This is a genomic window from Bordetella petrii, from assembly GCF_000067205.1.
Lineage (GTDB): Bacteria > Pseudomonadota > Gammaproteobacteria > Burkholderiales > Burkholderiaceae_B > Bordetella_A > Bordetella_A petrii.
Map to the genome: position 1 here is coordinate 569623 of NC_010170.1, position 57671 is coordinate 627293.

Consider the following 57671-nt stretch of genomic DNA (forward strand, 5'->3'; position numbering starts at 1 on the left):
GGCCCTGGTTGGCGAGATGCTGGGCGAGGACGGCGTGCTGGACCTGGGCGTGCCCAAGCCCTGCGCCGAGTTCCTGGTCAGCGGCAGCGCCTACACCGCGCACCAGCCGCAGCGCAACGCATGCGTGGCGCGGGTGCGCGTGGGCAGCCTGCGGAAAAGCCTGATGGTGATGGGCGACCGCTATTGGCTGGACCGGCGCGCCACCGAGCCTCTGCCGTTCGACGCCATGCCGCTGGACTGGCGCCACGCGTACGGAGGGCCGTCGTATCCCGACAACCCGCGCGGGCGCGGCGCCGACGAAGAAATCGTCAACGGCGTGCGCACCCGCCGCCTGCCCAACATCGAGCCGCTCGACGGCCGCATGACCCGGCCCGACCAGCAACCCGAGCCGGCCGGGTTCGGGCCGGTGTCGCCCATGTGGCCGCGCCGCTTCCGCCGCGCCGGCGCGTATCACGACAGCTGGCTCGACAACGGCGCCCGAGGCTTCCTGGACACGCTGGACCCGCATTTCTTCAATGCCGCGCCGCCCGACCAATGGTGGCCGGGCCAGCCCGAGTTCGCGCCGGGTGTCGATTACGAAATCTGGAACATGCACCCGACGCATGCCCGCCTGGCGGGCGTGGTGCCCGACTGGCGCGCGCGCTGTTTCCTGAGGCACGCCGAAAGCCAGGCGCTGCGGGCGCTGGACCTGGGCCTGACCACCGCCTGGCTGTTTCCGGACCGCGACCGGGTGGTGCTGATCTACCAGGGCGCCACCGACATCGCCGAAGACGATGGCGCCGATATAGACCTGCTGATGCCGGCCCTGGACCCGCCCGATGCCATGCGGCCGCCATCGCACTATGAAGCGGTGCTGGCCCGGCGGCTGGACCCCGACTACGGACCCTTGCATGTGCTGCTGGACGACGAACTGCTGCCCGAGGCATCGCTGGGCCCCTGGGAGTCGCTCGACAGCTGGAACCCCATGAGCAGCCCGCTGAACCGGAACCAGCGGGCGCGCGCGGCGTCGATGCGGCAGCGCATGCGCGACGAGGCGCGGGCCGCCGGGCTGGATGCATCTGCCTTCGACGTGCCCGAGCCGCCCGCATTCGCCACGCCGTCGCTGCGCGAGCTGCCCGGGCTGGCCAGGCAAGCGCGCCACGCCGCCGAAGAGGCGCGCATCGACATGCTGCATGCGCGCCGCGAACTGGCCCGGCAACTGCAGGCCGAGGCTGGCAACATGCCGCCCGGCATGACGCCTGCCTTGTTGCTGGACGGCGCGCAGGCCGGCGCGGGTCCGGGCGGACCGCCCACGCTGTATGGGCACTCCGGCCTTGCCACCTTGCAGGAGCTGGCCGCCGGGCAACCGCTGGGGCAGGGCGATGCGGCGCTGGACGGCGCTTCCATGCGCGCCATGATGGCGCGCGCCGATGGCCAGTTGCGCGAGATGTACTTGCGTGGCGCGCACCTGCAGCCTGCCGCCGAAGCGGCCAGGCCGGCCCGCGCCGCGCGGTTGCGGCGCCGGGTGCAGGCGCTGCTGGCGGGCAGCCGCGACCTGTCGGGCCTGGACCTGACCGGCGCCGACCTGTCGGGGCTGGACTTGAGCGGCGCGCGCTGCGTGGGCACCTGGCTCGAATGCGCCGACCTGTCGGGCGCGCGCCTGGACGGGGCCGACCTGACGCGCGCGGTGCTGGCGCGCGCGCGGGCCGAGGCAGGCTCATGGCGCGATGTGACGTTGCGGCACGCCAACCTGGGCAGCGCGACGCTTACGGATACGAATCTGTCGGGGGCCCACATCGCCCATTGCGAACTGGCCGGCATCCGGCTGCAGCGCTGCGACTTGTCGGGGCTGACGATGCAAGATTGCCACCTGCCGGGCGTCGAGCTGGCCGGCTGCCATTTCGACGGCGCGGTGTTCGACACCGTGACGTTCTGGCAGCAGGCCCGGTTGACCGACCTGGCCTTTACTCAGGTCCGCATGGCGCGGGTCAGCTGGGTGGACTGCGTGCTGGATGGCGTGGCCTACGAAGGCGCGGAGCTGCTGCGCTGCTCGTGGGTGCAGGTGGAGTGCGACACGCCCGTCGACTGGACCCGCGCGCGCCTGACCACCTGCTGCGTGGTGCTGACCGATCTGGACGAGGCCGTGTTCACCGAAGCGACACTGCACGAGTCCAGTCTGCGCAATATTGGCCTGGCCGGCGCCGATTTCACCGGCGCGCAGTTGCAGCGCTGCGACCTGTCGGGCGCCGATCTGCGGGACGCCGTCCTGGCCGGCGCGCGCGCCGATGAATCGCTGTTCATTCGTGCCAGTCTGGCGGGCGCCGACCTGGCCGACGCCGACCTGAAGAATGCCCTGCTGCACAAGGCCGACTTGACGCAGGCCGACCTGCGCGGCGCCAACCTGTTCCGCGCCGACCTGGCGCAGGCGCTGCTGGATCGCAGCACCGACACGCGCGGGGCCTACGTGCACCTGGCCAATACCCGGCCGGCCACGAGGCCGTCGGCATGATGACCCCCGCCATGCTGCGCGAGCGCATCAAGGGCGGCGAGGCGCTGAGCGACCTGAACCTGCGCGGCATCGCGCTCGACGGCCTGGATCTGGCAGGCGCCGTCATGCACCGCTGCGACCTGACCGGCGCGAGCCTGGCAGGCGCCGATTTGCGCGACAGCTGCTTCAGCGAATGCCGCATGGAGCGGACCGACTGGCGCGGCGCCGACGTCAGCGAGTGCGCGTTTTTCCGCTGCGACCTGGCGCAGGCGGATTTCCGCGAGGCCGCCTGCGCCGACACCGCATTCGTCGAATGCCGGGCGCCGCGTATCGATTTCCGCGGCAACACGCTGAAGTCTTGCCACTTCACGCAGACGGCGTTGAGTGGCGCGCGCCTGGTAGACGTGACGCTGCACGAAGGGTCTTATGCCGAGTGCGCGCTGGACGAGGCCAGCTTCGCGAAGGCCCGCATGGCAAAGGTGACCTTCGTGCGCGCCGACCTGCGCCACACCGACCTGGCGGGCGCGGCGCTGGACAAGACCGTCTTCATTGAAAGCGACCTGAGCGGCCTGGCGCTGGCTGGCCAGGCCCTGGACGGCTGCCAGTTCATCGACGCGCGCATGGATGGCTGCGACCTGCGGCGCGCAAAACTGGTGCAAGCCAATTTCAAGGGGGCATCGCTGCGCCGCGCGCGCCTGAACGGCGCGCACGCCGACCGGGCCCTGTTCGTGCAGGCCGACCTGACCCAGGCCGATGCCGCCGGCGCGTCATTCGAGCAAAGCGCGTGGCCCGACGCGTGCCTGGACGGCGCCGTGCTGAGCGGCGCGAACCTGACCCAGGCCGTACTGCACCGCGCCCGTTGCGTCGCCACGCGCTTTGACGGCGCGCGCCTTGTGTACACCGATTTTTCGTATGCCGATTTGCGCGACGCCGACTTGCGGCATGCGCAACTGCTGCGCACCCAGCTGCATCGCGCCCTGGCCGATGGCGCGCGCTGGAGCTCGCGCGACGGCGTCCTGGACAACGATCCCGCGTTGTACGAAGCCGAGTTGTGGTCGGCGCGGCGCGGCGCCGATGTTGCCGCGCGCAAGGGCCGACCGGCCCCGACGCGATAAAGGAGACCGAGTGTTCGCCGATTGCCAGCTCATGGGAATGGACCTTGCCTTTCCCGACATCTGCAAGACGCCGCCGGCATTGCTGCCCATTCCGTATCCCAATTTCGCGATTGGGCCGATGGCGATTCCCAACGTGTGGAACACGCTGTTGATGATGATGCCGGCGCACAATCTGCTGACCACGATTCCCATGACCAACGGCGACAACGCCGGCGTGGCGTTGGGGCTGATATCGCAGACCGTCATGTCGCAGGCGCGCCGGGTCACCTGCGTGCCCAACGTGCTGTTCGGCTGCATTCCCGCCACGCGGCTGACCTGCCTGACCGTGCAGAACACCATCAACACCATGGGTATGCGCGCGCTGCCCAGCCAGTTGAAGGTGGTGCTGCTGGGCGGTGGCGGCGGCGCGGGCCGTGGCGCGAAGGCCGCAGGCGGCGGCGCGCCGGGCCGCGGCCTGCGCACCGGCCGGCTGGCCACGCGGTCGGCCAAATCGGGCAAGCCCGGCAAGGCCGGTCCCGCGTCCGGCAGCGGCACACCAGGCTCGCCGCGCCCGGCGGCCCAGGCAGGAAAACCCGCCAAAACGGGCGCGCAGAAGGGCGATCCGCGCTACAAGCGCGGCAAGTTCCGCAAAGGCGTGCGCGACAAGGCCTGGGACACCGCGAAAGGCAAGGACGGCCAGGTGCGCGACCCCGTCACCAAGAAGACGATGAGAAAAGACGAGCCCTGGGACATGGGGCATAAGCCCGGCTACGAGCACCACAAGCACGTCAAGAGCGCGGCCGAGCGCGATATCGATCGCAAGCAGTTCCTCGATGAATACAATGATCCATCCCACTACCGGCCCGAGCTGCCCCGATCCAACCGCAGCCACCAGGGCGAACTGAAAACGGACGATTACTTTGGCTTCTGATGCATCCAACCCCGTTTCGCCCCAGCGCAAGGCCGTGGCGCGCCACGCGCTGGCGGTGTTCGAAGGCACGCCGGTGGTGCACGCCTACCGTCACGACGAGATCGACCTGTCGATCGACATCCTCGTGGTGGACGACAGCCCCGACGACGGCCTGGTTTCGTATTCCACCGTCGGCCTGTTCGAAACCGAGCTGCGCCACGGCGACGGCAAGCCGCTACCGATGCGCATCGAGCTCTGCGCCGAGGCGCCGCAAGAACAGGAGTTTTGGGGCAATATCCTCAGCACGGCCGCATTCGGGCTGATGCGCGACGGTCATGCCGCCCTGCCGGGCAGCGCGTTGCCGGATTGCGTGGGCGAATACTATCCCGACGCCACCGTGCCGCACCTGTACCTGTGCGTGCCGTTCTCATGGCAAGACGGCGAATTCCGCCGCCTGGAACTCGGCGGCCAGATCATCAACTGGCTGCAGGCTTTTCCCATCAGCGACGCCGAACTGGCCTACCTGAAAACTCACGGCGCCGACGCCTTCGAAGACCTGCTGCTGGAACACGACCCCGACCTGTACGACCTGGAACGCGATTCGATCGTGTGAGAAAAGACGGCCTGGGCGTTGCCCCGGTCTGCCAGGGATCAGGCTCCGCAGGTGCCTGATCCCGATCTGTTGAGGCAGCGGTTGGCCCACCTCGGTGTCAGGCACCGTGCCGGAGCCTGACACCTGAGGAGAAAAGACGGCCCGGGCGTTGGCCCGGTCTGCCAGGAGTCAGGCTCCGCAGGTGCCTGATTCCGGTCTGTTGAGGCAGCGGTTGGCCCACCTCGGTGTCAGGCACCGTGCCGGAGCCTGACACCTGAGGAGAAAAGACGGCCCGGGCGTTGGCCCGGTCTGCCAGGGATCAGGCTCCGCAGGTGCCTGATTCCGGTCTGTTGAGGCAGCGGTTGGCCCACCTCGGTGTCAGGCACCGTGCCGGAGCCTGACACCTGAGGAGAAAAGACGGCCTGGGCGTTGCCCCGGTCTGCCAGGAGTCAGGCTCCGCAGGTGCTTGATTCCGATCTGTTGAGGCAGCGGTTGGCCCACCTCGGTGTCAGGCACCGTGCCGGAGCCTGACACCTGGGGCACATGGGGATCAGGCACCTGCGGAGCCTGACCCCTGGAATAGGCACTGAGATATCCGAGTCTTGTGGTGTGCGGTGGGGTGCGGGCGGCGCGTTGGGCGGCGGGGCAGCCTGCGTAGCAGGCCGAGGGCGCCTGGTTGCGCCCGAGCCCGACGCACGGCGCCGCCCGCACCCCACCGCACACCACAAGACGTCACAAGAACCAGCACCGCCCCAAACCGCAAGACGTCACAAGAACCAGCACCGCCCCAAACCGCAAGACGTCACAAGAACCAGCACCGCCCCAAACCGCAAGACGTCACAAGAACCAGCACCACCCCAAACCGCAAGACGTCACAAGAACCAGCACCACCCCAAACCGCAAGACGTCACAAGAACCAGCACCGCCCCAAACCGCAAGACGTCACAAGAACCAGCACCGCCCCAAACCGCAAGACGTCACAAGAACCAGCACCACCCCAAACCGCAAGACGTCACAAGAACCAGCACCACCCCAAACCGCAAGACGTCACAAGAACCAGCACCACCCCAAACCGCAAGACGTCACAAGAACCAGCACCACCCCAAACCGCAAGACGTCACAAGAACCAGCACCGCCCCAAACCGCAAGACGTCACAAGAACCAGCACCGCCCCAAACCGCAAGACGTCACAAGAACCAGCACCGCCCCAAACCGCAAGACGTCACAAGAACCAGCACCACCCCAAACCGCAAGACGTCACAAGAACCAGCACCACCCCAAACCGCAAGACGTCACAAGAACCAGCACCACCCCAAACCGCAAGACGCCACAAAAACCCATCCCCCATGGCGTCAGTGCTACGCCGGCCGAGCCCAACCCTTGGCGTGTTCCACGGCCTGCCGCCAGCGGGCCAGGCGCGCGGCGCGCTGGTCGGCATTCCAGCGCGGCTCGAAGCGGCGCTCTGCTTCCCATTGGCCCGCAAACTCCTCCATGCCCGACCAGAACCCCACCGCCAACCCCGCCAGCCCCGCCGCGCCGCGCGCCGTCGATTCCGACACGCGCGGCCGCACCACTGGCACGCCCAGCAAGTCGGTCTGCATCTGCATCAACAGGTCATTGCGCGCCGCGCCGCCATCGACGCGCAGCTCGGACAGCCCGATGCCGCTGTCGGCATTCATGCACGTCAGCAGTTCCGCGCTTTGCAGCGCAATGGCTTCCAGCGTGGCGCGCGCCACATGGGCGCGCGTCGTGCCGCGCGTCAGCCCCACCAGCGTGCCGCGCGCGTACGGGTCCCAGTCGGGCGCGCCCAGGCCGGCAAAAGCCGGCACCAGGAACACGTCGTCCGTGTCGGGCACGCTGGCGGCCAGCGCCTCGACCTGGTCGGAGCGCTGGATGATGCCCAGCCCGTCGCGCAGCCACTGCACCGCCGCGCCGGCCATGAAGACGCCGCCTTCCAGCATATACGTGGGCCGCCCCGCCGGGCCGGCGCCCTGGCCCGGCAGCCCCCAGCCGATGGTGGACAGCAGGTTGTTGCGCGACGCCACCGGAGCGTCGCCCACGTTCATCAGCATGAAGCAGCCAGTGCCGTAGGTGTTCTTGGCCATGCCGGGCTTAAAGCACGCCTGCCCGAACGTGGCGGCCTGCTGGTCGCCCGCGATGCCCGCGATGGGGATCGGGCCGCCGAACCACTCGGGCAAGGCGCGGCCCACTTCGGCGCTGCTGGGGGCCACCGACGGCAGCACGCTGCGCGGGATGTCCAGCAGGGCCAGGATTTCGTCGTTCCAGTCTTGCGTGTGGATGTCGTACAGCAGCGTGCGCGAGGCATTGCTGGGGTCGGTGCTGTGCACCTGCCCGCCCGTCAGCTGCCACACCAGCCAGGTGTCGACCGTGCCGAAGGCCAGCTCGCCGCGCTGCGCGGCTTGCCGCGCGCCCGGCACATTGTCGAGCAGCCAGGCCAGCTTGGTGCCCGAAAAATAGGCGTCCAGCACCAGCCCGGTACGCGCCTGCAGCAGGCGGTCGTGGCCCTGCTCGCGCAGCTTGTCGCACAAGGGGGCGGTGCGCCGGTCTTGCCAGACCAGCGCGCGGGCCAGCGGGCGGCCGCTGGCGCGGTCCCAGATCAGCGTGGTTTCGCGCTGGTTGGTGATGCCGATGGCGGCCACGTCGGCCGCGCTGGCGCCCGCATTGCGCAGCGCCTCGCGGGCCACGTCGAGCTGGCTTTGCCAGATTTCGCCGGCATCGTGCTCGACCCAGCCGGGCTGCGGATAGTATTGGCGGAATTCGCGTTGGCCCACGCCGCGCGCCTGGCCCTGGCGGTCGAACACGATGGCGCGCGAACTGGTGGTGCCTTGATCCAGGGCCAGGATGAACGATTTCGTCACGTAGAACCTGTTTAGCCGTTGATGCCGAAAAGAGCCCCGCCTGCGCGTGGCTCTACCCTTGCAACTGGGCCCCGGCGGAGGGCGACAGCCTGCGGAACGACAGCAGCGAGGCCGCGCACAAACCGCCGATGACCAGGAACGCCACGACCGTGTCGCCGATAGCGACGTGGTCGGCGCCGCGCACGGCCATGCTGAGGTTCAGCGTGACCGCGGCCACCCCCACCCCGAGGCTGATGCCCAGCTGCTGGGCCATGGCCGCGAAGCTGCTGGCGCTGCTCATGCGTTCGGGCGGGATGTCGGCATAGGTTAGCGTATTTACGCCGGTGAACTGCAGCGAACGGAAGAAGCCGCCGGCCAGCAGGATGCCGATCAGCAGCCATACCGGCGTGGTGGCCGTGAAGGCGGCACAGGCCACGATGAACAGCCCCGTGAGCACGGCATTGACGGTCAGCACGCGCCGGAAGCCAAAGCGCTGCACGATCGGCGTGGCCACGAATTTCATCAGCAGCGCGCCGGCGGCGCTGGCGAAGGTGATGAGCCCGGCCGAAAACGGCGTCAGGCCGAAGCCCACTTGCAACTGCACGGCCAGCAGGAACGGCATGGCGCCCACCGCGAAGCGGCACAGGTTGCCGCCCAGCACCGAGATGGCGAACGTGGGCTCGCGCAGCAGGGTCAGGTCGATGATGGGGTGGGCGGCGCGCCTGGCGTGCAGCACGTAAAGCGCACCGCACAGCAGGCCCGTGGCGGCCAGGCTTGCCACCGCCAGCGGCGGAATCAGGCTGTGTCCCAGCGCCTCGAACGCGCTCACCAGGGTGGCCAGGCAAATGGCGCTGAGCAGGAAGCCCAGCCAGTCGAGCCGCGGCGTCGAGGCCTCGCGGATCTCGGGCACGTAGCGGCGCACCAGGGCAATACCCAGGATACCGATAGGGATATTGATCAGGAAGATCCAGTGCCACGACATGTACGTGACCATGAAGCCGCCCAGGGGCGGGCCGATCACCGGGCCCAGCAGCGCCGGGATGGACAGGAACGACATGGCCTTGAGCAGGTCTTGCTTGGGCACCACGCGCAGCAGGATGATGCGGCCCACCGGCACCATCATGGCGCCGGCAATGCCCTGGACGATGCGGGCCAGCACCAGCTGGGTCAGGTTCTGTGACAGGGCGCAGGCCACCGAACTGAGCGTGAAGAGGGCGATGGCCGCCATGAAGACGCGCCGCGCGCCGTAGCGGTCGGCCGCCCAGCCGCTGACCGGTACGAATACCGCCACGGCCAGCAGGTACGACGTAATGGCCACGTTCAGCCGCACCGCGGTCGAGCCCAGGGCCTGCGCCATGACGGGCAGGGCCGTGGCGACCACGGTGGAGTCGAGCATTTGCATGAAGAGCGCGCACCCGACGATGAAGGGAATCATCCGGGCCGCGCGGGCGGCGTCCTGGGGCGGAGAGGAAGGTGAGGGAGAGCTGGCGGTGTCGGCAGGCATGTCGGCAGGGGACAGGGGAGCCCCTCGATTGTAACGCCGACGGCTGCCCGGGGCTGAAGTAAACTCGGGTGATCCGCAACTTGTGCAAATCACGTTGGTGCCATGGCAAGCAATTACGAATCCGAAATCACCCGCTTCCTGAAGGCCTACAAGGCGTCGCATCCCGACGTCGAGCAGCGCCAGCGCGAAGGCCGCGCCCGGTTGTGGGACAAACCCCAGAATACCGAGCTGCTCGAAGGCTTTCGCGCGGCTCGCGTACCGCAAAAGCCGTATGTATATCAGGCCGAGTAGGTGAAACCCACCCGGAAGCGCTGCGAGCAGCGTGACGGCAACCTGATACGCACACGGCGCCCATGACCTCGAATTCCCCCGTTTCCGGCGAAGCCCTGGCCGCCCTGGTCGAGCCGCCGGTCGACAGCACGCCCGACGTCGTCGACAGCGTGGCGTTCGCGCGCCTGTACGGCGAGCCGCTGTTTCAGCTGCCCACCGACCTGTACATTCCGCCGGACGCGCTGGAAGTCTTCCTGGAAACCTTCGAGGGGCCGCTCGACCTGCTGCTGTACCTGATCCGCAAGCAGAATTTCAACGTGCTCGACATTCCGATGGCGGATGTCACGCGGCAGTACCTGTCGTACGTCGAGCAGATCCGCCTGCACAACCTCGAACTGGCGGCCGAATACCTGCTGATGGCGGCCATGCTTATCGAGATCAAGTCGCGCATGCTGCTGCCGGTCAAGAAAACCGACACCGGCGAAGAGCCCGAAGACCCGCGCGCCGAACTGGTGCGGCGCCTGCTCGAATACGAGCAGATGAAACTGGCGGCGCAGAAGCTCGATGCCCTGCCGCAGCTGGGCCGCGACTTCAAGAGCGCCCAGGCGGTGGCCGACATCACCACCGAGCGCATGCTGCCCGACGTCAGCGTCGACGACCTGCGCGCCGCGTGGGCCGATATTATCAAGCGCGCCAAGCTGAACCAGCATCACCACATCACGCGCGAACAGCTTTCCGTGCGCGACCACATGACGCACATCCTGCGGCGCCTGAACGACGTGCGCTTCATGGAATTCGGCGAACTCTTCATGGAGCGCATCCGCGAGGGCGCGCCGGTGGCGGTGGTGGTAGTGCATTTCATCGCCATGCTCGAATTGGCGCGCGAGTCGCTGCTGGACATCACCCAGGCCGAGCCCTACGCGCCCATCTATGTGCGCCTGGCCTATACCAGCGTAGCCGCCGCCGCCTGAGCGGCCCGGCGGCCGCCGATCGTTCCCGGAGACCCCCCTTGAAAGTCGTCCACACCATCCAGGAATTGCGCGATCACCTGCGCGGCCAGAACCGCGTGTCGTTCGTGCCTACCATGGGCAACCTGCACGAAGGCCACCTGGCCCTGATGAAGCTGGCGCGCCAGCATGGCGATCCGGTGGTGGCCAGCATTTTCGTCAACCGCCTGCAGTTCGGCCCCAACGAAGATTTCGACCGCTATCCGCGAACCCTGCGCGACGACATAGAAAAACTCGAGAAAGCGCGCGACGTCTACGTGCTGTTCGCCCCCGACGAGCGCGAGATGTACCCCGAGCCGCAGAATTATCGCGTGCAGCCCCCTGACGACCTTGGCGACATCCTGGAAGGCGAGTTCCGGCCGGGGTTTTTCGGCGGGGTCAGCACGGTGGTGCTGAAACTGCTTTCGTGCGTACAGCCGCGCGTGGCGGTGTTCGGCAAAAAAGACTATCAACAGCTGATGATCGTGCGCAACATGTGCCGCCAGTTCCAGCTGCCGGTAGACATCGTCGCGCACGAGACCGTGCGCGCCGACGATGGCCTGGCCCTGTCGTCGCGCAACCGCTATTTGTCGCCGGCCGAGCGGGCCGAAGCGCCGGCGCTGTATCAGGCGCTGCAATCGCTGCGCCAGCAAGTGGCCGCGGGCGCGCGCGACCTGCCGGCCATCGAGCGCGAAGCCGCGCAGGCTTTGGCCGCGCGCGGCTGGCAGGTGGATTACCTGGCGGTGCGCCGCCAGCGCGACCTGCAGACTCCCCAGCCGCAAGACCTGTCCGCCGGCGAACCGCTGGTGGCCCTGGCGGCCGCCAAGCTGGGCGCCACGCGCCTTATCGACAACCTCGAACTGTAGCGGGGCGGCGCGGCGCCAGCCCCGCGCGAAATCATGTCCTGTCAGCTTTGACAGCTACATCGGCCCCGGTGGCCCTGTCAGACTGCCCTGCAACTCGACAATGCAGGAGACCCCCTCATGCAGGATTCCCTGTCGTCCGGCAGTGTCGTGGGCCGGCTCACTCCGCGCGAGCGGCAGGTTGTGTCGTACCTGGCCGCGGGCAAGCCCAACAAGGTGGTGGCCATCGAGCTCGGCATTTCGCTGCGCACCGCCGAAGCCCACCGCGCGCGCATCTTCCGCAAGCTGGGCGTGCGCAACACGCTTGAACTCGCCTGCACCCTGTGCCGCCATGGCGGCCGTTCAAGATCCTAGTCCGCGGGTAATGCGTGCTAGCGTGCCGGGCCGTCCGCGGCAGTGATGCCGGTGCCGGCCGCCGCCGGGGTGAGGGTTGCCGTCGCGGCGGTCACCGGCCCGGTTGCCGTAGCGGTCAGCGCGCCCGCGGTCGGGATGCGCGGGCCGAAGGGCCCGCCGCCCGCCATCGGCAGGCCGCCCAGCGCCGCTTCGGCCGCCCATACGCCATCGCGGCGCGCCAGCACCTGGTACGTCTGCAACTGGCCGGCGCTGCGCGCCACGACATACAGCGTGCCTTGCAGGAAGCGCATGGCGGGCAGCGAGGCTGCGTGCGCCTCAAGCCGGGTCGGCCGCCCGTCTTCCACCAGCCACAGCGGACCTCCCTGGCGTTCCAGCACCGCCACTGCCACCTCGCCATCCTGGTCGGCGCCGACGGCGGGCCGCCCCACGTATTCGACGCCCAGGTCCACGGCCGGACTCCAGCGCAACACTTGCGTGGCGGTATCGGCCGGCGCCGGGGCGGCGTCCTGCACAATGCGCAGCAAATGCCGGGTGGCGTGGTCGCGCAGATACAGTTCGATCAGGCCTTGCGCGTTGCGTATGGCCGCCAGCCCGCCGCCGCAGCGAGGGGCCGGCACGCGCTGCCACGGGGCCCAGGCGGCCTCGTCCTGCGAGCCGCGCTGGCGGGTGACGTACAGCCAGCCGTCGCGGTCGATGGCGAACGCCCAGTAGCGGCTGTCGGCGTCTTTGGCTATGGCCGCGTTGCCTACCGCGCGGGGCAATTGAGGCAGCGCCTGCCAGGGCGTCCAGCCGCTGTCCAGGCCGCGCAGCGCGGTCCAGTGATACAGGCCGTCGTTGCCCATGACCACGGCGGCCGCGTCGCCGCGCGGCGCCACCGCCGGCGGCCGGGCCGCCCGCACGCCGGCCAGGGCCTGCCAGCCCTTCCAGGTGCCGTCCAGATTCTGCTTGTTGATCCACAGGCCGCCCAGCGTATCGCGCGCCAGTATCCCCACGGATGAATCCGGGTAGGCGAACGACACCAGCGGCCCGGCGGTGCGCCCGCCCAGCGTGTTCCAGCGCCCGCTGCGGGTGTCCCACATATTGACGGCATCGTTGGCTTCGCCGGCGGCGAACACCATCAGCCCGCCTTGCGGGTCGGCAAAGAGCTCGGGCGCCACGTCGTGGCGCGATACGTAGTACGAGCGGCGCACCCAGGCCGCGGCCGGGCCGGCGGGTTCCTTGCATCCGGCAGGCCCCGAGCAATAGTGGTAGTCGTTCCAGGCGTACTGCCGGAAAATTTCCGATTTGCTGGCGATTTCGGCGTCGGCCAGGTTGGCCTCGCGTTCCTGGCTGGGGTAGTCGATGTAGCCGGTTTCGGCATAATTGCCCGGCGTCTGGGCAATGGCTTCGCGCACCAGGCGCGCGCTGGCGATGTGGTCGGGGTGTCCGTGGCCGGCGCAGCGCCAGCACAATTTTGTGTACGGCACGCTGATCGTGTCGTCGAGGTGCCGCACGGTGGTGGGGCCGTAGCCGCCGATGATGGCGGCCAGCGTGTGCACCAGGTCGGCGCGGCGGTATGTCTCGTGGTACGGGCCCAGCGTGTCGGCGGTCATGCCCGGCACGGATTCGGCCTGGCTCAGCGGGGTCAGGCTGCCCCAGCCTTTGCCCAGCCAGGGGTCTTTCAGGCGCATGTGCCATAGCTGGACATGCGGGTTGCCCTGCAGCGTGAAGCGGGCGACGTGGTAGGCGCCGACCTGCACGGTGTCTGCTTTCCACAAGTCGGGCTGCTTGGCCATGTAGGCATAGGCCGCGCGCACGCCGCGTTCGCGGCCCAGCATGTAGGGTTCGCCTTCGCCGGCGTCGCTGGCGGTCAGGTACACCACCTGCACGCAGCCCCCGGCCTCGATGTTCGAGGCGATGTCGGGGTTCATGAACAGCAGGTCGTCATCCAGGTGGGCGACGAAGGCCAGGTCTTTGATGCCGCGGCATTCGGCGAGGGTGGGGGGCGCGGCGGCGGCGACCGGCAGGGCGGGTGCGGCAGCGGCCGCGCCGGCGCAGGCAAACCAGGCCAGGCCGGGCAACAGGAAACGGATGGCGCGCAGGCAGCGGGCCGGAACGAAGCGCATGGATCGTCAGGCGGACGACAACCCGATACGGAGCCTGGCGGTGAGCTGCGTCAGCCCGGGTATCCTGGTGGCGTAACGTCGTTGTTATACGGTGCGCGGCGAGTATAGCGGGTCGCTCGCGCGGGTGCTATCGGGGGTGGCCTGGGGTTCGGAGCTTGCGTGGTGGGAGGCGTTCTTGCACCGTCCCGTGGCGTGCGGCCGGGCGGGGGCGGCGCCCGTGCGTCGGGCTCGGGCGCAACCACGCGCCCTCGGCCTGCTGCGCAGGCTGCCCCGCCGCCCAACGCGCCGCCCCCGCCCGGCCGCACGCCAAGGGACTGCGGACGGCGAATGCCGATCAGGTGTGTGGTGCTCGTGGGGTGTCAGACACCGGTCGTCAGACACTGGCCGCGGGACGCGCTGCGCGTGGTGAAGCGCTGACGCTTAATCAGGTGTCTGACTCCCGGAGGGTGTCAGACACCGGGCCGTTTCTTCGCGGCGGGCGCGCCGCGTGCGGGTCAACAGCGATGCCTATCCGTGTCCGTTAGCGCGCAGCGCGTTGACGGGCCTTTACAGGCATTTGGGGGCGGGCTGGCCGGACAGTTCGTCGATGGCGTCCAGGTCGGGCTGGCGCGTCAGGCTGTAGTTCAGGTTGGGGGATTTGCCCAACACCGATTTCACGCGCAGCACGTTGTTGGCGGCCACGATGAGTTCGATGCGCTGGGTGCCGTCGGCGCCGGCCAGCAGCACGCGCGGCGGGCGTTCGGCGGTGGCGTCCCAGCAGCCCTGTTCGGCCGACGGCTTGCCCAGGTTGCCGGCGCTGTCCAGGTAGGCGATGCGGCTGCGCCAGCGGCCGTTGGGCGCCAGCGTCAGGGTGACACGCTGGGCCGCGCATTGCGGCGAAGGGGTCAGGCAGGGCAGGGTGCCCATGTAGGTCTGGGGCTGGGGCACCAGCGCATGGGCCGCGGGCGAGACGCTGCCGGCCGCTTCGGCGGCGGCGTCGGCGCTGCTTTCGGTGGCTTTGGCAGCCGCGGCGTCTTCGGCGTCGGTGCGGCCGCGGGTCTGGCCCGGAGGCGGCGCTTTCAGTTCGATCTGCAGTTGCGAGGGCGCGCGCACCACCGGCCGGTAGCCCGCGCCTTCTCCCTGGTATTGCGCGTCGGTCGTCGTGCTGGCTGCCGGCGGGTTGTAGTAGCCCTGGCTGCGCTGTTGGGCACAGCCGGCCGCCAGCAACACGGTGCCCGCCAGCGCGGCCACGGTCAGGGTCGGAAAGCTGCGGCGGGGCGCCGGAGAAAGCACGGGATCGGGCATGGTGGCTCGTGGCGGGAGTTGGATATGTCCGGAATTCTACGCATTTATGCAAACATCCGATACGCTTGTGCGGCGATCCGGGTTTGAACTATTCGCCGCATGCCGGAATAATGCGACGTCGCCGGTATTGCGGCCGGCCCCGTCCCGCGCGGGCATTTTCCTGTCTGAACTACATGTGGCACCCCTTTGCAGTCGATCCCGGATGGGCCATTGCCATGGCCGCGTTGCTGGGCCTGGTGGTCGGCAGCTGGCTGAGCGTGCCGGCGCACCGCCTGCCGCGCATGATGGAACGCGAATGGCTGCAGCAGTATCAGGAGTTCCGGCCCGCCGCCTCCGGCCCCGAGCCGGCGGCATCCGCCTACACGTTGTGGCGCCCGGGCTGGCACTGCCCGGCCTGCGCCGCCCCGGTGCGCGGCTGGCGCCGGCTGCCGGTGCTGGGCTGGCTGCTGCTGCGCGGGCGCTGCGGCGCTTGCGGCGAGGCCATCGGCTGGCGTTATCCCGCCGTCGAGGTGACCGCGGCACTGCTGTTCGCTCTGTGCGCGTGGCGTTTCGGGCCCACCCCCATCGCGCTGTGCGCCATGGGCCTGTGCGCCGCGCTGCTGGCTCTGGCCTGGATCGACCTGCAGACCAGCCTGCTGCCCGACGCCATCACGCTGCCGCTGGCCTGGGCCGGGCTGCTGGTCAATCTGGGCGGCGCCCTGGCGCCCTTGCCGCTGGCCGTGCTGGGGGCCGTGGTCGGCTATGTATTCTTGTGGCTGTTGTTCCACATGTTCCGCCTGCTTACCGGCCGCGAAGGCATGGGCTATGGCGACTTCAAGCTGCTGGCGGCGCTGGGCGCGTGGTTCGGCTTGGCTGCGCTGCCCGGCTTGCTGCTGGTGGCCTCGCTGGCCGGCGTGGCCGGCGCCGGCATCCTGCGCCTGACGGGCCACGCGCGGCGCGGCCAGCCTCTGCCGTTCGGCCCGTACCTGGCGCTGGCCGGCATGGTGATGCTGCTGGCGGCGGGGGGGGCGGCATGGTTCTGACGCGGCGCCGGGGCGTATGCTCAAGCCGCCCACACAGGCAATGTTATTGATGGAATACCCGCTATGTACAAAATCGGCCTGACTGGCGGCATTGGCTCCGGCAAGACGCGCGTGGCGGACATGCTGGCCGAATGGGGCGCGGCGGTGGTCGACACCGACGCCATTTCGCACGACCTCACCGCCCCCGGCGGCGCGGCCATGCCCGCCATCGGCCAGGCCTTCGGCGACGCCGCCGTGGCCGCCGACGGCTCGCTCGACCGGGCCTGGATGCGCGACCTGGTGTTCCGCGAGCCCGATGCCCGCGCGCGCCTCGAAGCCATCCTGCATCCCCTCATCGGCCTGCATACCCGGCGCGCGGCCGAGGCGGCGCAGGGCGACTACCTGGTCTTCGTGGTGCCCCTGCTGGTTGAATCGGGCCGCTGGCGCGAGCAGGTCGATCGCATTTGCGTGGTCGATTGCGATCCCGCTACCCAGGTGGCCCGCGTGCAGGCGCGCAGCGGGCTGACGGAGCAGGCCATACGGCGTATCATGGCGGCACAGGCCGCGCGGGCAACCCGGCTCGCGGCAGCGGATGACGTCATCATCAACGATGGCGCCACGTCTGCCCAGCAGTTGCGCGCGCGGGCAAAGGCTCTGCACGACAGCTGGTGCCGATTGGCGGCGGCACCGCGCCGGCTTCCGCCAGGCGCGGCCGGCATCCCTGAATAACCCGGCCCGCGGGCCGCTCACAAACAGGCCTGTATAAAGCGTGATTCTTTACGAATATCCCTTCAACGAGCGTGTCCGCGCCTATCTCCGGCTGGAGTATCTGTTCGACAGATTGTTCTATTTCGCACGTGAGGGCGACGCCCGCCATCACCAGATTGCGGTCGCCACCTTGTTCGATATTCTCGACGCTACCGAACGCACCGACATCAAGACTTCCGTCCTGCAAGACCTCGAACGCCAGCGCGCGGCGCTGCAGGCATTGCGCGACCATCCCGGCGTGGCGCAAGACGCCCTCGAATCCATGCTGGCTGAAATGGAACGCACGGTAAGCGGCCTGGCGGGCCAGGGGCGCGCCGGCCAGCCGTTGCGCGAGAACGAATGGCTGGTCAGCCTGCGCGGCCGGCTGGCGGTGCCGGGCGGGGCCACCCAGGTCGACATGCCTTCGTACCATGCGTGGCAGCATCGAACCGAAGCGGTACGCTGCGCCGACCTGCAAACCTGGACGGCGCCGCTGCGCCCGCTGCACGATGCCGTGGCCATGGCGCTGCGCCTGTTGCGCGAATCGGGCCGGCGTTCCGAAATCGTGGCCGAACAGGGCGGCTACCAGCAAATGCTGGCGGGCAAGCTGTTCCAGCTGTTGCGGGTCTGGATCGACCCGGCCCAGGGCGTCTTTCCTGAAATCAGCGCTAACAAATACATGATCTGGATACGGTTCTCGGCTCAGGACGGCGACGCCAAGCCCCAGCAGGTGGCGCGCAACATCGATTTCCAGATGTCTCTGTGCAGTTCCTGATGCCGGCCAGGCAGGGCCGGGCGGTTTCCGCCTGATTCCTGTTGCGGTGTATTTCAGGGCCGGGCGTCCGCCGCCGTAAACGGACGCAGTTGGGGGACAATAGCGGCTCCCGCTGTCCGCGTCCCATATTCCATGCCCGAACGCCAATCCGCTACGCCGACACCACGCCGCAAACGCCGCCTGGCCGCCATCGTTCTGTTGTTGCTGGCCGCCGCGGTGGCGGCATGGCTGCTGTTCAAACCCGGCGGTTCGCAGCAGGCCGCCACTCGCGGCGGCCGGGGCTTCGGCGGGGCGGCCACGATGAACATGCCGGTGCCCGTGCGGGTGGCCGAGGCCGGCACCCAGGACATCAACATCGTGCTGCGCGCCCTGGGCACCGTCACGGCCTACAACACCGTCACGGTGCGCAGCCGGGTCGACGGCGAGCTGGTGCGGGTGGCGTTCGCCGAAGGCCAGCGCGTCAAGGCCGGCGACCTGCTGGCGCAGATCGATCCGCGCCCGTTCGAAGTGGCGCTGGCGCAGGCACAGGGCCAACAACAGCAGAACCAGGCCTTGCTGGCCAACGCGCGGCGCGACCTGCAACGCTACCAGACGCTGTTCAAGCAGGATTCCATCGCACGCCAGCAGCTCGATACCCAGGCGGCGTTGGTGCGCCAATATGAAGGCACGCAGAAAATCGACCAGGCCGCGGTCGACAATGCCAAGCTGCAGCTGAGCTACACGCGCATTACGGCGCCTATCAACGGGCGGCTGGGCTTGCGCAGGGTCGACCCGGGCAACCTGGTGTCCGCCGGCGACACCGACGGCCTGGTGGTCATTACGCAAACCCAGCCCATCGCGGTGGTGTTCTCGCTGCCCGAAACCCAGCTGCCCGAAGTGCTGGAACAGGTGCGCGCCGGCCGCACCCTCACCGTGCAGGCCTACGACCGCGCCGACACCCAGGCCATTGCGAGCGGCCAGCTCGAAACCATCGACAACCAGATCGACGTGGCCACCGGCACCGTGAAACTCAAGGCGCGCTTCGACAACGCCGACGAAATGCTGTTTCCCAACCAGTTCGTCAACGTGCACCTGCTGGTGCAGACGCGCCCCGACACCACCGTCATTCCCACCGCGGCCGTGCAGCAAGGGTCGGCCGGCGCTTTCGTGTTCCTGCTGCGCCAGGACAGCACCGTGGAAGTGCGGCAGGTAAAGCTGGGCGCCATCAACGGCGACCGTGTCGCCGTAAATGAAGGCCTCGCGCCCGGCGACCGTGTGGTGGTCGAAGGCACCGACCGCCTGCGCACCGGCGCCAAGGTGAACGTCGTCACTGGCGATGCCGCGATTCCGGCAACGCCCGGCCAAGCGCTGGGCGCCGGCCAATCTGCACCGAAGGCGCCGTGAGCCCGTCACGCCTGTTCATCCTGCGGCCGGTCGCCACCACGCTGTCGATGGTGGCGATCCTGATCGCCGGGTTCATCGCCTACCGCCTGCTGCCGGTGTCGGCGCTGCCCGAAGTCGACTATCCCACCATCCAGGTGGTGACGCTGTATCCGGGCGCGAGCCCCGACGTCATGACCTCGCTGGTCACCTCGCCGCTTGAGCGCCAGTTCGGACAGATGCCGGGGTTGAACCAGATGTCGTCCACCAGTTCGGGCGGCGCCTCGGTGATCACGCTGCAGTTCAGCCTCGATTTGTCGCTGGACGTGGCCGAGCAGGAAGTGCAGGCCGCCATCAATGCCGCCTCGAACCTGCTGCCCAGCGACCTGCCGGTGCCGCCCATCTACAACAAGGTCAACCCCGCCGACGCGCCGGTGCTGACGCTGGCCATCAGTTCGCCCACCATGCCGCTGCCGCAAGTGCGCGACCTGGTCGACACCCGCATGGCGCAGAAGCTTTCGCAGGTGCCGGGCGTGGGACTGGTGGGCGTGGCGGGCGGCCAGCGGCCGGCCGTGCGCATCCAGGTGAACCCGCGCGCGCTGGCGGCGGCCGGCATGTCGCTGGCCGATCTGCGCACCGCGGTGGTGGGCGCCAACGTCAACCAGCCCAAGGGCAACCTCGACGGCCCCGAGCGCTCGACCACCATTGACGCCAACGACCAGCTCAAGTCGCCCACCGACTACAACGACCTCATCATCGCCTATCGCAACAACGCGCCGCTGCGCCTGTCCGATGTGGCCACCGCCGTGCAGGGCGCCGAAGACGTGCGGCAGGCGGCCTGGGCCGGCGGCCAGCCCGCCATCTTGCTGAACGTGCAGCGCCAGCCCGGCGCCAACGTCATCGACGTGGTCGACCGCATACGGGCCATGCTGCCGCAGGCGCAAGCGGCGCTGCCTGCCACGCTGGACGTCAGCATTGTGTCCGACCGCACGCAGACCATTCGCGCCTCGGTGTCCGACGTGCAATTCGAGATGATGCTGGCGGTGGCCCTGGTGGTCATGGTGACCTTCCTGTTCCTGCGCAGCCTCACCGCCACGTTCATTCCCAGCGTGGTGGTGCCGCTGTCGCTGGTGGGCACCTTCGGCATCATGTACCTGGCGGGCTTCAGCATCAACAACCTGACGCTCATGGCGCTGACCATCGCCACCGGTTTCGTGGTGGACGACGCCATCGTCATGATCGAAAACATCGCGCGCCACCTCGAACAGGGCGAAACTCCCATGCAGGCCGCGCTCAAGGGGGCGGCGCAGATCGGTTTCACACTGATCTCGCTTACTTTCTCGCTCATCGCCGTGCTGATTCCACTGCTCTTCATGACCGAAGTGGTGGGGCGGCTGTTCCGCGAGTTCGCCATTACGCTGGCCGTGGCCATCTTGATTTCGCTGGTCGTGTCGCTGACGCTCACGCCCATGATGTGCGCGCGCCTGCTGCGGCCCGAATCCGAGCAGCGCCACGGGCGTTTCCACCAGGCCACGGGCGCCTTCATCGACCGCACCATTGCCCACTACGACCGCATGCTGCAGTGGGTGCTGGCGCACCAGCGGCTGACCCTGCTGGTGGCGCTGGGCACCTTCGTGCTGACGGCGCTGCTGTATATCGCCATTCCCAAGGGCTTTTTCCCGCAGCAGGACACCGGCATGATCCAGGCCATTACCCAGGCCCCGGCCTCGGTGTCGTTCCCGGCCATGGCGCAGCGCCAGCAGGAAGCCGCGCGCATCGTGCTGCAAGACCCCGACGTTGAATCGGTGTCGTCGTTCATTGGCGTGGACGGCACCAATGCCACCTTGAACACCGGCCGCATGCAGATCGCCCTGAAGCCGCACGGCGAGCGCGACGGCGACCTGGCCGAGGTCACGCGGCGCCTGCAGCAGGCGCTGGACGCCCAGCAGGGCCTGAAGGTGTACATGCAGCCGGTACAGGATCTCACCATCGAAGACCGCGTCAGCCGCACGCAGTACCAGATGACCTTGTCCAACCCCGACATCGCCGTGCTGGCCGAGTGGGCGCCGAAGCTGGTCGAGCGCCTGTCGCAACTGCCCGAGCTTACCGACGTGGCCCACGACCTGCAGGACGACGGCCTGCAAACGTGGGTGGACATCGACCGCGACGCCGCCGCGCGCCTGGGCATTTCCACCTCGGCCATCGACGAGGCCCTGTACAACGCCTTTGGCCAACGGCTTATTTCCACCATTTTCACCCAGTCGAACCAGTACCGCGTGGTGCTGGAAGTGCTGCCGCAATTCCGCCAGTCGCCCGAGGCGCTGGGCCAGATTCACCTGGCCACCGAATCGGGGACGCTGGTGCCGCTGTCGGCCGTGGCGCATATCTCGCAGGGCCGCACCATGCTGGCCATCAACCGGCTCGACCAGTTCCCCATGACCACGGTGTCGTTCAACCTGGCGCCGGGCGCCTCGCTGTCGGCGGCGGTCGATGCCATCGCCGAGGCCGAGGCCGGCATCGGCATGCCGGCCAGCATCGAAACCCGCTACCAGGGCGCCGCGCTGGCGTTCCAGAATTCCCTGTCGAGCACGCTGTGGCTGATTCTGGCGGCAGTGATCACCATGTACATCGTGCTGGGCGTGCTGTACGAAAGCTACATCCACCCCGTCACCATTCTGTCCACCCTGCCGTCGGCGGCGGTGGGCGCGCTGCTGGCGCTGATGATCAGCGGCACCGAACTCGACATGATCGGCATCATCGGCATCATCTTGCTGATCGGCATCGTCAAGAAGAACGCCATCATGATGATCGACTTCGCCCTCGAAGCCGAGCGCAAGCGAGGGCTGGCGCCGCGCGCCGCCATTCATGAAGCCGCGCTGCTGCGCTTTCGGCCCATCTTGATGACCACGCTGGCGGCGCTGTTCGGCGCGCTGCCCCTGATGCTGTCCACCGGCACCGGCGCCGAACTGCGCCAGCCGCTGGGCCTGGTCATGGTGGGCGGCCTGTTGCTCAGCCAGGTGCTCACGCTGTTCACCACGCCGGTCATCTACCTGATGTTCGACCGCCTGGCGCGGCGCGGCCGCGCGCGGCCCGTGGCGGAGCAGCCATGATCCTGTCGGCGCCCTTCATCGTCCGCCCGGTCGCCACGGTACTGCTGTGCCTGGGGCTGGTGCTGGCGGGAGTGCTGTCGTTCCGCCTGCTGCCGGTGGCGCCGCTGCCCGAGGTAGACCTGCCTATTATTTCGGTCACCGCCAACCTGCCCGGCGCCAGCCCCGAGACCATGGCGTCCAGCGTGGCCACGCCGCTGGAGCGTTCGCTGGGCAGCATTGCGGGTGTTACCGAAATGACCTCGCGCAACTCGCAGGGTTCAACCCGCATCACGCTGCAGTTCGATCTCAGCCGCGACATCGACGGCGCGGCGCGCGACGTGCAGGCGGCCATCAACGCGGCGCGCTCGCTGCTGCCTACCGGGCTGCGCAGCAATCCCACGTATCACAAGGTCAATCCGTCGTCGGCGCCCATCATGGTGCTGGCGCTGACCTCCGACACGCTCAGCCAGGGCCGGCTGTACGACCTGGCCTCGACCATCGTGGCGCAGAAACTGGCGCAGGTGAACGGCGTGGGCGAGGTCACGGTCGGCGGCAGCTCGCTGCCGGCGGTGCGGGTAAACCTTATTCCGGGCGCGCTGTCCAGCCGCGGGGTATCGCTCGACGAAGTGCGCGCCACCCTGACCGAGGCCAACGCCAACCGGCCCAAGGGCGTTGTCGAGAACGACCGCTACCACTGGCAGATCATGGCCAGCGACCAGCTCGAGCGCGCCGAACAGTACCGGCCGCTGGTCGTGGCGTGGCGCGACGGCGCGGCCGTGCGGCTGTCGGACGTGGCCACGGTCGAGGATTCCGTCGAAGACCTGTTCCAGACCGGTTTCTACAACAACCGCCAGGCCATTTTGCTGATCCTGCGCCGCCAGGCCGACGCCAACATCATCGAAACTGTCGAAGCCATACGCGCGCAGTTGCCGCAACTGGCGGCGCTGCTGCCGGGCGACGTGGACATGACCGTTGCGCAGGACCGCACGCCCAGCATCCGCGCCTCGCTGCACGAGGCCGAGCTGACGCTGGTGGTGGCCGTGGCGCTGGTAATGCTGGTGGTGCTGCTGTTCCTGCGGCACTGGCGCGCGGCGCTGATTCCCAGCGTGGCGGTGCCGGTATCGCTGGTGGGCACCTTCTGCATCATGTACTTGTGCGGCTACACCCTGAACACGATCTCGCTGATGGCGCTGATCGTGGCCACGGGGTTCGTGGTCGACGACGCCATCGTGGTGCTGGAGAACATCATGCGCCACATCGAGCAGGGCGCCTCGCCCATGCGGGCCGCGCTGCGCGGCTCGCGCGAGGTGGGCTTCACCGTGCTGTCGATGAGCCTGTCGCTGGTGGCGGTGTTCATTCCCATCTTGCTGATGGGCGGCGTTGTGGGGCGGCTGTTCCGCGAGTTCGCCGTGACGCTGTCGGCCGCCATCATGGTGTCGCTGGTCGTGTCGCTGACGCTCACCCCAATGATGTGCGCGCGCCTGCTGCGCACCCAGGACCACGGGCGCGCGCCGGGCCGGCTGTCGCGGGCCATCGGGCGCGGTTTCGACGCAGTGCTGGCGCGCTACCGACGCAGCCTGTCATGGGCGCTGGCGCATGGGCGCATCATGCTGCTGCTGCTGGCCGCGGCCATCGGCCTGAACGTGTACCTGTACGCGGTCGTGCCCAAGGGGTTTTTTCCGCAGCAGGACACCGGCCAGTTGCTGGGGTTCTTCCGGGTCGACCAGGGCACTTCGTTCCAGGCCACGGTGCCCAAGCTGGAATACTTCCGCAAGGTAATCCTGTCCGACCCGGCGGTAGCCAGCATTACCGTGCACGCAGGCGGGCGCGGCGGCAGCAACAGCAGCTTCATGTCGATCCAGCTCAAGCCCCAGGCCGAACGCAAGGCCAGCGCCAACGATGTGGTCAACCGGCTGCGCGGGCGCTTGCAGAACACCCCGGGCGCGCGCGTTTTCCTGGTGCCGCAGCAAGACATTTTCCTGGGCGGCGGGCAGGGCAGCGGTTCGTACGACTACACCCTGCTGGCCGGCGAACTGTCGCTGCTGCGCACCTGGATGCCCAAGGTGCAGCAGGCCATGGCGGCGCTGCCCGAGCTTACCGATGTGGACACCAGCGTCGAAGACAAGGGCCGCCAGGTCGAGCTGGTGATCGACCGCGAGGCCGCGACGCGCCTGGGCATCAGCATGTCTGACATTTCCGCGGTGCTGAACAATTCGTTCAGCCAGCGGCAAGTGTCCGTCATGTATGGCCCCTTGAACCAATACCACGTCGTCATGGGGGTCGTCCAGCGTTTTGCCCAGGACGCCGAGTCGCTCAAGCAGGTGCACGTCATTACCCAGGACGGCCGGCGCGTGCCGCTGGCGGCCTTCGCGCATTTCGAGTCGGGCAACGCGCCGCTCAGCGTGCGGCACAACGGCCTGCTCGCGGCCGACGAAATTTCGTTCAACCTGGCGCCGGGCGTGTCGCTGGACCAGGCCATCCGCGCCATAGATGCCGCCGTGGCGCGCATCGGGCTGCCGTCCGACCAGATTCAGGCTGGCTTCCTGGGCACGGCGGCGGCCCAGCAAGAGGTGCAAAGCCAGCAGCCCTGGCTGATTCTGGGCGCGCTGGTCACCATGTATATCGTGCTGGGCATCCTGTATGAAAACCTGGTGCATCCGCTCACGATTCTGTCGACCCTGCCGTCGGCGGGCATCGGCGCGCTGCTGGCGCTGATGCTGGTGGGCAGCGAGTTCACCATCATTGCCCTGATCGGCGTGTTCCTGCTGATCGGCATCGTGAAGAAGAATGCCATCATGATGGTCGACTTCGCGCTCGACGCCGAGCGGCGGCGCGGCCTGTCGCCGCGCGACGCCATCTTCGAGGCCTGCCTGACGCGGTTCCGTCCCATCATGATGACCACGCTGGCGGCCATTTTCGGCGCGCTGCCCCTGGTGCTGGCCACCGGCGCCGGCGTCGAGATGCGCCAGCCCCTGGGCGTTACCATCGTCGGCGGCCTGATCCTCAGCCAGATTCTTACGCTGTACACCACGCCGGTCGTGTACTTGTACCTGGATCGCTTCCGCCTGTGGGCGCGGCGCCGCCGCGGCGCGCACGGCGCGGCCGATCCGCAACCTGATGTAGAACGCCCATGAGCCGCGCATCCTCATCGCTCTTCTTTTTCCCAGCCGCGCGCGCGTCGCGCGGGGCGGCTGCCGTGCTGTGCTGCGCGCTGCTGTCGGCCTGCGCGGTGGGCCCCGACTACCAGCGGCCCGCGATCGACCTGGGCGACGCGTACAAAGAAGCGCAGGCCGAGGGCTGGAAGCCCGCGCAGCCGCGCGACGCGGCCGAACGCGGCGCCTGGTGGCGGGTGTACGGCGACGCCACGCTCGACGGCCTGATGGCGCAGCTGAACGCCGCCAACCTGAGCATTGCCCAGGCCGAGGCCAATTATCGCCAGGCGCAGGCGCTGGTGCAGGGGGCTCGCGCCGGGTTCTTTCCCACGGTGGGCGCCGATGCCGGCGTCACGCGCGCGGGCGGCGGCAGCAGCGCGTCGGGCGCGGGCGTCAGCAATCAGTACAGCCTGGGCGGCACGGCCAGCTGGGAACTCGACCTGTGGGGCCGCGTGCGCCGCGATGTCGAGGCCAGCCGCGCCGAAGCCCAGGCCAGCCTGGGCGACCTGGCCAATGCGCGCCTCAGCGCGCAGTCGGCGCTGGCGCAAGACTATTTCCAGCTGCGCATACTCGACGAGCAGAAGCGCCTGCTGGAGTCCACGGTGCAGGCCTACGAGCGGTCGTTGCAACTGACGCAGAACCGCTACCAGGCCGGCGTGGCAGGCCGCGGCGATGTGTCGGTGGCGCTGGCCCAGCTGGAAAGCGCCCGCGCCCAGCTGGTCGACCTGGAATGGCAGCGCGGCCAGTTCGAGCACGCCATCGCGGTGCTGGTGGGGTTGGCGCCGTCGCGTTTCGCGCTGCCCCCGCAGCCCTTCGCCCAGGCCGTCCCGCAGATTCCTGCCGGCGTGCCGTCCGAGCTGCTTGAACGCCGTCCCGACGTGGCGTCGGCCGAACGCCGCGCGGCGGCGGCCAACGCGCAGATCGGCGTGGCGCAGGCGGCCTGGTTTCCCGACCTGGTGCTGAGCGCCAACGGCGGTTTTCGCAGCGGCGAGTTCGCGCAATGGTTGACCGCGCCGGCGCGGTTCTGGTCGCTGGGCCCCGCATTGGCGCTGACGCTGTTCGACGGCGGCGCGCGCCAGGCGCAGCTGGACCAGGCGCGCGCTGCCTACGATGCCCAGGCTGCGCTGTACCGGCAGACCGTGCTGGGCGCGCTGCGCGAGGTTGAAGACTACCTGATCCAGCTGCGCGTGCTGGAGCAAGAGCAGGTGGTGCAGCGGCGCGCGCTGGACGCCACGCGCGAGTCGCTGCGCCTGGCGCGCAACCAGTACCAGGCGGGGCTGATCGGTTATCTCGACGTGGCGGTGCTGGAAACCAGCGCGCTGACCAGCGAGCGCAACGCGATCACCCTGGTGGGCAATCGTCTGGCGGCCAGCGTGCAGTTGATTGCCGCGCTGGGCGGCGGCTGGGAGGGACTGGATGCGGAGCAGGCCGGGGCCGGCGACGATGCCGGCGCCGACGATTCCTCGGGCTCCTGATTCCCCACGGCGGCCCGCCCGGTAACGGCGCGGAAAGGGCCGGGGGCGCTTCCTGGAGGCCCGGATCTGAAGGGCTGGAGCGGGCTCAGATCAGGGCGCGAATACCGGCGATGCCATGCGCGCCGTGCTGGCGGGCCTCGGCCAGTGTGTCGGCGGACTGGCCGCCCAGCGCCAGCACCGGCAGCCCCGCGTCGCGCGTGCCCGCCACGAAGCCCTGCCAGCCGATGCCTGCCGTGTCCGGGTGCGACGGCGTTTCAGCCACCGGCCCCAGCACCGCGAAATCGGCGCCCAGCTCGCGCGCATGCACAACCTGGGCATGGTCGTGCGTGGACACGCCCACCAGCGCATCCGCCGGCAGTTCCGGGCGCGCCTGCAGCAGCGCCGCGTCGGCCCAGCGCAGGTGGACGCCGTCGGCCTGGCGCCACCAGCTGGCCGGATGGGCGCTATTGACCAGCACGCGCGCGCCGGCGGCGTGGCAGAGCTTCAGCACGGCCTGCAAGGCGTCACGCAGCGACGTGGCCCCCGGGCCGTCGGGCCAGCCAGGCTCGCGCAATTGCACCAGTTTCAGGCCCCGCGCCAGCGCGCGCTCGAGGCGTTCAAGGAAGTCTGGCAGGCCGGCGCGCCCGCCAATGGCCGATATGCCGTAAGTGTCGGGCAACTGCAGCCAGCGCAGCGGGGGCAGGGTGGCCGGCAGCAGGTCGCCCACCTCGCCGGCACGGGCCGGGTCCACCCATTGCAACTGCTGGTTCTCCAGCCCGCGTGGTTCGCCTTGCCAGCCGGTGACCTGGCAGAAAGCCAGCCGGACGGTGGTGTGCGGGTAGACGTGCACATAGGTAACCCAGGGCACCGCCTGGGTGACTTCGATGCCGAGTTCTTCGCCCAGTTCGCGCGCCAGGGCCTGCAGCACGGTTTCGCCGGGTTCCAGCTTGCCGCCCGGCAGTTCCCACCAGCCCGCCCAGGGTTTGCCTTCGGGGCGCTGCCCCAGCAATAGCTGGCCATCGGGGCGCAGGATCAGGCCGGCGGCGACGTCGACAATACGCTCAGACATGGCGCGCCGCCCAGTCGCGCGCGAACTGGTAGGCCACGCGGCCCGAGCGCGAGCCGCGCTCCAGCGCCCATTGCAGGGCTTCGGCGCGGCAGGCTTCGATTTGCTCGGCCGGGCAGTCGAGCTCGCGCAGCCAATGGTGCACGATGTCGAGGTAGTCGTCCTGCTTGAACGGATGGAACGACAGCCACAAACCGAACCGCTCGGACAGCGAGATTTTTTCCTCGACCGTTTCGCCGGGGTGGATCTCGCCGTCGGGCTGGTGTCTGGCCTGCAGGTTCTCGCTCATGTATTCCGGCATCAGGTGGCGCCGGTTCGAGGTTGCGTAGATGAGCACGTTGTCGCCCGAGGCCGACACCGAGCCGTCGAGCACGGATTTCAGTGCCTTGTAGCCGGCCTCGCCTTCTTCGAACGACAGGTCGTCGCAGAACACGATGTAGCGTTCCGGCCGCGCGGCCACCAGTTCGACGATGTCGGGCAGGTCGCCCAGATCGGATTTGTCGACCTCGATCAGCCGCAGCCCGCGGTCGCCGTAGGCGGCCAGCATGGCCTTGACCAGCGAGCTTTTGCCGGTGCCGCGCGCGCCGGTCATCAGCACGTTGTTGGCGGGCTTTTTCTGCAGGAACTGCAGCGTGTTGCGGTCGATGATGCCTTTCTGGCGCTCGATGTGCTGCAGGTCGGCCAGGTCGATGCGCGCTACGTGGCGTACGGCGTCCAGCCAGCCGCGCGCGCCGCGCTTGCGCCAGCGGTAGGCGTGGGCGGACCAGTCGATTTCCGGAGGCGCGGCCGGCAGCCAGGCTTCCAGTTGGGCCAGCACGCGTTCGGCGCGTTCGATCAGGACAGAGAAGTCGGAGGAAGTCACGTCGGTTTCCGGGGTGCGGTGGGTTCAGGAACGATAGTCGGCGTTGATGCTGACGTAGTCGTGCGAGAAGTCGCAGGTGTAGACGGTTTCGTTGGCCTGGCCGCGCGCCAGCGCGATGCGCACGCCGATCTCGGGCTGCTTCATCACGCGCTGGCCGTCGGCCTCCTGGTAGTCGGGATTGCGGCCGCCGTCGCACGCCACCAGCACGTCGTCGAGCCACAGGCGCAGCTTGGAGACGTCGAGGTCGTCGATGCCGGCATAGCCTATGGCGGCCAGGATGCGGCCCAGGTTGGGGTCGGACGCGAAGAACGCGGTCTTGACCAGCGGCGAGTGCGCCACCGAATACGCCACTTTGAGGGCCTCTTCGGTGGTCAGGGCGTCTTCGACGCGGATGGTGATGAACTTGGTGGCGCCTTCGGCGTCGCGCACGATCTTGGTGGCCAGGTCCAGGGCGGCGGCGGCCAGCGCATCGCGCACGGCGGCGTAGTGCGGGTCGGATTCCGTGGCGATGTCGATGCCCGACTGGCCGGTGGCCGCGATGATGAACGAGTCGTTGGTGGAGGTGTCGCCGTCAACGGTGATGCGGTTGAACGAGCGGTTGGCGATTTCCAGCGCCAGCTTGCGCAGCAGCGGTTGGGCGATGCCGGCGTCGGTGGCCAGGAAGCTCAGCATGGTGGCCATGTTGGGGCGGATCATGCCGGCGCCCTTGCTGATGCCGGTGAAGGTGACGGTTTTGCCGCCGATCTGCACGCGCCGCGAGTGGATCTTGGGCAGCGTGTCGGTGGTCATGATGCCGTGCGCGGCGTTGAACCACTGGTCGGCGCCCAATCCGGCCAGGGCGGCGGGCAGGGCGGCGGTCAGGCGGTCGAGCGGCAGGGGCTCGAGGATGACGCCGGTGGAAAACGGCAGCACTTGCTGCGCCGGCACGCCCATCAGCTTGCCGAGGGCGACACAGGTATCCTGGGCTTTCTGCAGGCCTTCGGCGCCGGTGCCGGCGTTGGCGTTGCCGGTATTGATGACGAGCGCGCGAATCGGACCACCGGCGGCCAGGTGGGCTTCGCACACCTGCACGGGAGCGGCGCGGAAACGGTTACGGGTGAAGACGCCGGCAACGTTGGTGCCGGGGGCCAGCTGGAATACCGTGAGATCGCGTCGGTTCGCTTTGCGGATTCCGGCTTCGGTAACACCGATTTCAACGCCGGCGACGGGGAAAATTTCGGACTCGGAGGGGATCTGCAGGTTAACGGCCATGACTTCGTCTCTGTGGCTGGGCGGGGGGCGCCATTGGGGGCGGGGAAAGTGCGTATTATCCCACTGCCATGGGGGGGTGGCCCGGGGCGGGGTTGTGGCGGTTCTTGTTTGGGTTCTTCTGCCGCCTTGGCGTGGCGGGCCTGGGGCCGGGCGACGCCCGCCGGGCTCGGGCCATCCAGGCGCCCTCGGCCTGCTGCGCAGGCTACCCCGCCGGTCAACTCGCCCGGCCCCAGGCCCGCCACGCCAAGGCTTATGTGTTCCGCAATATGAGGCACACGGTCCGAGGCCATGCCGCTCGCGCGTTACCGGCGGCGCTTGGAATAAAACTGACGCCCACACCGACCTCCTCGCCCCCGGGGAGTCCACAGCGTTCCGATTTCATTCACCCTCAGTCCCGTGGCGTTCGGGCTGGCGGGGCGGCGCGTTGGGCGGCGGGGCAGCCTGCGCAGCAGGCCGAGGGCGCCCGGATGCGCCCAAGCCCGACGCACGGGCGCCGCCCCGCCAGCCCGAACGCCACGGGACGGCGCAAGAACCTAAGCTCTGCGCAAAGCCACCCAGCCCAGCCCAGCCGCCAGTCAGCAACTCATAGACTCGTCAGCGAGACTTGTCAGCGCCCGTGCCTGCGCGCCGCCACGACCTGCAATTTCAATTCCCCCAGCGCCTGGTACAGGGCATCGCGCCCCGCCTCGGGCAGGTCGTTGAACATTGCCTTGACCCAGCTCTCGTGCGCGCGCGCCATGCGGTTGAACACGCGCCGCCCCTGCGGGGTCAGCTTCAGCACCGAACTGCGCCGGTCGGTCTCCATCTTGGTGCGCATCACCAGGCCTTCTTTTTCGAGCTGGTCGGTAATGCCCGTGATGTTGCCGTTGGTGACCATCATGCGGCGCGACAGCTCGCCCATTTTCATGCCCTTCGGCGCGCGCTGCAGTTGCGCCATCAGGTCGAAGCGGGGCAGGGTGGTGTCGAATTCCGTGCGCAGGCGGCCGCGGATTTCGGATTCGATCAGATTGCAGCAGGTCAGCATGCGCAGCCACAGACGCAGCGCGTGGTGGTCGTCGGGCGCGGCGCGCGTTTCGAGGTCGGGAGCGTCGATCATGGCGGCTTCAGCGAATAGGGCGGCCGCTGGCGGGCAGGCCCATTTGGTCGAAGATGGCGCGCGTCAGCGGGCTGGCGGGATCGTTCAGCGTGAGCACGATGTCGAAATGATTGGCGTGCGGCATGGGCACGTAGCGGGCCTGCCGGCCCCGCGCGCGCCAGCTCTGCAGGTAGTCGTCGGTCTGGCGCTTGAACTCGTCGGTTTCCGTGCCGCCGTAGCTGGCCAGAAGCGGGCATGCCGCGCCGGTGGGCAACAGCGCCGGGCTGTTGCGTTCGGCGTCGGCCGGGCTCAGGCGCATCCATTCGTTGATATGCGTGTGCACCAGCGGGCGCAGGTCGTACAGGCCCGACAGCGGCGCGGCGCCGGCGATCACATCGGCCGGCACCCCGTACTGCGCGTGCCAGCCGTCGGCCAGCAGCATGCCTACCAGGTGGCCGCCCGCCGAGCTGCCGCAGACATGGATGCGGGCCGGGTCGCCGCCGTGGCGCGCGATATGCCGGTACACCCATGCCAGCGCGCGGCGGTTCTGGTCGACGATGCGGTCCAGCGTGACGGCGGGCGCCAGCGAGTAGTTCACCGCCACCACCACCGCGCCGGCCTGCGTGAAGGCAGGCGCCATGCAGCAGGAATCGTCTTTGGACAGCAGCCGCCAGTAGCCGCCGTGAATGAACACGAACACCGGCGCGCCGGCCGCGGGCGTTGCCGCCTGCGAGGCCGGCGCAAAGATGTCGAGCAGTTCGTCCGGATGGTCGCCGTACGGCACGTTGGCAGTGTGCGGCAGCGCGGCCCGCGCGGCCTGGCTTTGCGCCGTGTATTGGGCCAGGATGGGCTGGACGTCGGGCACGGTGGCGCGCGCGTTGTATTGCACGTCCAGCGCGGCGCGGTCGTATTGGCGGTATAGGGCGGGCATGGTGTGGCGTGGCGCGGGGCGAAGGCCCCTGGTAAAAACCCTAGGCTTGTCTTGCCGAATACTTTAAACCTAAACTATGCGGCACGCCAGCCCTTGCCGCATCGTCCGGGCGATGCCGGGCAGCCGATGGCAGAAGCATCCGAATTCGCAATATTCCATAAAAACGCCGCCCGCGCGGCACGCGCAAGGAGCACCAAGATGCGTTTACTGACTTCCCTGGTAGTGGCCGCCGCCCTGGCGCCCGCCCTGTCATCGGCCGACCCCATCAAGGTCGGTATCGCCAATGATATATCGGGCCCGTTCGCGGCGCTGGGCGCCGAAGCCCGCGACGGCTTCAACCTGGCCATCAAGCAGCTCGGCGGCAAGCTGGGCGGCCAGGAGGCCGAATTCATGCAGGCCGACATGGGCGGCAACCCCGACCAGGCGCGGCAGCTGGTCACGCGCTACATCCAGCGCGACAAGATCGACTTCTTCACCGGCCCCATCGGCTCGAACGTGGCGCTGGCCGTGGGGCCCGCGCTGTTCGCCGCCAAGGTGCCGTACCTGTCGAATAACCCCGGCCCCAGCCAGTACGCAGGCGAGCGCTGCAACCAGTACTGGTTCGGCACGTCGTACCAGAATGATGCCTTCCACGAGGCTGCCGGCAAGGTCGCGGCCGACCGGGGCTTCAAAAAGGTGCTGATCATGGCGCCCGACTATCCGGCCGGCAAAGATGCGCTTACCGGTTTCAAGCGCGGCTACAAGGCCGACGTCGCCGAAGAGGTCTACACCAAACTGGGGCAGATCGACTATGCCGCCGAACTGGCACAGATCCGCGCCGCCAAGCCCGATGCCGTGTTCATCTTCCTGCCGGGCGGCATGGGCATCAACTTCGTGAAGCAGTTCGTGTCCACCGGCCTGGCGCAGAGCGTCAAGCTCATCGGCCCGGGCTTCTCGGCCGACGAAGACGTGATCCAGGCCGTGGGCGAACCCATGCTGGGCATGTACAACACCGCCCAATGGGCGCATGACCTCGATGTGCCGCAGAACAAGCAGTTTGTCGAGGCCTTCCGTAAAGAGTATGGCGGGCGCTACCCGTCGGTATACGCTGCCCAGGCCTATGACGTGATCATGGCCATGGACGCCGCGGTCAAGCAGGCCGGCGGCAAGGCTTCCGACCGCGAGGCCATTGTGCAGGCGCTGGCCAAGGCCGACTTCCCCTCGGTGCGCGGCAAGTTCACCTACGGCAAGAACCACTACCCCATCCAGGCCTATTACCTGCGCGTCATCGAGAAAGACGGCGAAGGCCGCATCACCAACAAGCTGGTGGGCAAGGTGTTCGACAGCTATCAAGACGTGTACGTAGGGCAGTGCAAGCTGTAGCCCCGCTACCCGGCCGTGGGGCGCCGCAAGGGCGCGCCCGCGGCAACGTCGCTATGCGGATTTTCCTTTCTTGCGTGTAATGGGCCTTAGATGACGCTGGTCGTCGAGCAATTGCTGAATGGTCTGCAGTTCGGACTGATGCTGTTCCTGATCGCAGCCGGGTTGACCCTGGTGTTCGGCATCATGGACATCATGAACCTGGCGCATGGTTCGCTGTATATGGCGGGCGCCTACGTGGCGGCCGAAACCATGCAGCGCACCGGCTCGTTCGTGGCCGCGGTGCTGGTGGCGGCGCTGGCCACGGGCCTGGTGGGCGTCGTGCTGGAACTGGTGCTGGTGCGCCGGCTGGCGGTGCGCGACCACCTGGCGCAAGTGCTGGGCACTTACGCCATCATCCTTATCGCCAACGACCTCGTCAAGATGATCTGGGGGCCGGCGCCGGTCATGCTGAACCTGCCGGCCGCGTTGTCCGGCCCGGTGCGGCTGTTGCCCGACCTGATGTATCCCGCGTACCGGCTGGTGATCATCGCCTGTGGCCTGGCGGCGGCGGTGGGGCTGTACTGGTTCGTGACCCGCACGCGTGCCGGCGTGCTGGTGCGCGCCGGCGCGTCGAACCGCCAGATGGCCACCCTGATGGGCGTGCGCGTGCCGCTGCTGTTCCTGGGCGTGTTCGCGCTGGGCGCTATGCTGGCGGCAGTGGCCGGCGCCTTGCTGGGCCCCATTACCGCCGTGCAGATCGGCATGGGCGAGGAAATCCTGATCCTCGTGCTGGTCTGCATCGTCATCGGCGGCATCGGGTCGATCCGCGGCGCCTTCGTGGGAGCGCTGCTGGTGGGCATGGTGGACACCGCGGGGCGGGCCTTCCTGCCCATGCTGTTGCGCGAGGTGTTGCCGCCCGCCATGGCATCCAGCCTGGCCGCCACCCTGGCTGCCATTTCCATTTACCTGCTCATGGCCGGCGTGCTGGTGTTCCGGCCGGCGGGGCTGTTTCCGGCGCGTGGCTGAACGATGCGCAAATCCACCTTCTGGACCCTCGGGCTGGTGCTGGCGCTGGCGCTGTTTCCGTACGCCGCGGCGGCGCTCGGGCTGGACTTCTATGTATCGGTGGCGCGCCGCATGCTGATCTACGCCCTGGCGGCCACCAGCCTGAATCTGATCCTGGGCTATGGCGGCATGGTGGCGCTGGGGCACGCCGCCTTCTTCGGCGCGGGCGCCTACGTGGTGGGCATCCTGGACGCGGCGGGCATCCATGCGGCGCTGTTGGCCTGGCCCGCGGCGGCGGTGGTGGCGGCGTTGCTGGCGCTGCTGGTGGGCGCCGTGTCGCTGCGCACGCGTGGCGTGTACTTCATCATGATCACCCTGGCCTTCGCGCAGATGGTCTATTACCTGTTTGTTTCGCTGCGCCAGTATGGCGGCGAAGACGGCCTGAACCTGTCTGGCTATTCGCTGCTGCCGGGCATCGACCTGGCCGACGGCACAAGCTTCTATTACCTGGTGCTGGCGCTGTTCGTGCTGCTGATGTGGCTGTTCGGCCGCCTGGTCGACTCGCGCTTCGGCGCGGCCCTGCAGGGCATCCGCGAAAACGAGTCGCGCATGGAGGCCCTGGGCTACCCGGTCTACCGCCTGAAGCTGACCGCCTTTGTGCTCAGCGGCGCGGCGGCAGGGCTGGCGGGCGCGCTGCTGGCCAACCACAACCTGTTCATCTCGCCCAGCCTGATGCATTGGACACAATCGGCCAACCTGCTGGTCATGGTGCTGGTGGGCGGCATCGGCCTGCGCTATGGCGGGGTGGCGGGCGCAATGCTGATGCTGGCGCTCGAAGAGGTGCTGCGCATGTGGACCGAATACTGGCACCTGCCGCTGGGCATCCTGCTGCTGTGCGTCGTGTTTGGCGCGCCGCGCGGCGTGGCCGGCCTGGCGGGCCCCTGGTTCGCTGGCGCCGCGCGCGGGGGGCGGCCATGATCCAGCCTTGCCGCTTCCAGCCCCATACCCGAATGACGCACGCGGAGGTGCGCCCATGACCGCGCATTCAACCGCCGCCGCGCCGGCCTTGCAGGCCGACGGGCTGGTGCGCCGCTTCGGCGCGCTGCTGGCCACCGACCATGTCTCGCTGACGCTCGCGCCGGGCGAAATCCATGCCCTGATCGGCCCCAACGGCGCGGGCAAGTCCACGCTGATTCACTTGCTGTCGGGCACGCTGGCCGCCGACGCGGGCAGGCTGGCGCTGGGCGGCGCCGACATCACCCGGCTGAACGCCCACCAGCGCGTGGCGGCCGGGCTGTCGCGCTCGTACCAGGTCACCAATATCTTCAAGTCGTTCAGTGTGCGCGACAACCTGCTGCTGGCGGCGCAGGCGCACGCCGGCAGCAGCTTCCGCTACTGGAAGCCGCGCGCGGCCGACGTCGCGCTGCACGATACGGCGCATGCCCTGGCGCGCCAATGCGCCATTGACGCCGATTTGCTCGACCGCCCGGCCGGCACCTTGCCGCACGGCGAGCAGCGCAAGCTGGAGTTCGCCCTGGCGCTGGCGGCGCGGCCCAGTGTGCTGCTGCTGGATGAGCCCATGGCGGGCATGGGGCCGGACGAAACCCTGCGCCTGACCGACCTCATCGAATCGCTGCGCGGCCAGGCTGCCATGCTGCTGGTCGAGCACGACATGCAGGCGGTGTTCCGCCTGGCCGACCGCATCTCGGTGCTGGTGTACGGGCGCATTATCGCCACCGGCACGCCGGCCGAAATTCGCGCCAACCCCGAGGTGCGCCGCGCCTATCTGGGTGAAGACGAGGCCGCCACGGAGTCCGCGATATGTTGAGCATGCAGGGCGTGCATAGTGGATATGGCGCCAGCCAGGTGCTGTTCGGTGTCGACCTGGAAGTCGGCGCCGGCCAGGTGGTAAGCCTGCTGGGCCGCAACGGCATGGGCAAGACCACGCTGCTGCGCACGCTGTTCGGCCAGTTGCCGCTGCGCGAGGGGGGCATCCGCTTTGCCGGGCAGGACATCGGCGGCTGGACGCCCGACCGCATCGCGCGCGCCGGGCTGGCCATCGTGCCCGAGGGGCGGCAGTGCTTTCCCAACCTGACCGTGCGCGAGCACCTGACGGCCTTCACCGCCGCCCGCAATCCCGACATTGCGCGGCCCTGGACGGTGGAGCGCGTGCTGGAACTGTTTCCCCGGCTGGGCGAACGCGCCCGCAATCTGGGCAACCAGCTGTCGGGCGGCGAGCAGCAGATGCTGGCCATTGGCCGTGCGCTGGTGACCAATCCGCGGCTGCTGGTGCTGGACGAAGCCACCGAAGGCCTGGCGCCCCTGGTGCGCGAAGAAATCTGGTCGTGCCTGGCCACGCTGCGCGCGGCGGGGCAGACCATTCTGGTCATCGACAAATATGTCGAACGCCTGCTGGCCCTGGCCGACCGCCACGTCATTCTCGAACGCGGCCGGGCCGTCTGGAGCGGCGATTCCGCCGCGCTGGACGCCGATCGCGGGCTGTGGGAACGCTACCTGGGGGTATAGCCCGCATATCGGTGCCGGGGCGATCCCGGCCAGGCCTGCAACGCGGCCAGGCGCCGGATTCGCGTCGGCGGGCCGGATGCCGCGGTATTGCGGCGGTGTGGGCGTGCTTCGGTGTCTGACACCCTACGGGAGTCAGACACCTGGCAGTTATGCTTCGGCGTGCTTAAAAACCGCACGCCTTATTGCAGTGATTACGCATTACCCGCTTGACTGCCAAGACGGTATCTGCGGAGTCAAACACCTGGCAGTTGCTGCGGCGTCAGGTATCTGAGGCTTGCTGCGGAGTGAGGCACTCGGCTGCTCCTGGGCAGGTGTCTGACTCCCGTAGGGTGTCAGACACCGAAGCTGGCAACCATTGCCCGCGCCGCCACGGCGATACGCGCCCGCACCGCCCCGAAACCTGGCGCCCGCCCGCATCTGTTTGTTTCTCTCTCCCGGTAAATCCGCATTTCTTGCATGCCCCCGGCTTGCGGTATATAGTTGAAACCTAAACTAATTGGACGGCCGGCGCGTTGCGCCGGCGCCCCGGTTTCACGGAGCCTGTTGCGCTATGAAAATCGTCTGCCTGGGAGGCGGCCCCGCCGGCCTGTATTTCGGCCTGCTGATGAAACTGCAGGACCCCGCCAACGAAGTCACCGTCATCGAGCGCAACCGGCCGTACGACACTTTCGGCTGGGGCGTCGTGTTTTCGGACGCCACAATGGACAACCTGCGCCAGACCGATCCGGTGTCGGCCCAGACCATCGGCGATGCCTTCAACCACTGGGACGACATCGACATCCATTTCAAGGGCCGCAGCGTGCGCACCCACGGCCACGGCTTTATCGGCATCGGCCGCAAGAAGCTGCTGAACATCCTGCAGGCCCGCTGCGAAGAGGTCGGCGTGAAGCTGGTGTTCGAGACTTTCGTGCAAGACGACCAGGCGGCCGCGCTGCAGTACGACGCCGACCTGGTCATCGCATCCGACGGCATCAACAGCCAGGTGCGCACGCGCTATGCCGACACCTTCCGGCCCGACATCGACACGCGGCGCTGCAGGTTCGTGTGGCTGGGCACGACGAAGGTGTTCGACGCCTTCACCTTCGCCTTCGTGCAGACCGAGCACGGCTGGTTCCAGGCGCACGCCTACCGCTTCCAGGACGGCCTGTCGACCTTCATTGTGGAAACGCCCGAAGAAACCTGGCAGGCCGCCGGCATCGGCGCCATGAGCCAGGAAGAGGGCATTGCCTATTGCGAACAGCTGTTCGCGCCCTGGCTGGACGGCCACAAACTCATCAGCAACGCCACGCACCTGCGCGGGGCGGCCATCTGGATTCGCTTCCCGCGCGTCATCTGCGACACCTGGGTGCACTGGAACACGCTGCAAACGCCGCGTGGTCCGCGCCGCGTGCCGGTGGTGCTGATGGGCGACGCGGCGCACACCGCGCACTTCTCGGTGGGTTCGGGCACCAAGCTGGCCTTGGAAGACGCCATCGAGCTGGCCCGCTGCCTGGGCGGCGCCGAAGGCGGGCTGGAGCAGGGCCTGCGGCACTACCAGGACGTGCGCAGTGTCGAGGTGCTGAAAATCCAGAACGCCGCGCGCAATTCCACCGAGTGGTTCGAGAATGTGCAACGCTATGCCGGGCTGGAGCCGGAACAGTTCGCCTACTCGCTGCTGACCCGTTCGCAGCGCATCTCCCACGAAAACCTGCGCGTGCGCGACGCCGGCTGGCTGGAAGGATACGAGCGCTGGTTGGCCGGGCGGGCCGGGGGCGCTGTTGCCGACGCGGCTGCCGGCGCGCGGCCGCCCCTGCCCATGCTGACGCCTTATCGTGCGCGCGGCGTCGAGCTGAAGAACCGCATCGTGGTGTCGCCCATGGCCATGTACTCGTGCGTGGACGGGGTGCCCGGCGACTTCCATCTGGTGCACCTGGGCGCGCGGGCGCTGGGCGGCGCCGGCCTGGTCATGGTCGAAATGACCTGCCCCTCGCCCGAGGCGCGCATCACTCCGGGCTGCCCGGGCCTGTGGAACGACCGGCAGGCCGACGCCTTCGCCCGCATCGTCGATTTCGTGCATGCCAACAGCGAGGCGCGCATTGGCATCCAGCTGGGGCACGCCGGCCGCAAAGGTTCTACCCAGCTGGGCTGGCAGAAAATGGATTACCCGCTGGCCGAAGGCAACTGGCCGCTTTTGTCGGCCTCGGCCTTGCCTTACCTGCCGGGTGTTTCGCAGGTGCCGCGCGCCATGGATCGCGCCGACATGGATCGCGTGCGCGACGACTTCGCGGCCGCCGCGCGGCGCGCCGCGCAGGCCGGCTTCGACTGGCTGGAACTGCACTGCGCGCACGGCTACCTGTTGTCCAGCTTCATTTCGCCGCTGACCAACCAGCGCGACGACGAGTACGGCGGCAGCCTGGACAACCGCCTGCGTTATCCGCTGGAAGTGTTTCGCGCGGTGCGTGAAGCGTGGCCGCAAGACCGCCCCATGTCGGTGCGCATTTCGGCGCACGACTGGGTCGAGGGCGGCATCACGGCCGACGACGCCGTCGAAATCGCGCGCCGCTTCAAAGACGCGGGGGCCGACATGATCGACTGCTCGTCGGGCCAGGTCAGCCCCGACCAGCGCCCCGTCTATGGCCGCATGTACCAGACGCCGTTCGCCGACCGCGTGCGCAACGAAGCCGGCATTCCCACCATCGCGGTGGGCGCCATTTTCGAGGCCGACCATGCCAACGGCATCATCGCATCCGGCCGCGCCGACCTGTGCGCGCTGGCGCGCCCGCACCTGGCCGACGCTTCCTGGACACTGCGTGAGGCGGCTCGGATAGGCTATTGCGACACCACCTGGCCGCGCCAATACGCCGCTGGCAAGCGGCAGCTGGAAACCAATTTCGAACGCGCCGCGATGCTGGCGCAACAGGACGCCAAATGAACGCATCCGAACGTCCGCTGGAAGGGCGGCACGCGCTGGTCACGGGCGGAGCCCGCGGTATCGGGCTGTCCTGCGCCCAGGCCCTGCTGCAGCGCGGCGCCGCCGTCACGCTGCTGGGCCGCGACCGCGCCGCGCTCGATGCGGCCGCCGCCGCGTTGGGGCGGCTGGGCGCCGTGCGCGCCGTGGCGGCCGACGTGGCCGACCAGGCCTCGGTACAGGCCGCGTTCGAACAGGCCGCGCAAGACGGCGGCGCGGTGGACATCCTGGTCAACAACGCCGGCCAGGCGGCCAGCCAGCGTTTCGAGCGTACCGACGCCGCGCTGTGGCAGGCCATGCTGGCCGTCAACCTGACTGGCACTTACTACTGCATCCAGGCTGCGCTGCCGGGCATGCTGGCCGCCGGCTGGGGGCGCATCGTCAACGTGGCCAGCACCGCCGGGCTGATCGGCTATGCATACGTCAGCGCCTATTGTGCGGCCAAGCATGGCGTGGTGGGCCTGACCCGGGCGCTGGCGCTGGAAGTGGCGCGCAAGGGCGTAACCGTGAACGCGGTCTGTCCGGGTTTCACCGAAACCGACATCGTGCGCGGCGCGGTCGACAACATCATGCAGAAAACCGGCCGCACGGCCAGCGAAGCCCGCGCCGAACTGGCGGCCCGCAATCCGCAGGGGCGGCTGGTGCAACCCGAAGAAGTGGCCGAAGCCGTTGCCTGGCTGGCCCTGCCGGCCTCGGCGTCGATCAATGGCCAGGCCATCGCCGTGGACGGCGGTGAAGTCATGCCCGGCTGAGCCCTACCCAGGAGACCCCATGAACAGCGCGTCCCCCGAGCACACCATGAAGCACCACCGCCGCCCGTACGCCGGCTACGCCGCCCGCACCTTCCTGTGGCAGGTATCGGCCGACGGCAAGGTGGCCACCATTACGCTCAACCGCCCCGAACGCAAGAACCCGCTGACGTTCGACTCGTATGCCGAACTGCGCGATCTGTTCCGCGGGCTGGTGTATGCCACCGACATCAAGGTGGTGGTCGTCACGGGCGCGGGCGGCAATTTCTGCTCGGGCGGCGACGTGCACGAGATCATCGGCCCGCTGACCCGCATGAGCATGCCCGAGCTGCTGGATTTCACCCGCATGACCGGCGACCTGGTCAAGGCCATGCGCGCCTGCCCGCAGCCCATCGTGGCGGCGGTCGATGGCGTGTGCGCTGGCGCCGGCGCCATGATGGCGCTGGCGTCCGACCTGCGGCTGGGCACGCCGGCGGCGCGCACGGCCTTCCTGTTCACCCGGGTGGGGCTGGCGGGCGCCGACATGGGCGCCTGCACCCTGCTGCCGCGCGTGGTCGGGCAAGGCAGGGCGTCGGAGCTGCTGTACACGGGCCGCGCCATGAGCGCCGACGAAGGCGCGCAGTGGGGGTTTTTCAACAGCCTGCATGACAGCGCCGGGTTGCTGGACGCCGCCCAGGCCCTGGCCGCGCAGCTGGCGGCCGGCCCGACTTTCGCGCACGGAATCACCAAGAAGCTGCTGCACCAGGAATGGAACATGGGCGTTGACGAAGCCATCGAGGCCGAGGCCGAGGCGCAGGCCATCTGCATGCAGACGCGCGACTTCCGTCGCGCCTACGAGGCGTTCGTGGCCAAGCGCAAACCGGTGTTCGAAGGAGACTGAGTTGGCAGACACTACATGGCTGGACTGGCCGTTTTTCGACGACCGCCATCGCGCCCTGGCGGGCGAGCTCGAGGCGTGGTGCGTCGATGCGCTGGCCGGCATCGATCATCACGATACCGACGCGGCCTGCCGCAAACTGGTGGCATCGCTGGGCGACGCAGGGTGGCTGCGCTATTGCGTGCCGGCCGGGCCCGATGGGGCCTGGGGCGGCGCGCTGCCCCAGGTCGATTCGCGCATGGTGTGCATCTTGCGTGAGACCCTGGCGCGGCACGACGGCCTGGCCGATTTCGCGTTGGCCATGCAAGGCCTGGGCAGCGGCGCCATTGCGCTGATGGGCTCCGATGCGCTGCGCCGCAAGTACCTGCCGCGCGTGGCGGCCGGCCAGGCCATCGCGGCGTTTGCGCTATCCGAGCCCGATGCGGGTTCGGACGTCGCGGCCTTGTCGTGCAGCGCGCGCGCCGACGGCGACCACTATGTGCTCGACGGCGCCAAGACCTGGATATCCAACGGCGGCATCGCCGACTTCTACTGCGTGTTCGCCCGCACCGGCGAAGCCCCGGGCGCGCGCGGCATCAGTGCGTTCGTGGTCGAGGCCGGCACGCCGGGCCTGGACATCGCCGAGCGCATCGAGGTAATGGCGCCGCATCCGCTGGCCACGCTGGCGTTCGACAATTGCCGCATTCCCGCCAGCCAGCGGCTGGGCGAGCCGGGGCAGGGCTTCAAGCTGGCCATGATGACGCTGGACATCTTCCGCGCCTCGGTGGCGGCCGCCGCCCTGGGCTTTGCCCGGCGCGCGCTGGACGAGGCAGTGTCGCGCGCGCGCGGGCGCCGCATGTTCGGCCAGGCGCTGGCCGACTTGCAACTGACCCAGGCGGCGCTGGGCGACATGGCCACCGCCATCGACGCGGCGGCGCTGCTGACCTACCGCGCCGCCTGGCTGCGCGACGTGCAGGGCGTGCGCACCACGCGCGAGGCGGCCATGGCCAAGATGGCCGCCACGGAATCGGCGCAGGCCGTCATCGACCGGGCGCTGCAGATGTTCGGCGGCGCCGGCGTGGTGTCGGGCATGCCGGTGGAAAAACTCTACCGCGAGATCCGCGCGCTGCGCATCTACGAAGGCGCCACCGAAGTCCAGAAACTGATCATTGCCAGAGAGCTGCTGAAAGACTAGCAGGCAGCCGACCACCGCATTGCCAAGGGGAATTTCATGGAACGCTCCGCCCACCTGGACAACTACGCCCGCGACCACCTGCCGCCCGCCGACGAATGGCCGGAATTTCTGCTCGACAGCCCCGACGTGGCCTATCCGGCGCGCATGAACTGCGCGGTGGAACTGGTCGACGCCATGGTCGCGCGCGGCCACGGCGAGCGCGTGGCGCTGCGCTGGCGCCGCGACGGCGCGGCGGCCACGCTGACCTACGCCGGCCTGCAGGCGCTGACCAACCGCATCGCCCGCGTGCTGGTCGAAGACATGGGGCTGGTGCCCGGCAACCGCGTGCTGCTGCGCGGACCCAACAACCCGATGATGGCCGCCGCGTGGCTGGCGGCCGTCAAGGCGGGGCTGGTCACCGTGCCCACCATGCCGCTGCTGCGCGCCAAGGAACTCAAGCAGATCATCGCCAAGGCGCAGGTGTCGGCCATGCTGTGCGACGCCCAGTTGCGCACCGAGGCGCAGTACTGCATGCAGGCCGGGCACGAGCATTTCTGTCCCGAGCTGCGGCAGATCATGCTGTTCAACGACCCGGCGCCCGACGCGCTGGACTCGCTCGCGGCCGCCAAACCCGACGACTTCGCCGCCTGCGACACCGCGGCCGACGATGTCTGCCTCATTGCCTTCACCAGCGGCACCACCGGGCTGCCCAAGGGCTGCATGCACTTTCACCGCGACGTGCTGGCGATGTGCGACCTGTTTCCGCGCCACGTTATCAAGCCCGGCCCCGACGACATCTTCTGCGGCACGCCGCCGCTGGCCTTTACCTTCGGGCTGGGGGGCCTGCTGTGCTTTCCGTTGCGCGTGGGCGCCAGCGCCGTGCTGGCCGAGAAACTCACGCCCGACAGCCTGCTTGAACTCATTCAGGACTTCCGCGCCACCATCGTGTTCACGGCGCCCACGTTCTATCGCCAGATGGCGGCGCTTGCCGGCAAGTACGACATCGGCTCGCTGCAGAAAAGCGTGTCGGCCGGCGAGGCCCTGCCCGATGCCACGCGCCAGCTGTGGAAGCAGTCCACCGGCATCGAGATGATCGACGGCATCGGCGGCACCGAGATGATCCACGTCTTCGTGTCCAGCCCGCCCGAAGAGGTGCGTCCCGGCGCCATCGGCAAGGTGGTGCCGGGCTACGTGGCCTGCGTGGTCGACGAGAACATGCAGCCCGTGCCGAACGGCACGCCGGGCCGCCTGGCCATCAAAGGCCCCACCGGATGCCGCTATCTGGCCGACGAGCGCCAGCGCCGCTTCGTGCAGCAGGGCTGGAACCTGCCGGGCGACACCTTCGTACAGGATGACGACGGCTATTTCTTCTACCAGGCGCGCAACGACGACATGATCGTTTCGGCCGGCTACAACATCGCCGGCCCGGAAGTCGAAGACGCGCTGCTGCGCCACGAGGCAGTGGCCGAGTGCGGCGTGGTGGGGGCGCCCGACGACGAGCGCGGCCAGCTGGTGAAGGCCTTCGTGGTGCTCAAGCCCGGCTTCGACGCCGGCCCCGAACTGGCAGCGGCGCTACAGGCCTTCGTGAAGGCCTCGATCGCCCCGTACAAGTATCCGCGCGCGGTGGTGTTCGTCGATGCGCTGCCGCGCACCGAAACCGGCAAACTGCAGCGCTTCGCGCTGCGCAAAATGGCCTGACCCCGGACGCCTATGACCGCCATGACAGCGCCTTTTGTCAGCGAAGTGGAAGTGCGTTTCCGGCATTGCGACCCCGCCGGCATCGTGTTCTATCCGCGCTATTTCGAGATGATCAATGACTTTGTCGAAGAATGGTTCGACAAAGGCATGGGCCTGCCTTTTCACGCCCTGCACGTCGACCGCCAGATCGGCACGCCGCTGGCGTCGGTGCAGTGCGACTTCACGGCGCCCAGCCGTTGGCACGAGAAGCTGCGGCAGGAACTTGCCGTGCGGCGCATCGGCGGGGCCTCGTTCGGCGCCGACGTGCGCTTCGTGGGCCCCGACGGCGCAACCCGGCTGAAGGCCGCGTTGACCATCGTGACGGTGAACTTGCGCACCATGCGCTCCACCGCCATTCCCGACGACCTGCGCCAGCGCATGCAGGCGTTTCTTATTACAGGATGATCCCATGAAGATTCTGCAACCGCCGGGCTGGATGCCGCCGCGCGGGTATTCGAACGGCGTGATGGCGCAGGTCGCGGTGGGCGACCGGCTGGTGTTCGTGGGCGGCCAGGTGGGCTGGAACGGCCAGCAGCAGTTCGAGACCGACGACTTTGCCGGGCAGGTGCGGCAGACGCTGGAGAACATCGTGGCCATCCTGGCCGAAGGCGGCGGCCGGCCCGAGCACATCGTGCGCATGACCTGGTACGTGACCGACAAAGAAGAATATGTGGCCTCGTACCCCGAGATCGGCCGGCACTACCGCGAGGTGATCGGCCGCCATTTCCCGCCCATGACGGCGTTCCAGGTGGCGGGGCTGATCGAAAGCCGCGCCAAGGTCGAGATCGAGGTCACCGCGCTGATCCCGGCCTGATTCCAATCCCCCGGCCCCATGCCGGGGACGGCGCCTCAGCTGATGACCAGTTGCCCGGCTTCCAGGCGCGCCTTGCCGCCGGGCTGGTCTTCCAGCAGGGTTGTCACCTTCATGCCCACTTGCAGGGTCACGCCGCCGAAGTAGCGCTTGGCGGCGATGATCGTGGCCGTTTGCAGCGGCTCCAGCCGGCGTTCCAGCTCGGCTTCGTGCTGATCCAGATCCTGCAGGTCGGCGCACGCCTTCGCGTAGGTGTTGCGGGCGCGTTCGCCCATGTCGGCCGCAGCTTTTTCGGGATGCATCTGCAGAAACATCAGCACCTTTTCCAGCTTGGCTTTCTCCTCGCCCAGCCGCGTGCGCGTGGCTTGCAGATCGGCGCGGCGAGCCTCGGCGTGCGGGTCCAGGCCAACGCGCACCACCGTGGGTACGGCGGCCATCGAACCCAGTGTGCCGGCGCGCACCGAGTGCAGGGCGCATACTTCGCCGCCCGTGACCACGCCCTGCTGCGAGCCGGGCGGGCCCACCATCACGCTGTGGCCGGCCAGCACCTGGCTGTGGCGGATCTCGCGTTCGGCCACGACCTGCTGGCCGGCGCTGATCGCCGCATGCTCGATGAAGCGGGCCTTGACCGAACCTTCACACTGCACTTGCGCGGTGCGAGGGCCGGCGGTGTGGTCGCCCGGCGCGGCTTCTGCCATGCCGATGATGCCGCCGTTCACGGTCAGGCTGCCGCCAGCGGTGATGTGGGCTGCTTCGACCGTGCCGCCCACGACGACGTCGCCGCCGACCCGCACGGTCATGCCGGTGGTGATGTCGCCCTTGACGCGCAGCGTGCCGTCGAACTCGATGTTGCCGGAGTTCAGGTCGACCGCCGCAACCTCCACCACCGAGTTCACCTGCGCGCCCTGCGGCACCAGCATCGGCGCGCCGGCCGCGGTTGCGCGCAGCAGGCAGGGGTCTTGCTCGTCGGGCGCCACGCCGGCAAGTCCGGTGGCAAAGGGCAGGTCGGGCACCGGCTCGGGCGGCACCGGCTGGCCCAGCACATCCAGCCCCGCCGTGCCTGGCACGGCAGGCAGGCGGCGCACCAGCGCCGTGCCCGGCTGCACCAGCACCAGGGTGCCCAGTTCGCGGTAATCGACCGGCGCATTGTCATCGTGCGCCCGGGCCAGGGGACTGGGAACAAGGCTCTCGAAGCGGGTGGGCGTGCCGGGCTGGGCGGGCACGCCGCGCGCGATGGGCAGCGCTTCGCAGTGGCCCCGCTGCAGCGCCTGGCTCACAGCCTCGTCGTCGATGCCGGCCACCACGCCTTGAGCGGCCAGGGCAGCATCGATATCGGCCCGGGCCATGGCGCGCCCGCCGCGCGCGGCCGTGAGCGTCAGCAGCGCCGCCATGCGGTCGGGTTCGACGTCGATGCGCAATGCGCCGTCGAGCACCGCGCCCACCGGCCCGGTGACGAGCGTGCCCGGCTCGGCCTCGCGGCATTGCGTCACGAAGGCCGCCACGCCGGAATGATCCAGCACCTCGGGTCCCCAGCCTTGCGCCTGCGCGGCCGCGGCCAGTTCGTCCCAGCCCGGGTTCGTTTCCGTGTCGTCGCTTGGGGTGCAGGTGGCCACCAGCGCCCCGCTATCGGCGTCCAGCGTCAACTGCAGCATTGCCTCGTTGCCCATGTCCCGCTCCTGTGCCCGCGTCCCAGTATGGCCCGTCTGGTGGGCTATTTTAATTAGTAAAACACAGAAATATTAAGTTATATATGGGGCGGACAGGGGGGCATTTGGCCCATCGCAAGTGCTTCCGTCCCGCCAGGCCCTGCGGCGGTCACAACAAGTGTCCGCCTGGTGGCCTCGGCAGGTGTCTGCCCGAGAGATTCAGCTGGTGCCTGACACAGCAGATCGGCAGGTGTCTGACTCCCGCCAGGGTGTCAGACACCTGAGACGCCACCCTGCGCCGTGTCTTCAGCCCTTCATCGCGGCGAACACCGCCTCGGCCGCGTCCAGCGTGGCGTCGATGACGGCGTTGTCGTGGGTGGCGGACACGAAGCCGGCCTCGAAGGCCGAGGGCGCGAAGTGCACGCCGCGGTCGAGCATGGCATGGAAAAAACGCTTGAAGGCGTCGGCGTCGCCGGCCGACACTTCGGCGAACGAAGTGGGCACCGAATCCTGGAAGTACAGGCCGAACATGCCGCCAATGGCGTCGGCGGCGAAGGGGATGCCGGCGGCGCGGGCGCGCTGGCGCAGCCCGTCGGTCAGGCGCTGGGTCTGCGCGGCCAGTTGCTCATAGAAACCGGGTTGCGCAATGAGGCGCAGCGTGGCCAGCCCGGCCGCCACGGCCACCGGATTGCCCGACAGCGTGCCGGCCTGGTACACGCCGCCCAGCGGCGCCAGGTGGGCCATCAGGTCGGCCCGGCCGCCCAGCGCGCCCACCGGCATGCCGCCGCCGATGACCTTGGCCAGGGTGGTCAGGTCGGGCTTGATGCCGGCCAGGCCCTGCACGCCTTGCGGCCCCACGCGGAAGCCGGTCATGACTTCGTCGAAGATCAGCACGGCGCCATGCTGGGTGCAGACGTCGCGCAAGCCCTGCAGGAAGCCGGCGGCCGGCTTGATCAGGTTCATGTTGCCGGCCACTGGCTCGACGATCACGCAGGCGATGTCGGCGCCGTGCTGCGCGAAGGCGGCCTGGACGGCGGCCAGGTTGTTGTACTCGAGGGTGAGCGTGTGCGACACGAACTCGGGCGGCACGCCGGCCGAGCTGGGGTTGCCAAAGGTCAGCAGGCCCGAGCCGGCCTTGACCAGCAGGCTGTCGGAATGCCCGTGGTAGCAGCCTTCGAACTTGATGATCTTGGCCCGGCCCGTGGCGCCGCGCGCCAGACGGATGGCCGTCATGGTGGCCTCGGTGCCCGAGCTCACCAGCCGCACCTGTTCGAGCGAGGGCAGGCGTTCGATCAGCACTTCGGCCAGCTCGACCTCGGCGCGCGTGGGCGCGCCGAACGACAGGCCGTCAAGCGCGGCCTCGCGCACCGCCTGCACCACGTCGGGATGGGCATGGCCCAGAATGGCGGGGCCCCAGGAACCGACGTAGTCGATGTAGCGGGTGTCTTCTTCGTCCCATACGTAAGGGCCTTGCGCGCGCTTGATGAAGCGCGGCGTGCCGCCCACCGAGCGGAAGGCGCGCACGGGCGAGTTGACGCCGCCAGGAATGCTGCGGCAGGCACGGTCGAAGAGTTGGGCGTTGCTGGACATGGTGTTACGGCTGGAAGTGAGTGGAAGCGGTGAAGGGCGCCGCGCAGGCCTGCGCGGCCTGCCGGATGTCGGGCGCCTCGAATAGTCCGGTGATGACGGCGATGCTGTCGGCGCCGGCCTGGGCCACCTGGGGCGCGTTGGCCGGCGTGATGCCGCCAATGGCCACCACGGCGGGCCGTGGCGCGCCGCGGTCGGCGGTCAGCGCGCGCGCCTGCCCGAGCAGCGCCAGCGGCGCGCGCACGGCCTGCGGCTTGGTGGACGAGGGAAACACCGCGCCGAAGGCGATGTAGTCGGCGCCGGCTTCGAGCAGCCCGCGTGCGCGCGTCAGGTCGTTGTAGCACGACGCGCCCAGGATCAGGCCGGGGCCGGCCTGGGCGCGCGCCTGCGCCAGGTCGCCGTCGTCGCGGCCCAGGTGGGCGCCGTCGGCGCCGACGTCCAGCGCCAGTTGCCAGTGGTCGTTGATGAGAAACACCACGCCCAGCTCGCGGCACAGCGGCGCCAGCGCGCGGGCCTGGGCGGCGCGCTGCGCGGGGCTGGCGTTCTTGCGGCGCAACTGCAGGGCGGTCATGCCGCCCGCGGCGGCCTGGCGCACGGCATCCAGCAGGCGGCCGGTGTCGTCCCATTCGGGCGTGACGCCATACAGGCCGGCGGGAAAGCGCAGCGGGGCTGCGGATGGGCTGGCGTTCATGGCGCGCCGATGCGGTTGGGAATGCGCCGGCCCATGCCGGCCAGGAACGCGCCGCCCACGGTATCGTCGGCATGCCGCAGCGCCTGCTCGACAGCCTTGGGCATGTCCAGCCCCTGCGCCAGCATGGCCGCGACCGCGGTGGCGGCCACGCCGCCGGTGTCGCTGTTGCGTTCGGGAGGCGCCTGCCAGGGCCAGGTGGCGGTCTGGCCGCCCGGGCCCAGCAGCACGTTGGCGTGGTGGCCCGGGCGCACCGGCGCGCCCAGCACCAGCACCCATTGCGCGCCGCCCGCCGCCAGGGCGTGCATCGGGCTGGGAGCGTCGCCGATATCGATATCGCCATCGGCGTGCCATTGCGCCAGACGCAGGTGCTCGACCACGACCAGGTCGGTTTGCGGCAATACCAGTTCGAGCGTGGCGGCCAGCAGGTCGTCAGCGTCATCTTGCGAGGCGGCATCGTGCGCCGGCAGGCCGCGCTGGCCCAGGTGCAGCACCAGCGGCACCTGGCTGTAGTCGGCGGCCACCTGCGCGGCCACGCTGGCCGCCTCGGCGCTGTACAGCCCGCCGACCTTGATGGCCTGCACGGGCATGTCTTCGAGCAGGCAGCGGGCCTGGTCATCGAGCAGCTCGGGCGACACGGGATGGATTTCTTCGATGCCGGCGGTATCCTGGACGGTCAGGGCGGTAGCCGCGGCCAGGCCGTGGCACCCCAGGCGGGCGCAGGTAACGGCGTCGGCCGGCAGGCCATCGGCGCCAGACGGGTCGACCGGCCCGAAAATCAGGATAAGAGGGGGAGTCACTGGGGCCACATGCTGCGCGAAAGAGGGGGGCGGCGCCGGCTGCGAGGGCAAATCGGGCAACCCCTATTGGGTTTCGGTAAGATTGCCCCATTCTAATATGGATGCGCCTGGCGCTTGGCCCGCACCCGGGGGCGGGCGTCCGTCGATGTAACAAGAGAAAAGAGAACTATGCGTACTTGGATGTGTCTTATCTGTGGTTGGGTATACGATGAAGAGGCCGGCCTGCCCGACGAAGGTATTGCCCCCGGCACCCGCTGGGAAGACGTGCCCCCCAATTGGGTCTGCCCCGAATGCGGGGCCCGCAAGGAAGACTTCGAACTGATGGAAATCTGATCGCGCGCGTGTCCCGGCCGTTCACGGCCCGGCCGCTGTGCGGCCCCCAGGGGGTTGCCATGACCGACCAAAACCACGATACCCAGGCCGACGACGACGCCAACGACGCGCCGGCCACCGATTTTTCCAATCAGTTCCTGATCGCCATGCCCCAGATGGTCGAAGGCAGCCTGGCCGGATCGGTCATCTACGTCTGCGAACATACTACGCGCGGCGCACTGGGGCTGGTCATCAACCGGCCCACCGATCTCACCCTGGAGAGCCTCTTCGAGCGCATCGACCTCACGCTGGAAATCCGCCCGGTAAAAGACTCGCCGGTGTTCTTCGGCGGGCCGGTGCAAACCGACCGCGGCTTCGTGCTGCACGCTCCCGCCGGCGACTACAGTTCCAGCATCAAGCTGGGCGATCTGGCGCTGACCACCTCGCGCGACGTGCTGCAGGCCGTGGCCGACGGCAACGGCCCGGCGCGCATGCTGGTCACGTTGGGCTACGCGGGCTGGGGGGCCGGCCAGCTCGAAAGCGAAATGGCCCAGAACGCCTGGCTGACCGTCGGCGCCGACGCCGACATCATCTTCGACGTGCCGCCCGAAGACCGCTACCCGGCCGCGCTGAAGCTGCTGGGCATCGATCCGGTCATGCTGTCCGGCGGTGCGGGGCATGCCTGAAGAAACCCTGCTGGCGTTCGATTTCGGCGAAAAGAAAATCGGCATTGCCATCGGCAATACGCTGACGCGGCAGGCGCGCCCGCTGGAGATCATCTTCTCGGAAATCCGCGAGGCGCGCTTCGCCCGTATCGGCCAGTTGCTGCAGCAGTGGCAGCCGCAACGGGTCGTCGTGGGTCTGGCGTTGGCCTCCGACGGCGGCGAGCAGCCAGCCACCGCGCGCTGCCGGCGCTTCGCCAACCAACTGCGCGGCCGCTATGGCCTGGCCGTCGAACTGGTCGACGAACGCGGCTCCAGCATGGAAGCCCAGCGCCTGCTGGGCACCCATGCGCCCGACGACGCGGTGGCCGCGGCGGTGATCCTGCAGCGCTACCTCGACGCCCTGCCATGATTCGCGCCTGTCTCGCGCCGGCCCCGATCGCGGGTATGATGCTGGCCGGCCGGCGGCGCGCCACAGGGGTGGGCGACGATACGGCCGGGGAGCCTCCAACTTGCTGAAGTTGCCGCGTGTCATCCTGCGCCTGATTCTGGTCCTGCCGTGGATCGTGTTCGGTCTGCTGTGCGTGGGCCTGGCATATCCGCTGATGCGGCGGGGCGCGCGCGCCAGCCTGAACCGCTACTGGTCGCGCACGCTGATGGCCATATGCGGCATCCGCGTGGTGCCTGGCGGTGTGCCCATACTCGCCGGCCCGGTGCTGTGGGTGGCCAACCACGTGTCCTGGATCGACATTTTCGTCATCAATTCGGTGCGCGCGACGGCATTCGTGGCCAAGAGCGAAATCCGCGGCTGGCCGCTGATCGGCTGGCTGGTCGCTGGCGCGGGCACGCTGTTCATCGAGCGCGGCCAGCGCCACGCCGTGCATGCGGTCGGCGAGTCGATGCAGGCCCGTTTCAGCCAGGGCGCGGCGGTGGGGCTGTTTCCCGAGGGCACCACCAGTGAAGGCGACATCGTGCGCCCCTTTCACGCCAGCCTGTTCGAGCCGGCGCGCACGGCCGGCGTGCCCATCCAGCCGGTGGCGCTGCGCTTCCTGCAGCATGGCCGGCGCAGCCCGCTGGCCGCGTTCGTGGGCGAAGAAACCCTGGCGGCCAACTTGTGGCGCGTGCTGGGGGCTACCGGGCTGAGCGTCGAAATCGAATTCCTGTCGCCGCTGTCCGCTCACGAACCCGACGGCCGGCCCCTCAGCCGCCTGGAGCTGTCCCGCCGGGCGCGCGAGGCCGTCGCGGCCGCGTTGTAACGGCCGCGCCGAGCCAAGCCGACGAGTCAAGCTTGCCAGGTGTCTGACTCCCGAAGCCGGATCGACGAGTCACGCTTGCCAGGTGTCTGACTCCTGCAGCCAGACCGACGAGTGAAGCTTGCCAGGTGTCTGACTCCCGCAGGGTGTCAGACACCGTTGTGTACAGAGGGTTCGGCTCACTTCGGTGTCTGACACCCTGCGGGAGTCAGACACCTGATACGCTGATACGAGAGTCAGACACCTGATACGTTGACGTAGCGCGCTGACCTGGCGCCGACGCGGCGCGCCGCTAATCCGCCAGCGGATCCTGGAACTGCGAGCACTTGATCTGCACCAGCTTGCGGTCTTGCAGGCGCAGGGCACTCAGCGAGCCGCCCCACACGCAGCCGGTGTCAAGGCAGATGACGTCGGGCCGCAGCAGCAGGCCCAGGGTGGACCAGTGTCCGAACACTACGGTGATGTCGCGCGTGGCGCGGCCGGGCACGTCGAACCAGGGCATCAGGCCGGCCGGCCACGCGCCGGGCGGGACCTTGGTGGCGAATTCCATATGGCCCGCCGGCGTGCACAGGCGGATGCGGGTCAGCGCGTTGATGATGACGCGCATCCGCTTGCCGCCCTTGTGGTGTTCTTTCCAGTGGACCGGCTCGTTGCCGTACATCTTCTGCAGCGCCTTCTGCCAGTTCGGCCCGCGCAGCGCCTCCTGCACTTCACCGGCCAGCGCCAGGGTCTTGGCGACGTCCCATTTGGCCAGCACGCCGGCATGCACCAGCAGGTGGCCCTGCTCGAAATGCGCCAGCGGGCGATGGCGCAGCCAGTCGACCAGGTCGTCAGCGTCGGGCGCCTGCAGGATTTCGCCAATGGTGTCGGACTTCGATGGCTTGCGCACCCCCGCGGCCGCCGCCAGCAGGTGCAGGTCGTGATTGCCCAGCACCGCCACGGCACGCTCGCCCAGGCCGATGATGCGGCGCAGGCTGGCCAGCGACTGCGGGCCGCGGTTGACCAGGTCGCCGGCGAACCAGAACCGGGCATCGGGGTCGCCGGCCAGGTCGGGGTGCGCCAGAAGTTGTTCCAGCGGCGCGCAGCAGCCTTGCACGTCGCCGATCATCCAGATGCTGCCTTTCATGCGGGGCTTCGTCTCCAGGGCCAGCGCGCCTGCGCGAACCGCGCGGTGGCATGGCGGTACTCCATCAGGCTGAGCGCGCCCAGCGCCAGCAGCGTGGCCCCCACGTTGGGGCCCAGCGCCGTCAGCCAGGGCGGCCAGCGGCTCAGCATGCCTACGTTCAGCGCCAGCTGGTTCAGCATGAAAAAGCCCACGCCCAGCAAGATGCCGATGAACACCTTGGCGCCCACGCCGCCGCGGCGCGTCTGCATGAAGCCGATGGGCGCGGCGATGGTGATCATGACCAGCAGCGTGAAGGGATACGACACCTTGCGCCACAGCGCCACCACCTGGCGGCCGGCGTCGAGCTGGTTGTGGTGCAGGTAATCGATATAGTCGAGCAGGGTGTTCAGCGACATGCGTTCGGGGGTCAGCACGCGCGCCAGCAGGCGTTCGGGGCTCAGCGTGGTGTCCAGTTCGCGTTGCGGCAGCTTGGTGACGCTGGCCGGCGGCGTGCGGGGCGGCTTGGCGTCGGCCAGGGCCTGCGCCGCGCGGTCGTCGATGTGGGTCTCGACCACGTTTTTCAGCACCAGCTTGTCGCGGGTGAACGCGCCGGTTGCGGCGGTGGACATCGTGGTCAGCTGCAGGCCGGGCTTGAACTCGTACAGCGTAACCCCTTCGACGTTGCCGTCGGCCAGCAACTTGGCGATGTTGATGATGCGCGTGCCGCCGTCGCGGGTGGGTTCCTTGAACCAGTAGCCGCTGTCCATGCGGGTGCCGCTGGCCTTGCCGCGGAACATCAGGCTGGCCTCGCCGCTCTTGATTTCGGCGGCCGGCGTCACGAACTCGGACAGCAGCGAGGCGCCGATCATCAGGGGCAGGGTAATGAGCCACAGCATGCGCAGCAGCCGCATGCCGCTTACCCCCGACACCCGCAAAATGACCAGCTCGTTGCGTTGTGCCAGCCCCGCCAGCGCCAGGATGGCGCCGATCAGCAGCCCGATGGGCAGCAGGTCGTACAAGCGGGTGGGCAGCGCGAGCGCCTGCATGTACAGCAGGGCCAGCATGCTGAACTTGTCGCCCACGTTATCCAGGTCGTCGACCAGCGCGAAGAACGTGAACAGGCCCAGCAGGGCCAGCAGGACCACTGCACAAGAGCGATAGATTTCGCGGGCCAGATAACGGCGGGCTGTACGCATGAAGGGGTGTGCGTCGGTGTGCGCGTAAACGTGAAAGCTTACCAAAATCGGCCGGCCTGCCGGCTGGCCGCCAGGTGTGTCAAGGGATGTCAACCATGCGCATGCGGCGGGTCAGGGTGCCGGTGCGCGAATTCAGGTAACTGGTGTGGCGGTGTTTGTCGTAGTAGCGCGGGTTGGGCAGCATGGCCGCCAGGCGCGCCGCCTGGGCGCTGCCCAGGTTGGCTGCGCTGGTCTTGTAGTAGTGGCGCGCGGCGGCCTCGGCGCCGAATACGCCCACCCCCCATTCGGCCACATTCAAATACAACTCCAGGATGCGCTGTTTGGGCATGACGTGTTCGATCATGTAGGTCAGCACCAGTTCCTGGCCTTTGCGCAGGTAGCTGCGCGAGCTGGACAGGAACAGGTTCTTGGCCAGCTGCTGGGTGATGGTCGAGCCGCCGCGCATTTTGTGGCGGCCGCGCGCTTCCTGGCGCTGGTTGTATTCCCAGGCTTTGCGGATGGCATCCCATTCGACGCCGTCGTGCTCGGTGAAATTGGCGTCTTCGGACGCCACCACCGCGCGCTTGAGCGAATTGCTGATGCGATCGTAGGGCACCCATTGGTACTTCAGCTCGGCATCGGGGTCGGTTTCGCGCAGCCGCGACAGCTCCTGGCGCATGATGGCGCTGCTGCCCGGGTCGCGGTAGGCGTACCAGACCACCAGGCAGAACATCCACAGCTGGTACATGATCAGCAGGCACAACAGCGCCATGACGGCCGCGCCGATGACCCGGCCCCAGCGGATCCGGCCCATGGTCGAACGGCGCGTCGGCATGCCGGGTCAGTCCTTGGCCAGCAGCGTGGCGCGCAGGGCCGTCAGCACCGGCGACGGGTCGGGCCGCACGCCGTGCCAGATCAGGAAGCTTTCGGCGGCCTGTCCCACCAGCATGCCCAGGCCGTCGGCCGTGCGGGCGGCGCCGTCGTCGGTGGCCTGGCGCATGAAAGCGGTGGGGTGCGCCGCGTACATCATGTCGTAGGCCAGGGCATCGGGCGCGTACAGGCCGCGTGGCAGTTCGGGCGCCGCGCCCTGCAGACTGCTGGCGGTGGCGTTGACCACCACGTTCCATCCGCCCGCCACACCGGCCTCGGCCAGCGCGCCGGCCGTGACGCGCGTGCCCGGCACGGCGCCGGCCGCGGCCCAGCCCGCGGCCAGGTCGTGCGCGCGCTGGGCGCTGCGATTGACGATATGGATGCGGGCGCAGCCGGCCGCGGCCAGCGGCTGCAGCACGCCCCGGGCCGCGCCGCCGGCGCCCACCAGCAGCACGCGGGCGCCTTCAAGCACCACGCCCAGCCGCAGCAGGTCGCTTACCAGCCCCACGCCGTCGGTATTGCAGCCATGCCAGGCGCCGTCGCGCAGCCACAGCGTATTCACCGCGCCGGCCAGGCGGGCCCGTTCGCTCAGGTGTGCGCCGGCCAGTTGGCAGGCTTCTTCCTTGAACGGCACGGTTACGTTCAGGCCCAGGCCGCCTTGCTCGCGAAACGCCTGCACGGTGGCCGCGAAACCATCCACCGGTGCCAGCAGCCGCTCGTATTGCAGCGGCTTTCCCGTCTGCGACGAGAACATGGCGTGGATCTGCGGCGAGCGGCTGTGCGCCACGGGATTGCCGATCACCGCGTAGCGCGGCAGGGGGCTGGCCTGGCTCATGGGGCTTGGGTTTCCAGGGTGTCGTTGACGAAATGCCAGGTGCGGGTGATGACCAGCATGTCGGCCTCGCGCGCGATCTGGGGCGGAAAGGGAGGGAAGGGCGCCGCCATCTGCACGATGCGCCGCGCGGCCTGGTTGAGCACGGCGTGTTCCGACGGCCGGTCGATCTCGACGTCGGCCACGCTGCCGTCGGCGCGCACCGATACGGTGATCTGCAGCGAGCCGTAGATGCGGCCGCGCGCTTCTTCGGGATAGTGCTGAGTGCCGATGGCTTCGATGCGCGAGCGCCAGGCGTCGAGATAGGCGGCGTAGCGCGATGCCTGCGCCGAGGGCGCGACGAATTCCTTGCGCGGCTGGGCGTTGTACGACTGGATGCGCGAGGCCAGGGTGGCGACCTGGGCGTTCTGCACCACGCCGGGCTGGTCATGCACGTCTTCGCCGGGCGCGGTGGCATCGGGCCAGGGGTACACCGGCTGGCGCTCGGTGCCGGCCTTGGCCTGCGCCTGCAACTGGGTCAGCAGGCGCATCTGCTCGGCCTCAAGCTGCGCCTGCCGCTTGCGCATGGCTTGCAGCACGATGGTCTCGGCCGACTCGCCGGTGCGCGGCAGCGGCGTGGCGGCCACGCCGCGCTCGGCATTGCCGCCGCCATCAACCTGGCTCTGCGCCACCACCTGCGCCTGCACGGGCGCGGATTGGGTATGGGCATTGACCAGCACGATCTCCAGCGGCGCCTGCGTGGGCCGGGCAGGCGCGGGCGCCGCAAACCGCCACGCCAGCGCACCGGCGTGCAGCAGCAGCGAGATCGCCAGTCCGATCCGCAAGTAGTGCTGGGCGGGCGCGCTCAGCCAATACAGAAACCGGCCCGGCGTCGAGGATGAGTCAGCAGAGCGTTGCACGGGGGGATTTTAGACGGCTTGAAGGTGGTGTGGGCGGCTGGGTGGGGGCGTGGGGGCGGGGGTTCCGTTGGCGCCGGCGCGGGACGGGGTGACCGCCTCGGCTTCACGGTGCCGTCCGGGCGCCCCGCGCGCCCGGGTCCGGCCCCGAGGCGCCTCGGCGGTCACCCCGTCCCGCACCGGCGCCAGAAGCACCCCACCAACAGCCAGACTGACGCCCGCCGCGTCCGTCAGGCCCCCCCCACTACCCCCACATACCGGCAATCCACCTCGAGCGTCAGTTCATCCATGCCCAGGATGTCCAGTTCCACGGCCATGCCGCGTTCCAGCTCGGGCAGGCCGCCCACCCGCATGACCAGCGGCGCGTTCGCCAGCCGCACCAGGTCTTCGCGCAGTACATGCGCCACGGTGCGGGTGATGCCCTGCTGCTGCAGCCAGCGCAGGCACCAGTAGCGTTCCATATTGCCCTGGAACTCGTTCCAGGCGGCGTATTGCGCGTCGAAGGCGCCGATGATGGCGAACAGATCGGCGTCGCGTGGCTTGAACGGGGCCACCAGGCGGGCCGACACGCCATGCTCGACCGCCGCAATCAACTGCCACTGGTTGACCAGGTCCACATAGCGGCGCAGCGGCGACGTGCTCCAGGCATA

At 68.8% G+C, this 57671-nt stretch carries 50 protein-coding genes (2 of these 50 only partly in view); 31 read left to right on the forward strand and 19 right to left on the reverse strand.

Features of this window, described 5'->3' with window-relative positions; translation table 11 throughout:
• The 4 genes in view from BPET_RS02610 to BPET_RS02625 are tightly spaced (at most 10 nt apart) and all read left to right on the forward strand, a layout consistent with a single transcriptional unit that may run on beyond the window.
• Nucleotides 1-2488, forward strand: the 3' portion of a protein-coding gene (locus BPET_RS02610) for a DUF2169 family type VI secretion system accessory protein (protein WP_012247544.1). It extends 140 nt beyond the left edge of the window; 2488 of the gene's 2628 nt are visible here — the last part of the coding sequence; its start codon lies beyond the left edge, outside the window; its stop codon occupies nt 2486-2488.
• Nucleotides 2485-3582 carry a pentapeptide repeat-containing protein gene (locus BPET_RS02615; protein WP_012247545.1) on the forward strand — a complete coding sequence of 366 codons (1098 nt, stop codon included), beginning with the start codon at nt 2485-2487 and terminating at the stop codon, nt 3580-3582. The genes BPET_RS02610 and BPET_RS02615 overlap by 4 nt, the downstream gene beginning before the upstream one ends.
• A gap of 10 nt (nt 3583-3592) precedes the next feature.
• The gene (locus BPET_RS27430; RefSeq protein ID WP_041862654.1) at nt 3593-4492 is read left to right on the forward strand and encodes a PAAR-like domain-containing protein; all 900 of its coding nucleotides are present in this window, start codon (nt 3593-3595) and stop codon (nt 4490-4492) included.
• Nucleotides 4482-5084: a suppressor of fused domain protein gene (locus BPET_RS02625; RefSeq protein ID WP_231852649.1), complete on the forward strand. Its 603-nt coding sequence runs from the start codon at nt 4482-4484 to the stop codon at nt 5082-5084. The genes BPET_RS27430 and BPET_RS02625 overlap by 11 nt, the downstream gene beginning before the upstream one ends.
• A 1337-nt stretch (nt 5085-6421) precedes the next feature.
• On the opposite strand, the gene glpK is transcribed toward BPET_RS02625, so the two are convergent.
• A complete protein-coding gene (glpK, locus tag BPET_RS02630) occupies nt 6422-7942 on the reverse strand; it encodes a glycerol kinase GlpK (protein ID WP_012247548.1) in 1521 nt (506 codons plus the stop codon).
• A 52-nt stretch (nt 7943-7994) separates the two neighbouring features.
• A complete protein-coding gene (locus BPET_RS02635) occupies nt 7995-9425 on the reverse strand; it encodes a DHA2 family efflux MFS transporter permease subunit (protein WP_041862655.1) in 1431 nt (476 codons plus the stop codon).
• 102 nt (nt 9426-9527) lie between these two features.
• On the opposite strand from BPET_RS02635, the gene BPET_RS02640 reads away from it, so the two are divergent.
• From BPET_RS02640 to BPET_RS02655, 4 genes are all read left to right on the forward strand, one after another.
• Entirely contained in the window at nt 9528-9716 is a 189-nt protein-coding gene (locus BPET_RS02640) for a DUF3460 family protein (protein ID WP_041862656.1), read from the forward strand.
• 62 nt (nt 9717-9778) lie between these two features.
• Nucleotides 9779-10666, forward strand: coding sequence for a segregation and condensation protein A (locus BPET_RS02645; protein ID WP_012247550.1), 888 nt, complete (start codon nt 9779-9781; stop codon nt 10664-10666).
• 38 nt (nt 10667-10704) lie between these two features.
• Complete coding sequence (gene panC / locus BPET_RS02650; protein ID WP_012247551.1) at nt 10705-11547, forward strand: pantoate--beta-alanine ligase; 843 nt, start codon at nt 10705-10707, stop codon at nt 11545-11547.
• Nucleotides 11548-11664: 117 nt separating this feature from the next.
• Nucleotides 11665-11898, forward strand: coding sequence for a response regulator transcription factor (locus tag BPET_RS02655; protein ID WP_012247552.1), 234 nt, complete (start codon nt 11665-11667; stop codon nt 11896-11898).
• Between the two features lie 17 nt (nt 11899-11915).
• Here BPET_RS02655 and BPET_RS02660 read toward each other — a convergent pair whose 3' ends face one another.
• Together BPET_RS02660 and BPET_RS02665 are read right to left on the reverse strand one after the other, a co-directional pair.
• Nucleotides 11916-14003: a PIG-L family deacetylase gene (locus tag BPET_RS02660; protein ID WP_012247553.1), complete on the reverse strand. Its 2088-nt coding sequence runs from the start codon at nt 14001-14003 to the stop codon at nt 11916-11918.
• Nucleotides 14004-14549: 546 nt separating this feature from the next.
• Nucleotides 14550-15287, reverse strand: a complete 738-nt coding sequence (locus tag BPET_RS02665; protein ID WP_012247554.1) for a copper resistance protein NlpE N-terminal domain-containing protein — start codon at nt 15285-15287, stop codon at nt 14550-14552.
• A gap of 173 nt (nt 15288-15460) precedes the next feature.
• On the opposite strand from BPET_RS02665, the gene BPET_RS02670 reads away from it, so the two are divergent.
• From BPET_RS02670 to BPET_RS02700, 7 genes are all read left to right on the forward strand, one after another.
• Complete coding sequence (locus BPET_RS02670) at nt 15461-16309, forward strand: prepilin peptidase (RefSeq protein ID WP_012247555.1); 849 nt, start codon at nt 15461-15463, stop codon at nt 16307-16309.
• A 63-nt stretch (nt 16310-16372) separates the two neighbouring features.
• Nucleotides 16373-17017, forward strand: a complete 645-nt coding sequence (gene coaE / locus BPET_RS02675; RefSeq protein ID WP_012247556.1) for a dephospho-CoA kinase — start codon at nt 16373-16375, stop codon at nt 17015-17017.
• A 40-nt stretch (nt 17018-17057) separates the two neighbouring features.
• Complete coding sequence (gene zapD, locus BPET_RS02680) at nt 17058-17810, forward strand: cell division protein ZapD (RefSeq protein ID WP_012247557.1); 753 nt, start codon at nt 17058-17060, stop codon at nt 17808-17810.
• 132 nt (nt 17811-17942) lie between these two features.
• The gene (locus BPET_RS02685) at nt 17943-19193 is read left to right on the forward strand and encodes an MdtA/MuxA family multidrug efflux RND transporter periplasmic adaptor subunit (protein ID WP_012247558.1); all 1251 of its coding nucleotides are present in this window, start codon (nt 17943-17945) and stop codon (nt 19191-19193) included.
• Nucleotides 19190-22279 (forward strand): MdtB/MuxB family multidrug efflux RND transporter permease subunit, encoded by a 3090-nt coding sequence (locus BPET_RS02690; protein ID WP_012247559.1) that lies wholly within the window; start codon nt 19190-19192, stop codon nt 22277-22279. Before BPET_RS02685 ends, BPET_RS02690 begins: the two co-directional genes overlap by 4 nt.
• A complete protein-coding gene (locus BPET_RS02695; protein WP_012247560.1) occupies nt 22276-25392 on the forward strand; it encodes a multidrug efflux RND transporter permease subunit in 3117 nt (1038 codons plus the stop codon). Before BPET_RS02690 ends, BPET_RS02695 begins: the two co-directional genes overlap by 4 nt.
• Entirely contained in the window at nt 25389-26885 is a 1497-nt protein-coding gene (locus BPET_RS02700; RefSeq protein ID WP_012247561.1) for an efflux transporter outer membrane subunit, read from the forward strand. The genes BPET_RS02695 and BPET_RS02700 overlap by 4 nt, the downstream gene beginning before the upstream one ends.
• Before the next feature lie 85 nt (nt 26886-26970).
• Here the strand turns inward: BPET_RS02700 and BPET_RS02705 are convergent, their stop codons facing one another.
• From BPET_RS02705 to BPET_RS02725, 5 genes are all read right to left on the reverse strand, one after another.
• Nucleotides 26971-27933 carry a Nudix family hydrolase gene (locus tag BPET_RS02705; RefSeq protein ID WP_012247562.1) on the reverse strand — a complete coding sequence of 321 codons (963 nt, stop codon included), beginning with the start codon at nt 27931-27933 and terminating at the stop codon, nt 26971-26973.
• Nucleotides 27926-28792: an ATP-binding protein gene (locus BPET_RS02710; RefSeq protein WP_012247563.1), complete on the reverse strand. Its 867-nt coding sequence runs from the start codon at nt 28790-28792 to the stop codon at nt 27926-27928. The genes BPET_RS02705 and BPET_RS02710 overlap by 8 nt, the downstream gene beginning before the upstream one ends.
• A 24-nt stretch (nt 28793-28816) precedes the next feature.
• Nucleotides 28817-30043, reverse strand: a complete 1227-nt coding sequence (argJ, locus tag BPET_RS02715; protein WP_012247564.1) for a bifunctional glutamate N-acetyltransferase/amino-acid acetyltransferase ArgJ — start codon at nt 30041-30043, stop codon at nt 28817-28819.
• Nucleotides 30044-30650: 607 nt separating this feature from the next.
• Entirely contained in the window at nt 30651-31139 is a 489-nt protein-coding gene (locus tag BPET_RS02720; protein ID WP_012247565.1) for a MarR family winged helix-turn-helix transcriptional regulator, read from the reverse strand.
• 7 nt (nt 31140-31146) lie between these two features.
• A complete protein-coding gene (locus BPET_RS02725; protein ID WP_012247566.1) occupies nt 31147-32049 on the reverse strand; it encodes an alpha/beta hydrolase in 903 nt (300 codons plus the stop codon).
• A 198-nt stretch (nt 32050-32247) separates the two neighbouring features.
• Here BPET_RS02725 and BPET_RS02730 point away from each other — a divergent pair, with 198 nt between their 5' ends.
• The 12 genes from BPET_RS02730 to BPET_RS02785 all read left to right on the forward strand — a co-directional run bounded on the left by BPET_RS02730 (nt 32248) and on the right by BPET_RS02785 (nt 45198).
• Nucleotides 32248-33411 (forward strand): ABC transporter substrate-binding protein, encoded by a 1164-nt coding sequence (locus tag BPET_RS02730; RefSeq protein WP_012247567.1) that lies wholly within the window; start codon nt 32248-32250, stop codon nt 33409-33411.
• 90 nt (nt 33412-33501) lie between these two features.
• Complete coding sequence (locus BPET_RS02735; protein WP_012247568.1) at nt 33502-34416, forward strand: branched-chain amino acid ABC transporter permease; 915 nt, start codon at nt 33502-33504, stop codon at nt 34414-34416.
• A 3-nt stretch (nt 34417-34419) separates the two neighbouring features.
• Nucleotides 34420-35373, forward strand: coding sequence for a branched-chain amino acid ABC transporter permease (locus BPET_RS02740; RefSeq protein ID WP_012247569.1), 954 nt, complete (start codon nt 34420-34422; stop codon nt 35371-35373).
• A 55-nt stretch (nt 35374-35428) separates the two neighbouring features.
• Nucleotides 35429-36223, forward strand: coding sequence for an ABC transporter ATP-binding protein (locus BPET_RS02745; protein ID WP_012247570.1), 795 nt, complete (start codon nt 35429-35431; stop codon nt 36221-36223).
• Nucleotides 36217-36921 carry an ABC transporter ATP-binding protein gene (locus BPET_RS02750; protein ID WP_012247571.1) on the forward strand — a complete coding sequence of 235 codons (705 nt, stop codon included), beginning with the start codon at nt 36217-36219 and terminating at the stop codon, nt 36919-36921. Before BPET_RS02745 ends, BPET_RS02750 begins: the two co-directional genes overlap by 7 nt.
• Before the next feature lie 550 nt (nt 36922-37471).
• Complete coding sequence (locus tag BPET_RS02755) at nt 37472-39832, forward strand: bifunctional salicylyl-CoA 5-hydroxylase/oxidoreductase (RefSeq protein ID WP_012247572.1); 2361 nt, start codon at nt 37472-37474, stop codon at nt 39830-39832.
• Nucleotides 39829-40620 (forward strand): SDR family NAD(P)-dependent oxidoreductase, encoded by a 792-nt coding sequence (locus tag BPET_RS02760; protein ID WP_012247573.1) that lies wholly within the window; start codon nt 39829-39831, stop codon nt 40618-40620. Before BPET_RS02755 ends, BPET_RS02760 begins: the two co-directional genes overlap by 4 nt.
• A 19-nt stretch (nt 40621-40639) precedes the next feature.
• Nucleotides 40640-41497: an enoyl-CoA hydratase family protein gene (locus tag BPET_RS02765; RefSeq protein ID WP_012247574.1), complete on the forward strand. Its 858-nt coding sequence runs from the start codon at nt 40640-40642 to the stop codon at nt 41495-41497.
• A gap of 1 nt (nt 41498) precedes the next feature.
• Entirely contained in the window at nt 41499-42668 is a 1170-nt protein-coding gene (locus BPET_RS02770) for an acyl-CoA dehydrogenase family protein (protein WP_012247575.1), read from the forward strand.
• A 36-nt stretch (nt 42669-42704) separates the two neighbouring features.
• Nucleotides 42705-44345, forward strand: coding sequence for an AMP-binding protein (locus BPET_RS02775; RefSeq protein ID WP_012247576.1), 1641 nt, complete (start codon nt 42705-42707; stop codon nt 44343-44345).
• Nucleotides 44346-44366: 21 nt separating this feature from the next.
• A complete protein-coding gene (locus BPET_RS02780) occupies nt 44367-44789 on the forward strand; it encodes an acyl-CoA thioesterase (protein WP_041863435.1) in 423 nt (140 codons plus the stop codon).
• A 4-nt stretch (nt 44790-44793) separates the two neighbouring features.
• Nucleotides 44794-45198, forward strand: coding sequence for a RidA family protein (locus BPET_RS02785; RefSeq protein ID WP_012247578.1), 405 nt, complete (start codon nt 44794-44796; stop codon nt 45196-45198).
• Between the two features lie 35 nt (nt 45199-45233).
• Here the strand turns inward: BPET_RS02785 and BPET_RS02790 are convergent, their stop codons facing one another.
• The 4 genes from BPET_RS02790 to BPET_RS02805 all read right to left on the reverse strand — a co-directional run bounded on the left by BPET_RS02790 (nt 45234) and on the right by BPET_RS02805 (nt 49916).
• Nucleotides 45234-46862 carry a DUF342 domain-containing protein gene (locus tag BPET_RS02790; RefSeq protein WP_012247579.1) on the reverse strand — a complete coding sequence of 543 codons (1629 nt, stop codon included), beginning with the start codon at nt 46860-46862 and terminating at the stop codon, nt 45234-45236.
• A 285-nt stretch (nt 46863-47147) separates the two neighbouring features.
• Nucleotides 47148-48431 carry a glutamate-1-semialdehyde 2,1-aminomutase gene (gene hemL / locus BPET_RS02795; protein ID WP_012247580.1) on the reverse strand — a complete coding sequence of 428 codons (1284 nt, stop codon included), beginning with the start codon at nt 48429-48431 and terminating at the stop codon, nt 47148-47150.
• 4 nt (nt 48432-48435) lie between these two features.
• Entirely contained in the window at nt 48436-49119 is a 684-nt protein-coding gene (gene thiE / locus BPET_RS02800) for a thiamine phosphate synthase (protein ID WP_012247581.1), read from the reverse strand.
• Nucleotides 49116-49916 (reverse strand): bifunctional hydroxymethylpyrimidine kinase/phosphomethylpyrimidine kinase, encoded by an 801-nt coding sequence (locus BPET_RS02805; RefSeq protein WP_012247582.1) that lies wholly within the window; start codon nt 49914-49916, stop codon nt 49116-49118. Before BPET_RS02805 ends, thiE begins: the two co-directional genes overlap by 4 nt.
• A 168-nt stretch (nt 49917-50084) precedes the next feature.
• Between BPET_RS02805 and BPET_RS02810 the strand changes: the two genes are divergently transcribed.
• The 4 genes from BPET_RS02810 to BPET_RS02825 all read left to right on the forward strand — a co-directional run bounded on the left by BPET_RS02810 (nt 50085) and on the right by BPET_RS02825 (nt 52146).
• On the forward strand, nt 50085-50249 hold the full coding sequence (locus BPET_RS02810) for a rubredoxin (RefSeq protein ID WP_003814980.1): 165 nt from the start codon (nt 50085-50087) through the stop codon (nt 50247-50249).
• Between the two features lie 59 nt (nt 50250-50308).
• On the forward strand, nt 50309-50914 hold the full coding sequence (locus BPET_RS02815) for a YqgE/AlgH family protein (RefSeq protein WP_012247583.1): 606 nt from the start codon (nt 50309-50311) through the stop codon (nt 50912-50914).
• Nucleotides 50907-51302 (forward strand): Holliday junction resolvase RuvX, encoded by a 396-nt coding sequence (gene ruvX / locus BPET_RS02820; protein WP_012247584.1) that lies wholly within the window; start codon nt 50907-50909, stop codon nt 51300-51302. The genes BPET_RS02815 and ruvX overlap by 8 nt, the downstream gene beginning before the upstream one ends.
• 103 nt (nt 51303-51405) lie before the next feature.
• Entirely contained in the window at nt 51406-52146 is a 741-nt protein-coding gene (locus BPET_RS02825) for a lysophospholipid acyltransferase family protein (protein WP_041863440.1), read from the forward strand.
• 289 nt (nt 52147-52435) lie between these two features.
• Here the strand turns inward: BPET_RS02825 and BPET_RS02830 are convergent, their stop codons facing one another.
• The 6 genes from BPET_RS02830 to BPET_RS02855 all read right to left on the reverse strand — a co-directional run.
• The gene (locus BPET_RS02830; RefSeq protein ID WP_012247586.1) at nt 52436-53269 is read right to left on the reverse strand and encodes a symmetrical bis(5'-nucleosyl)-tetraphosphatase; all 834 of its coding nucleotides are present in this window, start codon (nt 53267-53269) and stop codon (nt 52436-52438) included.
• The gene (gene lptG / locus BPET_RS02835; protein WP_012247587.1) at nt 53266-54444 is read right to left on the reverse strand and encodes an LPS export ABC transporter permease LptG; all 1179 of its coding nucleotides are present in this window, start codon (nt 54442-54444) and stop codon (nt 53266-53268) included. The genes BPET_RS02830 and lptG overlap by 4 nt, the downstream gene beginning before the upstream one ends.
• A 79-nt stretch (nt 54445-54523) precedes the next feature.
• A complete protein-coding gene (mtgA, locus tag BPET_RS02840) occupies nt 54524-55258 on the reverse strand; it encodes a monofunctional biosynthetic peptidoglycan transglycosylase (RefSeq protein ID WP_012247588.1) in 735 nt (244 codons plus the stop codon).
• A gap of 6 nt (nt 55259-55264) precedes the next feature.
• On the reverse strand, nt 55265-56128 hold the full coding sequence (aroE, locus tag BPET_RS02845; RefSeq protein WP_012247589.1) for a shikimate dehydrogenase: 864 nt from the start codon (nt 56126-56128) through the stop codon (nt 55265-55267).
• Nucleotides 56125-57024 carry a TonB family protein gene (locus tag BPET_RS02850; RefSeq protein WP_012247590.1) on the reverse strand — a complete coding sequence of 300 codons (900 nt, stop codon included), beginning with the start codon at nt 57022-57024 and terminating at the stop codon, nt 56125-56127. Before BPET_RS02850 ends, aroE begins: the two co-directional genes overlap by 4 nt.
• A 227-nt stretch (nt 57025-57251) precedes the next feature.
• Nucleotides 57252-57671, reverse strand: partial view of a ribonuclease catalytic domain-containing protein gene (locus BPET_RS02855; protein WP_012247591.1) — the 3' portion only. Its footprint extends 1470 nt past the window's final position; the window shows 420 of its 1890 coding nt (coding positions 1471-1890); the start codon falls outside the window, past its right edge; it ends in the stop codon at nt 57252-57254.

What these genes read in the sequence shown, in the direction of transcription:
- lptG (WP_012247587.1), bottom strand. Translation starts at nt 54,444, where the DNA reads ATGCGTACAGCCCGCCGTTATCTGGCCCGCGAAATCTATCGCTCTTGT.
- BPET_RS02780 (WP_041863435.1), top strand. Translation starts at nt 44,367, where the DNA reads ATGACAGCGCCTTTTGTCAGCGAAGTGGAAGTGCGTTTCCGGCATTGC.
- BPET_RS02790 (WP_012247579.1), bottom strand. Translation starts at nt 46,862, where the DNA reads ATGGGCAACGAGGCAATGCTGCAGTTGACGCTGGACGCCGATAGCGGG.
- BPET_RS02720 (WP_012247565.1), bottom strand. Translation starts at nt 31,139, where the DNA reads ATGATCGACGCTCCCGACCTCGAAACGCGCGCCGCGCCCGACGACCAC.
- BPET_RS02700 (WP_012247561.1), top strand. Translation starts at nt 25,389, where the DNA reads ATGAGCCGCGCATCCTCATCGCTCTTCTTTTTCCCAGCCGCGCGCGCG.
- argJ (WP_012247564.1), bottom strand. Translation starts at nt 30,043, where the DNA reads ATGGCCGTTAACCTGCAGATCCCCTCCGAGTCCGAAATTTTCCCCGTC.
- BPET_RS02670 (WP_012247555.1), top strand. Translation starts at nt 15,461, where the DNA reads ATGTGGCACCCCTTTGCAGTCGATCCCGGATGGGCCATTGCCATGGCC.
- BPET_RS02785 (WP_012247578.1), top strand. Translation starts at nt 44,794, where the DNA reads ATGAAGATTCTGCAACCGCCGGGCTGGATGCCGCCGCGCGGGTATTCG.
- BPET_RS02660 (WP_012247553.1), bottom strand. Translation starts at nt 14,003, where the DNA reads ATGCGCTTCGTTCCGGCCCGCTGCCTGCGCGCCATCCGTTTCCTGTTG.
- BPET_RS02635 (WP_041862655.1), bottom strand. Translation starts at nt 9,425, where the DNA reads ATGCCTGCCGACACCGCCAGCTCTCCCTCACCTTCCTCTCCGCCCCAG.
- BPET_RS02750 (WP_012247571.1), top strand. Translation starts at nt 36,217, where the DNA reads ATGTTGAGCATGCAGGGCGTGCATAGTGGATATGGCGCCAGCCAGGTG.
- aroE (WP_012247589.1), bottom strand. Translation starts at nt 56,128, where the DNA reads ATGAGCCAGGCCAGCCCCCTGCCGCGCTACGCGGTGATCGGCAATCCC.
- hemL (WP_012247580.1), bottom strand. Translation starts at nt 48,431, where the DNA reads ATGTCCAGCAACGCCCAACTCTTCGACCGTGCCTGCCGCAGCATTCCT.
- BPET_RS02725 (WP_012247566.1), bottom strand. Translation starts at nt 32,049, where the DNA reads ATGCCCGCCCTATACCGCCAATACGACCGCGCCGCGCTGGACGTGCAA.
- BPET_RS02745 (WP_012247570.1), top strand. Translation starts at nt 35,429, where the DNA reads ATGACCGCGCATTCAACCGCCGCCGCGCCGGCCTTGCAGGCCGACGGG.
- BPET_RS02705 (WP_012247562.1), bottom strand. Translation starts at nt 27,933, where the DNA reads ATGTCTGAGCGTATTGTCGACGTCGCCGCCGGCCTGATCCTGCGCCCC.
- thiE (WP_012247581.1), bottom strand. Translation starts at nt 49,119, where the DNA reads ATGAACGCCAGCCCATCCGCAGCCCCGCTGCGCTTTCCCGCCGGCCTG.
- BPET_RS02755 (WP_012247572.1), top strand. Translation starts at nt 37,472, where the DNA reads ATGAAAATCGTCTGCCTGGGAGGCGGCCCCGCCGGCCTGTATTTCGGC.
- ruvX (WP_012247584.1), top strand. Translation starts at nt 50,907, where the DNA reads ATGCCTGAAGAAACCCTGCTGGCGTTCGATTTCGGCGAAAAGAAAATC.
- mtgA (WP_012247588.1), bottom strand. Translation starts at nt 55,258, where the DNA reads ATGCCGACGCGCCGTTCGACCATGGGCCGGATCCGCTGGGGCCGGGTC.
- BPET_RS02645 (WP_012247550.1), top strand. Translation starts at nt 9,779, where the DNA reads ATGACCTCGAATTCCCCCGTTTCCGGCGAAGCCCTGGCCGCCCTGGTC.
- BPET_RS02730 (WP_012247567.1), top strand. Translation starts at nt 32,248, where the DNA reads ATGCGTTTACTGACTTCCCTGGTAGTGGCCGCCGCCCTGGCGCCCGCC.
- BPET_RS02655 (WP_012247552.1), top strand. Translation starts at nt 11,665, where the DNA reads ATGCAGGATTCCCTGTCGTCCGGCAGTGTCGTGGGCCGGCTCACTCCG.
- BPET_RS02830 (WP_012247586.1), bottom strand. Translation starts at nt 53,269, where the DNA reads ATGAAAGGCAGCATCTGGATGATCGGCGACGTGCAAGGCTGCTGCGCG.
- BPET_RS02810 (WP_003814980.1), top strand. Translation starts at nt 50,085, where the DNA reads ATGCGTACTTGGATGTGTCTTATCTGTGGTTGGGTATACGATGAAGAG.
- BPET_RS02640 (WP_041862656.1), top strand. Translation starts at nt 9,528, where the DNA reads ATGGCAAGCAATTACGAATCCGAAATCACCCGCTTCCTGAAGGCCTAC.
- BPET_RS02695 (WP_012247560.1), top strand. Translation starts at nt 22,276, where the DNA reads ATGATCCTGTCGGCGCCCTTCATCGTCCGCCCGGTCGCCACGGTACTG.
- BPET_RS02615 (WP_012247545.1), top strand. Translation starts at nt 2,485, where the DNA reads ATGATGACCCCCGCCATGCTGCGCGAGCGCATCAAGGGCGGCGAGGCG.
- BPET_RS02735 (WP_012247568.1), top strand. Translation starts at nt 33,502, where the DNA reads ATGACGCTGGTCGTCGAGCAATTGCTGAATGGTCTGCAGTTCGGACTG.
- BPET_RS02665 (WP_012247554.1), bottom strand. Translation starts at nt 15,287, where the DNA reads ATGCCCGATCCCGTGCTTTCTCCGGCGCCCCGCCGCAGCTTTCCGACC.
- BPET_RS02685 (WP_012247558.1), top strand. Translation starts at nt 17,943, where the DNA reads ATGCCCGAACGCCAATCCGCTACGCCGACACCACGCCGCAAACGCCGC.
- BPET_RS02815 (WP_012247583.1), top strand. Translation starts at nt 50,309, where the DNA reads ATGACCGACCAAAACCACGATACCCAGGCCGACGACGACGCCAACGAC.
- coaE (WP_012247556.1), top strand. Translation starts at nt 16,373, where the DNA reads ATGTACAAAATCGGCCTGACTGGCGGCATTGGCTCCGGCAAGACGCGC.
- BPET_RS02740 (WP_012247569.1), top strand. Translation starts at nt 34,420, where the DNA reads ATGCGCAAATCCACCTTCTGGACCCTCGGGCTGGTGCTGGCGCTGGCG.
- BPET_RS02775 (WP_012247576.1), top strand. Translation starts at nt 42,705, where the DNA reads ATGGAACGCTCCGCCCACCTGGACAACTACGCCCGCGACCACCTGCCG.
- BPET_RS02760 (WP_012247573.1), top strand. Translation starts at nt 39,829, where the DNA reads ATGAACGCATCCGAACGTCCGCTGGAAGGGCGGCACGCGCTGGTCACG.
- BPET_RS02765 (WP_012247574.1), top strand. Translation starts at nt 40,640, where the DNA reads ATGAACAGCGCGTCCCCCGAGCACACCATGAAGCACCACCGCCGCCCG.